This window comes from Rhodococcus sp. KB6, from assembly GCF_001445685.1.
Taxonomy (GTDB): Bacteria; Actinomycetota; Actinomycetes; order Mycobacteriales; family Mycobacteriaceae; genus Rhodococcus_F; species Rhodococcus_F qingshengii.
In genome coordinates this window covers 17,669-74,272 of the sequence record NZ_LNAK01000151.1, presented here as the reverse complement: position 1 = coordinate 74,272, position 56,604 = coordinate 17,669, and the positions used below count along the sequence as shown (strand labels likewise).

The window sequence follows — 56,604 nt, the reverse complement described above, 5'->3', positions numbered from 1 at the left end:
GAAACGAGCGCACTTCGCATCGACCTCACCCATCGTGTCGGTCGGCTTACACGTGACGGGATCGGTCACCATGCCGGCCTCGGAACGCTTGACCGTCTCGACCTGTCCTGCCTGGACCTCAACCGACGAGTTGCGGTGCAGAACACCCATGCCGCCGGCGCGTGCCATCGCAATTGCCATGCGCGACTCGGTGACGGTGTCCATCGCAGAACTGACCAACGGAATCCGCAGACGGATGTCGCGGGTCAGTTGACTGGACGTGTCGACCTGGCTCGGGATGACGTCGGACGCAGCAGGCAACAGCAGCACGTCGTCGTATGTCAGTCCCAGCATCGCGACCTTGTTGGGGTCGTCTCCTCCGGTGTGTACATGTCCTGCAGAACTACTCATGCGGTCAGGACCCTCCATGGACCTAGATTCGCCCAGGGCGACCGCTGTAGCAGCCGCCTCGAAACGGATTACGAAAGCTGGATATCGGATAGAAGGCGCCTGCACGGAAAGAAATTCCTGGCACCTTTTCCCGGCGTTGCACACCATGGTATCGGCTCACTCAAAGGTCCGAACCATCCCACCCACGCTGCGTGTACGCGTAACAAGTGGCGCTGACCCCCCTGACCTGCGTACCGTGGTGCTGTGCGTGATCAACTGCCCCCCGGTCTGCCGCCAGATCCCTTCGCCGGCGACCCAGCTGACCCCTCCGCGGCTCTCGATGCCATCGAGCCGGGCCAACCACTCGACCCCCACGAACGCCAAGCGGTCGAGGAGGATCTCGCTGACCTCGCTGTTTACGAGGCACTCCTCGCTCACCGCGGTATCCGCGGCCTCGTAGTCTGCTGCGAGGACTGCCAACAGGATCACTACCACGACTGGGACATGCTGCGCGCAAACCTGCTGCAGCTGCTCGTGGACGGAACCGTCCGCCCCCACGAGCCTGCCTACGACCCGATGCCTGAGGCATATGTCACGTGGGACTACTGCCGTGGATACGCCGACGCGTCGATGAACGAGGCGATGCACGGCGACGGTTTCGACAGCTGAGCGAAATCTCACCCAAGCTCATACGAAAGTGGCCGACAAGCAATTGCTTGTCGGCCACTTTCGTTTGAATTCAGATCGGAACGGTGCGATCAGGGCGGGGGTGAAGAAGAATCACCCGACGGAGACGAGGCCGGCGCCAGAGGCGTCGTTGTCGTGGTTGTCGTCGTTGTTGTCGTGGTCGTTGCCGTGGGCGACGATGACGGTGTCGACGACGCCGCGCTTGGACCAGGCGCCTGCATGATTCCGGGATTGGGCGTTGTCGTCGTGGTCACACCCCCAGGCAGCTGAGGGTTCGCCGGATTGACGGAGATCCCCGGAATCGCCGTGGGAGAGGTGGCAATCGAGGACTGCTGGTCGGTCGTCGACGGCGGCACTGCGGGTGACGTGGTCTCCTGGACCTGCGTCATCAACTTGCCCCAACGCTCGACGAGGTCGGTCTTGTCCTGCGAGTCCTTGACCGCATCGGCACGGTGAGCTGCGTTGTCCAGCACCATCTTTGCCGCAGGAATGTCTCCGGCAGCCAACAGCCGCTCGGCCTTTTCCAGCTCGGAAGTCGTGTCGATCTTCGCAACTGTCGAGTTGGCCTCGTCGGCGAAGACGACCTGCTTGACGCCCCACAGGGCATCGCCGGGCTGGGCGTCGTACGCCATCGCCGTGGCGCCACCGAAGACCACTGCTGCAACTGCTGCAGCGGCGGCGATCGGACGAACCACACGCAATCGAGAACGGGAACGTGAACGCTGACGATCGGAGAAGCCGGACGGCGTCGCTGTGATTGCAGCGATGACATCGTCCAACAACGGACCCTCGGGCATCGGAGTCGCAACGACATCGTCACGCCATTGCGAGAGGATCAACGCAAGTTCGTACTGTTCGGTGCTATCGGTTGCTACCGGCCCACCATTCGAAATGGATTCGATCAGCGCATCGTCACGCCGAACCGCAGCCAAATCCACTGGCGTACCGTCGTCGGCGAGATCACCGAGATTCGAAGCGTCATGCCCCTCGTCTCTAGCCAAAGCTCTCACCTGCTTTCGTCACTTCTTTTTTCAGTTTCGCGATCGCTCTGTGCTGAGCGACTCGTACAGCTCCGGCGGTACTACCGACGGCGACGGCCGTTTCCTCGGCCGACATCCCGACCACCAGGCGAAGTATCAAGATTTCTCGATGCTTCTCCGGAAGTGTGCCGAGAAGTTCGTGCATCTGTCTGCTGGACTCCGAATCGAGAGCTCGCTGTTCGGGACCATCATCCAGTGCTATTACATCCGGTACTTCGGAAACGGGCTCCGACTTGTTACGGGCGGAGCTTCGATGTGCGTCCGCAACCTTGTGCGCGGCAATTCCGTACACAAAGGCCATGAACGGGCGTCCCTGGTCCTGATAACGCGGCAGCGCGGTCATCACGGCCAGACAGACTTCCTGTGCGACGTCGTCAGCGGACAGATGTCCTCTCTCGGCCGCACCCACTCGACCGCGGCAGTAGCGCACCACCATCGGTCGGATGTTCTCCAGAACCAAAGCTAGAGCTGTACGGTCGCCCTGCGCAGCAGCAGCGACCGCGGTGTCCAACTCATCGCTCGTATTTGTCATCGTCAGCGAAAATCCTGGCGTTACAGTGGCACCTCCCGAGCGGGTGTGCTCCCGCTCTCAGCGGAACCCTCTAAGAGTAACCATCCGGACCGACTGGTCTCCGCATACCTGCCCAGCAGTCGCGATATCGATACAGCTCCTTCTGGAATGTTCTCCGGAGACTTCGGTGGAGTGGTTACGACAAAGGTAGGAGTGATCCACCACGCATCGCAATCAGATCGCCGATCTCCCGGGCACTCGGTGAGGTTCTCTCACCGCTGACACCTTCGATCAACAGAGACGACGCCCAGGCCAGGGGCAGCAGGCCGTATTGCCGGCACCGCGCGAACACATCTGCTGCCATCTTCACGGCTGCGCTCGCGTCTGTTCCGGTCAGCGCGGCGCTACGCAGCAGATCCGACTTCACGCGGTGCCGCACAGACTCCGATTCCGCTGACAATTCGACGGCGCGTTCTGCGTGTCTGCGGGCACGAGCGAAGTCGCCTCCCGCCAACGCCAATTCTGCGGAGACCCATTCGATCCGAATTTCCTGCCGCCACAGCCCGCCCTCGGCATCCAGACGCGCCCGACATTGCGCCAGCAGGCGCCAGCCGAGCGGGAGCCTGCCACAGCCGAGGGCGTCTGCGGCCAGACCGGTCAGAGCGTCACAGGCAGCCTCTGGATCACCTGGCAGGCCGCCGACGATCGCCAGTGCGCGCCCGTCCCACGTGGACGCGAGTGCATGGCGTCCGCTCTGGCGAAGAAACGACGCCCTCGTGCTGGCAGACAGAGAGGCAAGAACTCGATCCGAGTGCGTCGAGAACCCGGCCGTGAGCCGATCGAGGACATCCAATGCAGCCCGCGCTCTTGCGTAGTGGCCCTGACCACCCAGCACTACTGCCGTTGTCCACCAATCTCGGGTAGAGCAAGGCGCCGGGAGGCGGACGAGATCCGGATCCGCACCGAACGCGGCAGACTCGAGGGACCCTAAAAGTGCAGTTGTTTCGTTGGGCACAGGTGATTGAGGGCGCGCAGGTGTCGACACAGGTTGATCATCGCAGCAGCACGAGCAGACATTCGCACGACCGGCGTCACACCAACGATGCCAAAAGTCGCACGAAACACGAAGAGGCAAGTTTGTCGGAGTTAATCAGATATTCAACTGAGATTCGCCGAATGTACTCGTAATGATATTTAACGGGCATATATCCGTGACGTTAACTGCGCATTACTTATTGGACGGATGTCCTAGTTGAAACTTGGGCACTAAGTCCCGAAATGGAGTGCAACCCCGCCCACGCAATATCGGACAAATGACGCAAACCGAGCCGAATGACTGAGTGATTTCGCCGGGCGATCAGCCTCGAACATATCCCTGATCTGTGGGTTTCGCATCTCGAGCAGCCAGGCTTGCCGGCCGCCACCTCGATCGACCCAATTTCGACATCGGCGCAGAACAACGCACGAGGGGCCCGAAATGTAAATATATACTTCGTTAACTCTCGCATTTCGATATATGCCGATCGCCACTGAACGAGCCTATTGACGCGATTTACTCAGCACCCTTACGGTTAGCAAGCGTGAACGATTCAGAAGGCCCGGATAACCTCCGGGCAACTTGGTCCGCTCGTTGATCAACGCGAGCTTGCAGTAAGGAGTCAACATGCCTGCACCGAATCACCTTCCAGGCCCCAACGCAGACATCTGGGACTGGCAGATGCACGGTCTGTGCCGCGGAGTCGACTCCTCCATGTTCTTCCATCCCGATGGCGAACGCGGTAGAGCACGTGCCCAGCGCGAAACCCGCGCAAAAGAGATGTGCCGTCAGTGCCCGGTCCTGATGCAGTGCCGCAGCCACGCGCTGACCGTCGCCGAGCCGTACGGCATCTGGGGAGGAATGTCGGAAACCGAACGTGAACTACACGCGCGCCACCGTCGCACCACCCGCATAGCTTCCTGATACACGTAGGTAGAGCGCACTAGGCCCCCGAGAGTTTTCGGGGGCTTTTGCGTGTGGACGGGACACCGTCGAAAATGCGTGTGGACGGGACACTGTCGAAAAGAATTTCCGACACGACCCATCCGACCGACGCCCGCCTCCGAATGCCTTCTGACAGTGCACCTCAGCACATCCCTTCAGGAAGGCAGACCCATGAACACCTCTACTCGAGTTCTGGCAGTCACCGCAGCAGCCTCTTTCGCCGTCTTCGGCGTGGTCGGTTGCTCCTCGGACGACAACGATTCGTCGACCGACACGTCCAGCGCCGCCATGACGTCTTCTGCCATGGGATCGAGCATGTCTCCCAGCAGCGCGATGGCGGAGCCTGCTTCTGATCTGGTCGGTGCAGGTTGTGCCGACTATGCAGCTGCAGTGCCGAGCGGCGCCGGATCGGTCAGCGGAATGGCCCAGGATCCGGTTGCCACAGCGGCATCCAACAATCCGTTGCTCACCACCTTGACCGCGGCGGTCTCCGGCCAGCTCAACCCGGACGTCAACCTGGTCGACACTCTCAACGGTGGCGAGTTCACCGTCTTCGCACCGATCGACTCGGCATTCGCCAAGATCGACCCCGCCACGATCGACAGCCTCAAGACGGACAGCGCCACGCTGACCAAGATCCTCACCTACCACGTGGTTCCCGGCCAGATCGCCCCTGACGCGATCGACGGAACTCACCCCACCGCCGAGGGCGGAACGGTTACCGTCACCGGATCCGGTGACAACATCAAGGTCAACGACGCAACTGTCGTCTGCGGTGGAGTCAAGACCGCAAACGCCACCGTCTACCTCATCGATTCGGTGCTGATGCCGCAGTAGTCCCCACCTGCTGTGCGCCTTTATCAACCCCCCGCGGTTAATAAAGGCGCACAGCGGCCAACGGCGGGCCAAGAGAAAAGAACCGGACATGCACGCTACGGTTGTACGCGATGAAGCGAGACAACTCTTCGTGAGCGAGCCAGACCATGCGTCGGATGCGGCCGACGCATGCCCGACGGACAATTCTGCGGCCCGCACCGCGCGAATCGCGGAATCACGCGAGCTGGCAGTGATCCTCGCGAACGTCGCCGGTGGCGACCAGAGCGCCTTCGCCGAGTTCTACGACCGAACCAGCTCCCGTGTGTACGGCATGGTTCTTCGTGTACTCCGTGATCCAGGTTTCTCCGAGGAAGCGGTCCAAGAGGTCTACCTCCAAGCCTGGAAATCAGCCGACAGCTTCGACCCTGCCAAGGGGTCCGCGCTTTCCTGGCTCCTGACACTTGCACACCGGCGCGCAGTGGATCGCGTGCGCTCCGAACAGTCGAGTTCGGATCGACAGGCTCTCTACGACACCACCAATGCCACTCCCGAATTCGACGTCGTCAGCGACGAAGTGACACGAAGAGACGAGCATCGTGCTGTCACCGACTGTCTCGAAACGCTGACGGACACTCAACGCCAATCGGTGACTCTCGCCTATTACGGCGGCCGAACGTACCGCGAGGTGGCCGAAGATCTCGGCGTGGCGATTCCCACGATCAAGTCGCGAATTCGCGACGGACTACTGCGCCTACGTGGATGTTTGGGGGTGATGTGAGATGGACGAAGAGCTGATCGACTATGCGTACGCCTACGCGATCGATGCGTTGGACCTAGACGAGCGCCGTGAGGTCGACAGGCGACTCGCCGCTTCGGACTCCGCGACCCGCGCCGAATTCGACGCCCAGGTCCGGCTCACCGCCGAAACCATGGCTGCGATGACCGTCGTCGACGCCGTCGAGCCCCCGCCGTCGCTGCGCAGCAGCGTCCTCGCCTCGATCGCAGAGCAGGCCGCTGCTCCCAATGCCCCCGTTTCGCTGGCCGAGCGCCGTAACCGTCGACGCCCGTGGACCGTGGCTCTTGCGGCGGCCGCCGCAGTCGCAATCCTGGTCGGCGGCATCGGAATCGGGCGCACGCTGTCCGACAACACGCCGCCGCAGAACCCCGCGTCCGAAATCATGGCAGCACCCGACGTTCATGCCACGACGCGTGAAATCCCGGGCGGCGGTAGTGCCACGACGCTGTTCTCGCCCTCCGAAGACGCCGCAGTCCTCGTGATGAACGATGTAACTCCCCCGAGTCCGGATACCGTCTACCAGATGTGGCTGGTGCCGGGCGACACCGACGACACCACGATGATCCCGATGGGGACGATGGCTCCGGGCGACGTCAAACCCACTACCCAGGTGGTGCTCGACGGCATCGGTCCGAATACGAAGTTGGCGTTCACTGTCGAACCGCCCGGCGGATCGCAGCAGCCGACGAGCGAGCCGTTCGCAACGATCCCGCTCATCTGATCGCCAGACGAAAAAAGATCCCCCACCGGAATCCGGTGGGGGATCTCTTCTTTGTGGAAACTACGAGCAGCGAGTCAGTGGCTGTGACCGTGTCCGGTGTCGGCAACTTCCTCGGTCGGCTTCTCGACGACGGCGCTCTCGGTCGTGAGGATCATGCGCGCGACGGAAGCGGCGTTGACCACTGCCGAGCGAGTGACCTTGACCGGGTCGACGACGCCGTCGGCAAGCAGGTTGCCGTAGGTGAGGGTGGCAGCGTTGAAGCCTTCGCCCTTGGTCATCTCGGCGACCTTGCTGACAACGACGGAACCGTCGATGCCTGCGTTGCTGGAGATCCAGAACAACGGGGCGTTGAGGGCTTCGCGGACCACGGCAACGCCGGTGGCCTCGTCACCCGTCAAGCCGAGGTTCCCGATCAGAGCCGTACCGGCTTGAACGAGAGCCGATCCGCCACCGGGGACGATGCCCTCGGAAACTGCTGCCTTGGCTGCGTTGACCGCATCCTCGACGCGGAACTTGCGTTCCTTCAGATCGGTTTCGGTGGCTGCGCCGACCTTGATGACGGCCACGCCGCCGGACAGCTTCGCCAGACGCTCTTCGAGCTTCTCGCGGTCCCAATCCGAATCGGTGTTCTCGATCTCGCGACGCAGCTGCGCAACGCGGGTCGCGATGTCGTCAGCGGTGCCTGCACCGTCGACGATGACCGTCTCGTCCTTGGTGACGACAACGCGGCGAGCGCTGCCGAGCAGCTCGAGGCCGGCTTCCTTGAGCGAGAGGCCGACGTCGGTGTTGATGACGGTGCCTGCCGTGACGACTGCGAGGTCGTCGAGGAATGCCTTGCGACGATCACCGAAGAACGGCGCCTTGACGGCGACGGCCTTGATGGTCTTGCGGATGGAGTTGACCACGAGGGTGGAGAGAACTTCACCCTCGACGTCCTCGGCGATGATCAAGAGCGGCTTGCCGGATTCGGCAACCTTCTCGAGCAGCGGAAGGAAGTCGGGAAGTGAGCTGATCTTCTCGCGGAAGAGCAGGATCAGCGCGTCTTCGTAGACGGCCTTCTGCGCATCGATGTCGGTGACGAAGTAGGGCGAGAGGTAGCCCTTGTCGAACTGAACACCTTCGGTGACAACGAGTTCGGTTGCAACGGTGGAGGATTCCTCGACCGTCACGACGCCGTCGGTTCCGACACGGGTGAGTGCCTCGCCGACGAGCTTGCCGATCTCTTCGTCACGCGAGGAGACGGTGGCGACCTGAGCGATCGACTTCTCGCCCTCGACGGGGGTGGCTGCGGCGAGCAGTTCCTCGACGACCTTGTCGGCTGCGGCGTTGATGCCGACGCCGAGAGCCATCGGGTTCGCGCCCGCTGCGATGTTCTTGAGTCCGCCGCGGACGATGGCCTGGGCCAGAACGGTCGCGGTGGTGGTGCCGTCGCCGGCAACATCGTTGGTCTTGGTGGCGACGCTCTTGACGAGCTGTGCGCCGAGGTTCTCGAAGGGATCTTCGAGCTCGATCTCACGGGCGATGCTCACACCGTCGTTGGTGACGGTGGGGCCGCCGAATGCCTTGGCGAGCACGACGTGGCGTCCACGCGGGCCCAAGGTCACCTTGACGGCGTCGGCAAGCTTGTCGACTCCGGCTTCGAGAGCGCGGCGTGCGGTCTCGTTGAACGCAATTTGCTTGGACATCTGTTCTGTCAGCTCCTGAATCTTCGGGGCGTGAACGCATTCCGCCCCGGGATCCTGTGTGGACTCCGGGGCGGATCACGTGTGTCTTACTTGGAGACGACAGCCAGCACGTCGCGTGCCGACAGGATCAGGTATTCCTGGCCGGCGTACTTGATCTCGGTTCCGCCGTACTTGGAGTAGATGACCGTGTCACCCTCCTTGACGTCGACCGGGATGCGGTTGCCCTGCTCGTTGACGCGGCCTTCGCCGACTGCAACGACGGTGCCCTCCTGGGGCTTTTCCTTGGCTGTGTCAGGAATGACCAGGCCGGAAGCCGTCGTCGTTTCAGCCTCGTTGGCCTGGACGAGGATCTTGTCCTCGAGCGGCTTGATGTTGACGCTCGCCACGATGAGCCCTCCACTTTGGGGTATGTGCGTCCGAGGCGATCCTCGGACAGCTGTTTGGGTATGCCGTTTACGGCGCGTCACTGCAGTCCCGTCGTCGCGGGTGCCGGAACTCGATCAGCGTCAATTGGCACTCTATACGTGAGAGTGCCAACCCTCAAGGACTGGGCGCATTTTTCTCTTCGTCCAGAGCGAAACAGGACAGCCGTCCACCACGTTCACCTATTGTTCACTTCGTGACGAACATCAATCGCCGTAGTTTTCTGACCTTCGCCGGACTCGGCGCCGTCGGCGCGGTCAGCCTTGGCAAGCCGTGGGGCCTGCAATATGCAGGCGCGTCGACCATTCCGACGTCAGGTCCTGGCACCACTCTCGAGTCCGTGTCCACCCCCGTCAGCAGCAGCGGCTACACCAAGCTCACCGCCGGACCCGGTTGGGCGAACATCGTGCGCAGCGAGTTGGCCGAGCCGAAGTCGGGACGCGAGGACCGACGCACCGCGCTCGCCTCACTCGTGCAGTTGACCGACGTCCACATCGTCGACGCCCAGTCCCCCATGCGATTCGAGTACGTCCACCAGATCACCGGCTCGGCGTTCCGCCCCCAGGAGACCCTGACGGCGCACGGGCTGATTTCACTTGTCCGCCGGGTCAATTCGATCGTCAGTGGCCCGCACACGTCGCGACCCTTCGATGCCGTCGTCACCACCGGCGACAACACGGACAACAAGGAATTCGCCGAACTCGACTGGTTCCTCACCTCACTCAACGGCGGAACCGTCGTCGCCAACACCGGTGCCAAGGACCGCTACGAGGGTGTACAGAACTCGGGTGCCGATCTCTACTGGAACCCCGAGTCACCGATGCTCGACATGTACAAGAAGGCCGGATTCCCGGAGATCCCCGATTTCTTCGGTGCCGCTTTCACGCCCGTGTCGAGCCCCGGCCTGAACACCCCTTGGTACTGCGTGTTCGGCAACCACGACGATTCGGTGTCCGGCACGGTGCCCAGCGGCATCCCGCCGCTCGAAGCGATGTACACGGGATCTCTCAAGTTCGAGGTGCCCGGTTCACCGGAGCAGGCCAAGCAGATCGACGTCGCCACCAAGTTCGATCCCAGTGCGATACCCGGAATCCTGTCCGCCTTCACGACGCCGCCGCGCCAGGTCACCCCCGACCCGTCGCGCGCGCCGTTCACACCGCGACAGTTCATCGCCGCACATCTTGATCCCGCGCACACCGGTCCCGGACCCGTCGGACACGGTTTCGCCCCCGACGCCGGCGACACCGGTATCGGTTACTACTCGTTCGAGATCGCACCGGGCGTCGTCGGCATCAGCATGGACTCCACCAACCGCGCGGGCCTCGTCGACGGTTCGCTGGGCGCCGCTCAGTTCCAGTGGATCGAGAACACCCTGCGCGCCGGCAGCAGCACCTACTACGACGCCGCGGGCTCTCGCGTCACCGAGTCGCGAGGTGACACGTATTTCGTGCTGTTCAGTCACCACACGAGCGACACGATGGACAATCTCATTCCCGACCCCGAGAACGTCCTCGAGCCACGCCTGCGCGGTTCACAGCTTCTCGACTTGCTGCATCGTTTCCCGAACGTACTTGCCTGGGTCAACGGACACACCCACGAGAACAAGATCACCCCGTGGCCCGGCGCGACCCCCGAGCAGGGCTTCTGGGAGATCAACACCGCCTCGCACATCGACTACCCGCAACTCGGACGCATCATCGAGATCGCGGACAACCATGACGGAACGGTGTCGTTGCTTGCGACGCTCTTCGAGGCGGAGAGTCCCAATTCCGTCGACTACAGCGACAAGTCGGCAGCCGGGCTCGCCTCGCTGTACCGCGAACTGTCGTTCAACGACATCCACCGCGACCCGAAGCTGACGGGTACCGGCGTCGACCAGAACGTCGAATTGTTGGTCCACACCGGACGATGACTCCGATTGCCGCAGTGTCCTAGGTGATTTCAGGTCCGCTCGAAGGCAAGCGGTGCGCTTTCGCCCACGACACTGCGGCAACGACGAATCGAACGCCGAATCCGATCAACACCAGATTGCAGACGATCTGAAGGCTCACGAGCCCCCGGGCAAGGTCCGTCTGCGCGGCGATGTCACCGAATCCGACTGTCGAGAAGACGGACAACGAAAAGTACAGCGCCGCCATACGCGACAGCGGTTCGGTGAAACTGCCAGGGCTTGCATGCTCGACCGAAAAATAGGTGATGGACACCAACAACAAGTACGTCGGCATCACCACCGCCACAGCTTCAACCGCCTGCAGAGATGGCACATCGGAACGCAGAATTCGCCACACCTGCCAGGTGGTCACGGCAAGTACCGCGGCGCCTCCACCGATCAAGAGGAAGATTGCACTGGCGGTATGTACATCGATCCACGGCAGAAAGAAATACGCGCACCCGAAGGCGATCACCGTCAGCGTGGGTCGAAGCACTGCACCACGGATCAGCGCGCGTCGTCGTTCCCGGTCGATGTGGGGAGAATCGCCTTTTTTCCGCATGAATCAATGATCGACAATTTCGCAGGTAAAACCACCCTTTCGGTCCGAAAAGGACGTCACGGAGACGAAAAGCACTGAGCAATCCTCACGAACCTTCTGTAACGTTCATATAACGGCGATCGATTGAACATTGACCGGTATTGACTGTGAGGAGGTGTGCGATGAGTTGTTCACTGGGAATTTCCACTGGATCTTCCGGTGTCTATTCAGCACTCGTCGACACCGATACCAGCACAAACGCGCCAGGCGCCGTGCCTGCCGAGACTCGCTTCGTCTCGGCGGATCAGGCCAATTCCAACGTCGGTGACCTTGTCAGAGCATCCATCAAGCTGATGACGACGCAGGTAACGGACGGATCTGAAGCGCCGCGCTCGATCGGTGTCAGCTATCGCACGGACGATCAACTCGCGAGCATCAGGTCATCTCTTTCGCGCTCGCCGAAGCAGGTCCGTGCAATCCCCGAACCTGCCGCCGTACACGCGTATCTCGCCGAGACAGGGAAAACCGAGCGGTACGACACGACAGCTCAGGTGGACGTCGGCGATCAAGGTCTGACGGTGTCCGTCGTCGACCACACCGGTGAAGTTCTGCACTCCGACCGTATAGACGCCCTCGCAGGGGCCGGAATCGACCGGGCATTGGTCGACTTCGTGACGGAGAAGGCGCCAGGGCACTTGCGCCGGTACACCGACGCGGAACTTCTTGCCGCCCGGTGCCATGTCGCCAAAGAGCAACTGTCCACGTCCACCAAGGTGACCATCGACCTTCCGATCGACGCGATGGCGATCACGCGCGACGAGTTCGAGGCCATCATCGCCCCGGATATCGAGCGCGCCGTCACCTTCATCCGTGAAGTCGTGAAGGGCTCACCGCGGCCCGTCGGTGCCGTTGTACTCATCGGCGGTGGCGCACACATTCCGGCCGTGCGGTCCGCCGTCGCCGCTGCCGTCGACGTCCCCATGGTCGAGATCGTCGAGCCCGAGACTGCGGCAACCAAAGGTGCTGCACTCCTTGCAGATTCGATCACCGCAATTCGTTTCCCGCTGCTGGGCTCCGGAAGTGACCAGCGCTCCGGATCCACCGCCAAGGTATCGGGAGCGTTGATCGGTGCGCTCGTGGTCGGCGGACTGGTACTCGGTTACGGCGCAAAGGAATTGGTTCCGACCGACGACACCGCGGTCTCGCCCGTCGGAACCGGGTCGACCACGACGACGGTGAGCCCCGAAGCGACACCGAGCACCGGATCGACGATCATTCCGTCTCATGATCCTCTGCCTTCGGTAGCCGGCAGCACGTATCCTCGGTACGGGTATCCCACCACCCCGTTCGACTCGCAGCCTTACGACACGCACTCGTACACAACGCATCAGTACACACTTCCGCCTGCGCCGATCCCGGACACCTCGACGACAACCACGCCGCCGACCACGACAACGACCACTCCGAATTGGCCGACCATTCCCGGAATCACGCTGCCCGATCCACCGGCGTGGTGGCCGACGCTACCAGACACCGAGGCGACGCCCCCGGTCGATCCGACCGAGGCAAACCCCGGCGGCGGTCTCGGCCCGGGTGAGAGCGGCGGCGAGAACCCGACGACGCCGGAGACTCCTGGATCTGGTTCCACCGAAACCGAAATCACTACCCCTGGTGGTGGTGATCCGACGACGAAGCCCGGTGAACCGAATACCTCGATGCCCGAAAACGGTCCCGCGACCACACCGGATCGGGAACCGGCCCCGGTCGGCTGATTCTCAGTCGGCCGATTTTCAGTGCATCAGCTGGCTGACGGAGACCGACAGCCCCGGGTCCGTCGCAACACTCAATTCCGAAGGGCCTGCGCCGTTTCCGATCAGGTGAGCGGCCAACGATGCGATCATCACGCCGTTGTCCGTGCACAGTCGAGGTTTCGGAATGCGCAACGTGATGCCCGCTTCGGCGCAGCGCTGCTCGGCGAGTGAGCGGATACGCGAATTGGCCGTGGCGCCGCCGCCGAGAACCAACGTGTCGACCCCGACGTCCTTGGCTGCACGCACTGCCTTCATCGTCAGGACGTCTGCAACCGCTTCCTGGAACGAGGCAGCGATGTCCGGGATCGAAAAGGTCTCGCCTGCGCGCTCTTTCGATTCGACATAGCGCGCGACGGACGTCTTGAGTCCCGAGAACGAGAAGTCGTGCCGCGAATCGCGCGGCCCCGTCATGCCGCGAGGGAAGGCGATTGCGTTCGGATCTCCCTCTTGCGCAGCAGCATCGAGTGCCGGTCCACCGGGAAAGCCGAGTCCGAGCAGTCTGGCCACCTTGTCGAAGGCCTCACCGGCGGCGTCGTCGACAGTCGTGCCCAGTTCGACAATGGGCTTGCCCAGATCTTCGACGTGAAGCAGGTGTGTGTGACCGCCGGAGACCAACAATGCGACGCACGAGGGCAACGGACCGTGCTCGAGAGTGTCCACCGAGACGTGACCGCCGAGATGATTGACCGCATAGAACGGGATGTTCCATGCTGCCGCATAGGCTTTCGCTGCGGCTACACCGACCAGCAGCGCGCCGGCCAGGCCGGGTCCGATGGTGACGGCCAGCGCGTCGGGCTTCTCGATACCGGCGGCAGCAAGGGCACGGCGCATCGTCGGCACGATCGCCTCGAGGTGAGCCCGCGAGGCCACTTCGGGAACCACTCCCCCGTACCTGGCGTGCTGATCCACGCTCGATGCCACCTCGTCGGCCAACAATTCGCAGGTTCCGTCACCGTTCCAGCGGACGATACCGACACCTGTTTCGTCGCAAGAACTTTCGACACCCATGACGATCATGCTTGCTGCTCCTCAATTTCGCGGACACCGAGCACGGCAGGCCGTCTCATCGTGTACGCATCTGCCCCACTGGGCTGGTAGTACTTCTTTCGTGTTCCGACGATCTCGAATCCTTCGCGCCGGTACAGCGCGATGGCAGGTTCGTTGTCGGTGCGCACTTCCAGGAACACCGGGCACTGCCGTGAATCCGCCAGAGTCAGAAGCGCATCGAGCAACGCGCCGCCGATTCCGAGTCGCTGAGCCGAGGGATCTGTACCGATGGTGTGAACCTCGGCCTCCATGTTCGGCGACGCCCCCAACAATGCGACTCCGGCGTAGCCGAGGACGTGACCGTCAGGCTCCCGGGCAACGAAGTAATGATTATGTGCGCCTGCAATTTCCGAGACGAACGCTTGTGCACTCCAGGGTCCGTCGCCTGCGAACAACGCGCGCTCCAACTCCGCGCACCGTTCGGTGTCATCGACGTTCATCGGCTCGATGCTGTATTTCATCTGCACTGTCTCACTTGCCACGTTCTGCAAGGGTCTTCGCGTCCGGGCGTCGGAGGTACAGCGGCTCCAGCGGGGCCGGAACCGAGCCGGCCAGGATCTCGCGAGCAGCGACTGTCACCAACCCGGCCGGTGAAGGTGTCTCCGCCGGGTCGACGGGTAGATCGAAGAAGTCCACGTGCGAAGCGGATCCGGCAATCAGCGTCGAAGGCGAAGGATCGACGTCGCCGGCGGAATTCACAGCCGGTCCTTCGACGCGCACTCCTCCGTCATAACGCGCCCAGTAGATCTCGCGACGCCTCGCGTCAGTCACGACGAGCAGGCTCTGTGTGGTCGGTACCGCAGCCGCGATCGCATCGAGGCTGCACACGCCGTACACGGGAACACCGAGTGCGTCGCCGAAGGCAGCGCCCGTCGCCATGCCGACACGCAGTCCGGTGTACGGCCCTGGCCCGACACCCACGACGACGGCGTTCAAGTCGGCCGGTGTGAGCCCTGCCTCGGCGAGGCATTCGAGGACGTGAGGGGTCAAGACCTCGGCGTGCGCACGAGGATTGACCGTGACACGCACGGCAAGCGTCTCCACTGTGTCCGGTGACTCTGCGTCCGGTGACACTGGGTCCGGTGACGAAGCCGACAGGGAGACGACTCCGGCAGTGACTGCCGGAGTGGAGGTGTCAATTGCGAGAACAAGCACGATTTCTCAGGGTACCCGCACGTGAAGAACTACTTCCGGCCCGGGAGGGTCACGACGTCTGTGACACGAAACGCCGTTTCACGACGTCTGTGACACCAAACTCCCTTTCACGACGTCCAGGACCAACTCGCAGTCCGCACATCCGATTCGGGTTCCCGATGAAGCTGCACTCGCAGGTGCCGTTCGACGAGCCTTTCCACGACGTCACCACCCCATTCGACCACCACCACTGCATCGGTGAGGTCGGTGTCGAGGTCGAGGGCATCGAGTTCGTCGAGCGCATGCGGTCCGCTGTCTCCCAGCCGGTATGCGTCGACGTGGATCATGCCGACGGGAACTCCGCCGCCGGGGCGGGTGCCCGGACGATGCTCACGAGCGATGACGAACGTCGGGGACGTCACCCGGCCCTGCACCCCGAGCCCGGCGCCGATTCCGCGCGTCAACGCGGTCTTGCCTGCCCCGAGTGGACCGTCCAGCACCACCAGGTCGCCGGCAACAAGTCCCGCCGCCAAGCGTCGGCCGAAAGCCTCGGTATCCTCGGCCGTTTCCAACGTGATCTGTCCGGACACGGGAAGTCCCGTGGAGTTCTCAGCCGACATCGGACCGCTCTTCTACCTGCGCTCGCTGCACCAACTTGTCGATTGCGTCCGTCACGATCGCCGGGAACTCGAGCTGCACCAGATGGCCGGCCCCGTGAACTCGCACGAGTTCGGATTCGGGGAGATCGGCAGCGAGACGCTTGGAGCTGATGAACGGAATCATCATGTCTTGATCGCCGCAGATCACGACTGCCAGTGTGTGCGCGAGGACCTCGAGAGAAGCGGACTCGTCGTGCAGTTCCAACGTCCGCAGGAAATTGACGATGGTCACAACCGAGGTGCGGTCGAGCATGCCGTCCGAGAGTTCATGCAGCCGTGGGCTGACATCGGTGCCGTACGAGGCCGCACGCAGGATCGGCGTGATCAATACTCGCGCAGCGCCCCGGGCATGCTGAACTACTCCTGGTGAGGTGCGCACTGCCAACCGGAATCCGTCGATGATCGGATTCTGCAGATTGCGGGTCAGGCCGGTCTCCGCCAGGCCTGCCGCCGTCGTCGCGACCAGCCCCACGCCGATGACTCGGCCCTCGAACCATTCGGGTCGCTGACCGGCGAGCGCGAGTACCGTCATGCCGCCCATCGAGTGACCGACCAGAACTATCGGTCCCTTGGGTACCTTGGCCTCGACGACGGTCGCGAGGTCGCGGCCGAGCTGAGAAACCGTACAACTCTTCGAACGCGGCATGCCCGAGTCTCCGTGTCCGCGCTGGTCGTAGAACACCATGCGAACCTTGTTGCCCCATCGCTCTTCGAGCTGGCGGCGCTGGAAATGCCAGGACAGCGCACTCAGGCAGTATCCGTGCACGAAAACGACTGTCAGCGGAGCGTCGTCCGGTCCCACTTCGCGAACTGCCAGCTCGACACCGTCCTCGGTGCGCACCGTGCTCTTGCGGTCGCGCGTCATGAGGTCGAAGTCCTCGTCCGCGTAGATTTCCCGGCCCGGACGCGTCGCGGTCTTGAATGCGTTCACGCCGGCCATCGAGCCGAGCGCCACGGCGCTGAGCAGGCCACCGAGAATGCTCATCTTTCCTGCAGTCTTCATGACGTCTCTCCCCCGATGTACGTACGCACAGTGCGTCCACGAATCCCGGTCACGACCTCGTAGTGAATGGTGTCGAGTACGTCGGCCCAGGCCTGCGCGTTGGGTTCGCCGTGATCGCCGTTGCCGAAGAAGATCGCGGTGTCGCCTTCGCGAACTCCGTCACCGTCCGGACCCAGGTCCACCAATACCTGGTCCATGCAGATTCGCCCGACAGCCCGGCGACGCTTACCGCCCAACTGCACTTCGAACTTGCCACTCAGTGAGCGAGACAAACCGTCGGCGTAGCCGACGGGAAGCAGCGCAAGAGTGGTGTCGTGCGGTGCGACCCACTGATGCCCGTAGGAGACGCCCTCTCCGGCGGCTACCTTCTTCACCAGAATCACCTTCGCTCGCAGCGTCATCGCCGGTCGTAAACCGAAATCTCCGAGTTCGGGCACCGGAGACAATCCATATATCGCGATTCCCGGCCGAACCATGTCAAACCGCAGGTCAGGACGGGTGACTGTAGCAGCGGAGTTGGAAAGATGAACGACCTCGGGGTCGAATCCGCGAGCGCGGACGTCGGCAACCGCGTCGATCAAACGCTGCTTCTGCATGTCGATGACGTCGTGATGCGGTTCGTCCGAGTGCGCGAGGTGAGAGAACACTCCGCGCAGCCTGATCGTGCCCTCGTCCCGCGCAGTGGCGAGGTCGTCGAGCATCTGCGGCCACTCGGTTCTCGATACGCCGTTGCGATTGAGACCGGTGTCCACCTTGAGCGTCACCGTCGCCTGTTGTCCCAGAACCCGTGCCGCGCCGACGACAGCGGCCAGGTGTCGCGGGGAGGACACGCCGATCTCGACGTCCGATCGGATCGCCGAGCCGAAATCGGCGTCGACGCCGTGCAGCCAGGCAAGGACGGGAGCGGTGATGCCTGCCTCGCGAAGGACCAGTGCCTCCGCGATGGTGGTGACGCCGAGTTCCCGGGCTCCCGCCGAGAGCGCCGTCCGCGCCACCGCAACTGCGCCGTGGTTGTATCCGTCCGCCTTGATGACCGCCATCAACGCTGCATCCCCGGCAAATTCACGCAGAACACGCACGTTGTGCGCGATCGCGTCCAGATCGACGACTGCCTCCGTCTGCGGCCCTACTGCGTCGTCGAGTCGGCTCGCCTTCCCCTCCGCAGGCTCCTTCGGTGCTCTTCCCTGGGCAAGCGTCATGGCGACAATCCTGCCACCCACGCAGAATCGGACACGTGTTCGGGTTTGAACACCCTCAATCGAGGGCAAAAGAGCGAAGCACACGCACCGATTCCCGCAGACCTCCCAGCATGGGTGAAGCCGAAATCGGTGCTCCGGCGACATCGCTCTGACCGCCGGCAGCGGCGATGTTCGCAGCCAACGCGTGCGCCCGCGCCCCGACGGCCCCGGCTTCGAGAGGGCTCAGACCCGCCGCCAGCAACGCACCGATCACACCGGAGAGGATGTCACCCGAACCTGCCGTCGATGCCCAGGAGCCGCCGGCGTCGTTGACCAGCACCTCACCGCCGGGATCCGAGATCACCGTCGTATGGCCCTTCAGCAGGACCGTGACTCCGAGGCGTGCGGCAAGAGCACGCGTGGCCGCGATCCTGTCGTCGCCAAGAGTTGTGAATCGAGCGAACTCGCCGGCGTGGGGCGTCAACAGTGTCGGCGCGGTCCGGGCTGCGACAAGTTCGGGACGCTGAGCGAGGAGGGTAAGTCCGTCCGCATCGACAACAACGGGTACATCAGTAGCCAGCACCGACGCCAGAAGTCGCGCGGCGTCGTCGTCGGTACCCATACCGGGGCCGACCACCCACGCCTGAACTCGCCCGGCGGCTCGGAACGTCTCACTCGCAATCACCTCCGGGAACCGGGCGAGCACCTCGGTGGCGCCGTGCCCGGCGTAGCGGACCAGGCCGGCGGTCGCGGTAACCGCGGCACCGGTACAGAGCACGCCCGCGCCGGGATACTGCTCACTTCCCGCAACGATGCCCACCACACCCTGCGAATACTTGTCGTCCTCCGGACCGGGCACCGGCCACAGCGCACCGACCTCCGCCGGATCGAGCGAACCGAACTCGGGTTCGCCGACGCTCAATCCGATGTCCACGAGTTCGACACGACCACACAGCGGAGCCGCGAGTACGTGTACCGGCTTGAGCGCACCGAATGTGACCGTCACATCAGCGGTCACCGACGGGCCGTCCACTGCGCCGGTGTTCGCGTCGACGCCGCTCGGAAGATCGACCGCCACGATCGGTGCATCCACCTGGCCGACGAGATCGGCCGCGTCAGGCCGTAGACCGCCGTGCCCGGAAATCCCGACGATGCCGTCGATCACCAGATCCGGCGACCCGACTTCGGCGGCGACTCGGCCGCCGGCCTTCAAGAGAGCATCGAGGCCCGCCCGATGAGCGCGCGCCGGATCGAGCAACACGGCCCGCACGCTCACACCTCGTTTGCGGAGCAACGCACCGGCCCACAGGGCATCACCGCCGTTGTCGCCCGTACCGACCAGCAGCGTCACCGACCGATGCGCGACCGACCCTGTACGGGAACGCAATTCGTCCGCGACTACTCGCGCAAGACCGTACGCCGCTCGACGCATCAGCACCCCGTCGGGCAGCTTGTCGAGCAGCGGCGCCTCAGCTGCTCGCACCTGATCGGCTGTGTAGTACCCACGCATGTCGGAACCCTTCAGTTGCCGTCGCTACCCTCGAAACCATGAAATCACGTCTTCGCCCGGCAATCGCGGGTCTCGTGCTCGCTCTCGGTCTGGTCGGGTGCAGTTCCGGCACCGACTCCACACCACCGGCTCCGGAAACGACGGCCAGCGGACCCGTGGTGACCATCTCCGGGATGGCGTACTCCCCCGCGTCCATCACCGTGAATGTCGGCGAGACGGTCACGTGGGTGTTCGACGACAACGGAATGGCCCACGACGTCAACGGCCTCGGGGACGCCAAGGGCAAACTCCGCAGTCCGCTCAAGAAATCGGGAACCTACACCTACACGTTCACCGAACCCGGAACCTACGACTACACCTGCACACCGCATCCCGAGATGCGCGGAACCGTCGTCGTCGAGACGCCGTAACGCGCTCGGGCCCCACAGTCTTGCGACTGCGGGGCCCGATTTTCTAGCGAAAGCTACTCGACCGTAACCGATTTCGCCAGGTTACGCGGCTTGTCGACGTCGTAGCCACGCGCCGCGGCAACCTCGGCCGCAAAGATCTGCAACGGAACCGTGGACAGCAACGGCTGCAGCAGAGTCGGTGACGCCGGAATCTCGATCAGGTGATCCGCGTGCGCCGCGGCGACGGTGTCGCCTTCCTCAGCGATGACGATAGTCGTCGCCCCGCGCGCCTTGATCTCCTGAATGTTGGACACCAACTTCGAGTGCAGGACAGCGCGGCCCTGCGGCGACGGCATGACGATGATGACCGGAAGGTCCTCCTCGATCAAGGCGATCGGGCCGTGCTTGAGCTCACCGGCGGCAAAGCCCTCGGCGTGCATGTACGCGAGCTCCTTGAGCTTGAGCGCACCCTCGAGCGCCACCGGGTAGCCGACGTGACGCCCCAGGAACAGCACGGTCGACGCGTGCGCGAACTGGCGCGCCAACGCGCGCACCGGTTCTGCCGTCTCGAGTACCTTGCTGACCAATGCGGGCATCGCTTCGAGGTCGGCGTACTCGCGGGCGACCTCGTCCGGATACTTGGTTCCGCGAGCCTGCGCCAAAGCCAAACCGACGAGGTAGTTCGCGGTCACCTGCGCCAGGAACGCCTTGGTGGACGCGACCGCGATTTCCGGTCCTGCCCGGGTGTAGAGGACTGCGTCGGCTTCACGCGGGATCTGTGCACCGTTGGTGTTGCAGATCGCCAGGACGCGCGCCTTCTGGTCCTTGGCGTGCTTGACAGCCTCGAGCGTATCGGCCGTTTCCCCCGACTGCGAGATTGCGACAACAAGCGTCGAGCGATCGAGAACCGGGTCGCGGTAACGGAATTCGCTGGCGAGTTCGACCTCGACAGGTAGACGCGTCCAATGCTCGATCGCGTACTTCGCCAACAGACCGGAGTGGTAAGCGCTACCGCAAGCGACAACGAACACCTTGTCGACGTCGCGCAGTTCCTGATCGGACAACCGCTGCTCGTCGAGGACGATCTTCCCGTTCTCGAAGTGGCCGAGGAGCGTGTCGGCGACAGCAGTCGGCTGCTCTTCGATCTCCTTGAGCATGAAGTAATCGTGACCACCCTTTTCGGCGGCCGCGAGATCCCAGTCGATGCGGAACGGGCGTCCTTCTGCCTCGTTACCCGCGAAGTCGGAGATCCGGTAGCTGTCGGCAGTGATCACCACTGCCTGATCCTGTCCGAGTTCAACCGCATCGCGTGTGTGCTCGATGAATGCAGCGACGTCGGAGCCGAGGAACATCTCGCCCTCACCGACACCGACTACGAGCGGTGTCGAGCGGCGCGCGGCGACAATCGTGTCCGCATGATCAGCGTGCGTGAAGACGAGCGTGAACGCACCTTCCAACCGACGAACCACCGACAGCGCACTCTCGATGAAATCACCTGCCGTCGGCCCCTGGGCGTACGCCCGGGCGACGAGGTGAACCGCGACCTCGGAATCCGTGTCGCTCTGCAGTTCGACGCCTGCAGCCTCGAGCTCCGCACGCAGCGGGGCAAAATTCTCGATGATTCCGTTGTGAACGACAGCCAGCTTGCCCGAGGCATCACGATGCGGGTGCGCATTGCGGTCCGTCGGACGCCCATGCGTCGCCCAACGGGTATGGCCCATACCGGACGTACCGACGAAGTGATCCGCACCGTACTCGCCGAGCTCCGCCTCGAGGTTGGCCAACTTACCGGCCTTACGCTCGATCTCGACCCCACCGGTTCCGTCGAGAATCGCGATTCCCGACGAGTCGTACCCGCGATACTCCATTCGTCGCAAAGCCTCCACCACAACGCCCAGAGCTGGGCGGTGGCCGACGTATCCCACGATTCCGCACATGGTGACTCAGGGTACTTGGACATCGGCGGTGGGCGCATTTTGCGGTTCCCGCACCTGGTTGCAGCGTCCGCTCCGCATACACGAGGCGGCTCATCGGATAACGTCTTCAACCGTGGCACCGAAACTGAAGACACTGACCCGTGAGCTGTCCAAGCGCGGCCCGCACCGAGTTCTCCGCGGCAACCTCGCCCTGGCCGGACAGCCGGGTGTCGTGTACACGCCGGAAACCGGTTTCAATCTCCCCGCCGTTGCCTTCGCGCACGGGTGGATGGTCGGGTCCCACAAGTACGAGCAGACACTCCAGCACCTCGCTTCCTGGGGAATTGTCGCAGCGGCGCCCGACAGCGAACGCGGTCCGGTCCCGTCACATCTCGGATTGGCTGCAGATCTTCGAGCGACGCTCGACATCTGCGTCGGCGTGCGACTCGGCCCCGGACAGATCAGCGTCCAACCCGATCGGGTCGCCTTTGCCGGTCACGGCATGGGCGCGGGCGCGGCGGTACTGGCCGCAGCGCAGCGCGGGGATGTCGGTGCGGTAGCCGCACTGTTCCCGGCCCCGACAGCACCCAAGGCGGAGAACTACGCGTCGAAGATCACAGCGCCCGGATTGATCCTCGCCGGCGAAGACGACGTCGATTCCTTGACCAGCAATGCCCGGCCGCTGAGCGTGGAGTGGGGCGGTCCTGTCATCGCACGTACCGTGAACGACGCCCAAGACGCCGGACTGATCGAAGGCCGCCGACTCCTCGGCGCCCTGGGCCTCGGTGGATCCGAGCGCAAGACACAGGCCGCCACACGGTGCCTGCTCACGGGCTTCCTGTTGTTCCATCTGACCGGCGACAAGAAGTACAAGGATTTTGCTGATCCCGATGTCGAGATTCCGCACACGGCGCCGTTGCTGCCGGTCGAACCTCACTCCGACGCGCGGGCCAGCCAGCTGTTGCGTAAGTAGGAGTCCGTACTCGCCACCGACTCCGGCGGCGACGGCGTCGGCGTCGGCTCTGACGCGGATCGCAGATACGGGCCGGCTCTCACGGTCCCATCCGTGTCATTCTCGGCGGATGTCGTTTCGGACGGCGGCTCCTGGCGCGATTCCGCGCTCGCTGCGGCCACTCTGCGCTCACGGAAGTCGTCGAGTTGAGAATCGAGGGTTCGACGGATCGCTTCGAACGGCGCGTGAACGGACTTCACAGCGGACCAGCTCCGGCCAACTCAGCGCCCGTCTCTCCGTCGGGAGCCACGATCGACTCGTCGGGGACTGTGGAAGGCGGCTCCGGGTCCGGCGCGGGCGAGAACTCGGCGTTGGATTCAACCGGCACCTCGTGCTCGCGAATCTCAGGGTCGGGAGTTTCGGGCTGGAGTGTCGCAGGCTGGGACGCTTCTTGCGGGCGCGCCTCGTGCAGCGACATCTCCGGATCGGCATCGAGCACTATTCTCGGCCAACCATTTTCGCTCAACTCCAGGGTGGCCGACACAGAGTTCCCGTCAGCACCTGCAACATCCAGACTCACCCCACGACCGTCGGACGCAATCGAGAAGCCCCAAGTGTTGCCGCCGATCGAGAAAGAGACAGGAGCGGCGGCGACACCGGATGCACTCGGCTCGGCGATCGGAAAGGTTGACGTGAACGCGTCTGTCACCCACTGGGTCGCGGCGTCAAAAGCATGACCAACCGCACTCGCGCACTCCGCACACGCCCTGTCGAATTCGTCGCGAGTATCCAGATACGCCGAACGAAAAACCGTGTCCAGCCATGGCGCCGCACCACGACCGGCGGAAGCGACGTGAGTCAGCTGGTCGATCTCCCCCGCACCCAGACCGCCGATCGTCGCCCGGTCGAGGCCGGCCATCTTGAAAGCCTTGTCTGCCAAAGCCGTTCGAACCGTCCGCGCGAATTCGTCGGCCAGCGTGATCAACAGTGGCGCCGAATCCGCATCGGACCGAGCTTCACGCCGCGCCGCGAAGGCCTGATCTACGACCGCACCCACGCCGGAAACATTCCACACTGCAGGAAGATTCTCCGCCAGGTGCGTCAGCATCGCGATCTCGGCGACCGAACCGTCCACCGCTGCGGCCATGTCCGACGCATCTCGCATTAGTGTCTCGAAATCGATACCAGCCTCTGCGCGATACGCATCCTCGTAGGACGTAAGCATCCGTTCTTCGAAGCCCAACCGAGAGGCCAGGTTGTGAAATCGATCGAAGAACTGCAATCCCCTCGCACCAGCATCCAGGATTTCGTCGGGATGCACGCGTGAATCACGCAGTGCAAGAATATCTTCGACGCACAAGGAGCCGTTTGGTACTGCCTGTGCGGTACCGCTCGTCGGTATCATGAGACCGACCCGCTGGAGTCGCGCAATCGCTGCGCACCCTGACCGTCCACCTCAGCGATCACCTCAGCCGAAGAGGAAAGCCGACGCGCCAACGCATCGAGAAGATCCGCACGGCCAGTCAAGCGAGAATTCAGGACCGCCAATGCCGACGCCAACGCGGCTCCATGCTCGGCGTAATCACGGCCCGAAACGGCACCGCTGAATCGCAAACGCCTGATCGGCTCGGCAGAATCGCGCAGAGCCTGGGCCACCGACACCGCATGGCGTGCCAATTCATCTGTTCCAGCGCGGTCGACATCCACGAGCGCTCCCAAGTTTCAACGGAACCACTCGAACGTCGAGCGGCCTTTGACTCCTTGGACGCAGCAGGGCGCAATTACGTTCCCTCAAAACGCGAACGCGTAATGAGGGGCTAAACCGAACCGACGATCTCGGCCAACTCGTCGGCCAGCTTCTGCGCGAGCGGAAGTTCGGTGGCCTCGACCATGACGCGGACCAGTTGCTCTGTCCCGGACGGGCGCAGGAGCACGCGACCACCGTCACCGAGGACGCGCTCTGCGTCCGCGACTGCTGCGAGTACCGACGGCGATGCTGCGACTGTCGCCTTGTCCCCGACCTTCACGTTGATCAGAACTTGCGGGAGGGTTGTCATCGTTGCGGCCAGCGCGGATGCCGACTTACCCGTGCGAGCCATGCGTCCGAGCAGCCGGAGGCCGGTGAGAATCCCATCGCCCGTGGTGCCGAACGCCGGCAACACGACATGGCCTGACTGCTCGCCGCCGAGGCTGTATCCGCCCGCGCGCAGTTCCTCCAAAACGTAGCGGTCACCTACGGCAGCAGTCACGATGTTGATACCGGCCTCGCGCATCGCGATGTGCAAACCGAGATTGCTCATGACAGTCGCGACGAGAGTGTTCTCGACCAACTCGCCGGCGTCGTTCATCGCGATCGCCAGAACTGCCATGATCGCGTCACCGTCGACCACCGCTCCGGTCTCGTCGACGGCCAGGCAACGGTCGGCGTCGCCGTCGTGCGCGAGGCCTAGGTCCGCCCCGTGATCGACTACGGCTTTCTGAAGATTCTCCAGGTGCGTCGATCCGCAGCCGTCGTTGATGTTGAGGCCGTCGGGATCGGCGCTGATCGCGATGACGCGAGCGCCAGCTGCCGCGTAGGCAACCGGTGCGAGCGCGGAAGCAGCGCCGTTGGCGCAGTCGACCACAACGGTGAGTCCAGCGAGTGGCTCGCTCGCCGCGCTCGCCAGATGCGCAAGGTACAGCTGAGCGGCGTCGTCGACCGTACGGACGCGGCCGATCCCGGCACCTGTCGGTAGGACGGGCGGTGCAGTGCCGTCGAGTGCATCCTCGATCGCCACCTCGACAGCATCATCGAGCTTGTGTCCACCGGCTGCGAAAATCTTGATTCCGTTGTCCGGCATGGGATTATGCGATGCAGAGATCATGACACCGAGACTGGCGTCGAGCTTTGCCGTCAAGTATGCAACTGCCGGAGTCGGAAGAACACCCACGTCGAGCACGTCGACACCCGCGGAACTCAATCCTGCGGTCACCGCGGCTTGAAGCATCTCACCGCTGGCGCGAGGATCGCGGCCGATCACGGCGGTCGGACGTTCGTCCGCGGTATCGGCTGTCAGTACGCTCGCCGCGGCAACTGCCAATCTCAATGCAAGATCTGCAGTCAGATCCGAATTGGCAAGTCCACGAACACCGTCAGTACCGAACAACCGACCCATAGAACGACTCCTGAATCCTGTGAACCTCGAGAAGGGAACTCGAGAAGGGAATTTCTCCGAGAAACACAAGAGCGAGCGTCCGGTAACGATGGACGCCCGCTCTTGTGGTGAACAGGTGCCGAAGCAGACCCGTCGGGTCAACCTCGGCAAAGCATCAGCGCTTGGAGTACTGCGATGCCTTACGGGCCTTCTTCAGGCCGTACTTCTTACGCTCGACCGCGCGGGCGTCACGCGTCAGGAAGCCTGCACGCTTGAGGGCCGGACGATCATCAGGGGTTACCTCGATGAGTGCGCGCGCGATAGCCAGACGCAGTGCGCCTGCCTGACCGGACGGGCCGCCACCGTGCAGCAGTGCAATGATGTCGAAAGACTCGGGACGCTCGACGAGCACCAGCGGAGCCTTGATCAGCTGCTGGTGAACCTTGTTGGGGAAGTAGTCCTCCAACGTACGACCGTTGAGCTTGAACTGACCGGTACCGGGAGCCATCCGGACGCGAACGACAGCCTCCTTGCGGCGACCGACGGTCTGGACCGGGCGATCGAGGACGATCGGTGCGAGCGTAGCTGCAGCAACCTCTTCGACGACCTCGACTGCGTCAGAGACAAGCTCTTCCACTGCTTCGATGTTCTCTTCGGACACGTTCTGCTCTTCCGGCGATGTCACTGTGCGACCTGCTTGATCTCGAACGGCACCGGCTGCTGCGCGGTGTGGGGGTGATTCGGGCCCGCGTAAACCTTGAGCTTGCTGCTCATTGCGCGGCCGAGCTTCGTCTTGGGGAGCATGCCGACAATGGCCTTCTCGACGAGACGATCGGGAGTCCTGTCGAGGACCTCACCGACAGTGCGGGACTTCAGGCCACCCGGGAATCCGGAGTGGTGGTAAACGTTCTTGCCCTGCAGCTTGTTGCCGCTGATGGCAACCTTCTCTGCGTTGATGATGACAACGAAGTCACCACCGTCGATGTGCGGCGCGTAGGTGGGCTTGTGCTTGCCACGCAGCAAGTTCGCTGCCTGAACGGCAAGACGGCCGAGCACCACGTCAGTGGCGTCGATGACGTGCCACGTGTGGGTCACATCTCCGGCCTTCGGGGTGTACGTAGACACAGATCTTCCTCGTCTTAATTCATTCCACTGCTGACCATGTGCGTATCGCGTAAACGATCCTCGGCGGCCAGTTGAGACCCGAGAACCGCCGGTCTCCACGCATTTCTGCCGGAGCCCTACGGCACGCCACCGATAGACGATACCGGTCTACCCGCTGCCAGGTCAAAGCGCAGCCATTCCTGCCAACAGCATCATCGTCCAGCACAGCGATGCGAGCGATCGACATGCGCCTGCCCCGGCAACCTGACGGTACCGGGGCAGGCGGGGTGTCATCACGGCATGGGATGTTGTCAGCGACCGAACCCGTTTGCGGCGATCCGATCAGCTTCCTGCATCTTCTCCGAGCCGCTCGCCGTCGCTCCGGCGATCTGCGCGAGAACCATGTTCAGTTCTTCGGAAGCCTGGGCCCAGCGACGCTGTGCGTCGTTCCACGCTTCGGAGCCTGCCCCTTCCCAGCCTGCTTGCAGCTTGTCCACGACAACCTTGATGTCGCCCTGTTTGTCGTTGATCGCTTTGGCCTGCTGTTTCATCTGATCGGACAGCATTGCGAGGCCGCCGAAGTCGTACTTGATCCTGTCGGACATAACTGCTCCCGGTTCGGTGTGACTGGAGAGAACTTGTGAGAACTAACTTGTGAGAACTACTGGCTGAGGATTGCTTGACCGGACGATGAAGTGCTGGCGGTCAGGACATGTTCACCGTCGCGCCGCGAAGCGAGCTGACGTTGTCGTCTTCGGTCGAGTCGAAGGTTCCCGCGGCCTGTTTGATCTGCTCGCAGATGTCGGTCAGAGCTGTGTCCAACTTCAGGGCCGCGCTGTTGTATCGCTCCATGATTCCTGCGTATTCGACCTGCGCCGCACCGTTCCACGAATTGTGCGAAGCGTCGGCCTCCGACCGAACAGCGTTGACCAGCCCCCTGATGTCACCGAGATGTCCGTCGATGGTCCCCGCCGAATCGATCAATTCAGCGGTAGTTGCGGTAAAGCCCATGTCGTCCCCCTGGATTCGGTGAGTACCGTTCGGTATCGGCGATCACACACAACGGGCTTTGTCCGTCGGATGTGCACCGGGGTCGAGCGGAACTCCCTGATGTGCGCTACACATACTTTGACGCGACCTTCGCACCAACGGTTCCGGCCCGACCGAAGAATATTTTCAGAACCGACCGATCCGGTCACGGTGTGAATTCGACCGACTGCCACATCCGCAGGCAGTCCGCTTCGAGACTGCCCCACTCACCGACCAGATACTGGCAGCCGATACTCACTTGCCGTCCGTTGTCGACGTATACGTGCCAACGCACCTCGGAGAAATCGTCCGGAAACTCGACGTACACCACTGCCCGTTTTCCTGCGGCATCGTCGAGCACAGCAAACTCTGCGAACCGCAAGGGGTCCTCGAACGTCGAAAACTGCTGACGCAAAACAGCTTCGACGGAATCGAATCCCACACCTTCCGCAAGACGTTTCTCGATGACCACGATCTTGCGATCCGCACCCGAACCGGGTACCAAATCGGTACGCCCGCTCGAGGTCCCTCGCGACAGAAGCTTCCAATCGGAAGGCAATTCTGCCGCAACGCTTCCCACGTCCACACGAGTAAGTTCCGGAGTGGCCCCGGACTCGATCGACGAGATCGAAGTCTTCGGTGCAGGCGTTTCCTGCTCTTTCGACGCCTCCACGATCTCGACTTCGACTTCCGCCGTGGCTGCGACCGACCCCGCCAACCGAGAATCGCCTCGATCGCGAGTGGACACCACGACCGTTGCTGCGACCGCACCGGCGACGGCGACCACCGCAAGCGCCGCCGCGAACCATCGACGGCCTCTTCGCCGCCCGCCGACGCGACGCGGCGAAGAGGCATTCGAGTCCGCGCCAGAAATCGACTTCGCGCCATCCGTATCGCCTACCCACCCGGCGCCGAAAGCCGAATTGTCGACAATTCGTCCCGAACTGTCCCGCGCGGTTGTCTGGCGAACGAGCGTCTGAGGATCCACCAGAGACGCAGCCACCCGGCTCTCGTCCAGAATTCGGATGCTCGCGTGGCCGTGAACATTCGTCGACCCCCGTTCGAGCGAAGCCGCAACAGCATGAGAGCTCGGCCCGACCAACACCACAGCGTCCCGAACCGATAGATCCCCGATTGCGGAAAACAACCCCGCAACGTCTGCGATCTCCGAACTTTGTGTTCCGTCGATTCGGAGTTCACCGTCGACCTCAGCGACAACAGAAGCGACCACCGTTCCGCCTCGCAGTTCGAGGACGACACACCGCGATCGCCAAGCCGTATGAGCCGACCTCGCCGCCGCGATCGACGTCGGAACGAGTACGACGTCGTGCGCCACTCGACGTGCGGCATCGAGCAATCGCCGCCTGCGTGGGGCACCCCAATCCGAGGGATGACTGAGATGAAGAATGTCTGCGTCGACGATTCCGCACCCGTCCATCGCACTGGAGATCAGCCTGGCCACCTCCAAGACTGTCGGGACAACCCGACCATCCACGTCGACATAATCGTCGTCGATGTAATCGATCGCATTCTCGCCGGCCGCACCGGGGCCCGACGCCGGTTCGCGTCGGAGGTCTGCACTGCAACAGAATTCGCGTTGACCCGATACGACCCAGATATTCGATGCACCCCAATGTAACGAGACCGACACTGCGGACGGAGCGGTCACAGCGGTGGCATCCACGGAACTTGGACAAGTTGGGTTTGCGAGCGGGAAACGTAGACCCCACGGCCTTCCGGCATCGCCGACGCGCGGACAGTGCCGACGAGATTTCCCTCGTCACGGCTTCCGCTCATGATCAATCCGGCCGGCGCCATGTCGCGAATTCTCGCAATGACCGGCTCGTACAGTGTTCTGGCCGCACCACCGGAACGGCGGGCAATAACCAGGTGCAAACCGATGTCCTTGGAGTGCGGAATGTATTCGAGCAACGGCGCCACCGGATTTCCACTCGGTGTGGCCACAAGGTCGTAGTCGTCGATCAGTACGTAAATCTCCGGCCCACTCCACCACGACCGTTCCCGCAATTGCTGCTGCGTTGTTTCGGCGTTCGGCATTCTGGCAGCGACGATCCGAGCCAAGTCGACCATCAATTCACCGAAGGTCGTCGACGACGCCGAGTACCCGCCGAGGTGATTCCCTTCGACCACGCCCAGCAGGGAATGCCGATAGTCACCGATGATCAGCTTGGCCTGGGCCGGTGTGTTCGACGCGATGATCCCTTCGGCTATTCCACGCAAGAGAGATGTCTTCCCACACGCGGTGTCGCCGAATATCAACAGGTGCGGGTGTTCCCGGAAGTCCATGTACACCGGGGCGAGGTCGGTCTCACCGAGCCCGATCGGCACCGTGAGGCACCGACCGTCGGCCGCGCTCGTTGAGGGCCACCGGGTCCCGACAGCTTCGAGAAGTTCTGCCCGCGAGTAGAAATCCGGGAGCATCCGCACGGTGGGTGCCGGACGCGAATTCGACATGGCTGCAATACGTTCAACCGTCGCCACCACAGCCGTACTCGAGTTCTCACTACCCGGTAGGCCGTCGATTCGAGGTAGTCCGGTGAGAAGGTGGAGTCCGTCGCGAGTGATGCCACGACCCGGTCGACCTTCCGGCACCAGGCCGGCTTTCCGGCGACCCGCATCCGAATCTCCCGGATCACCCAAACGAAGTTCGATGCGAGTACCCAGTTGATCCTTGAGTGCCGGCCGGATCTCGGCCCACCTCGACGTCGTGACGATCACGTGTACACCGAAGGACAAACCTTGACCGGCGAGCATGTTGATCTGGGGCTCGAGTGATTCGAAATCCGAACGAACGCTTGGCCAACCGTCGACGACGAGGAAGACGTCACCGTACGGGTCCTCTCGGAGTCCCGCAGCCTCACCTTCCCCGGTGGGATCAGCTGTTCGCAATCTACGGAAATCGGCCATCGATTCGATGCCGAGGTCACGAAACAGTCGCTCCCGTTTAGCGACCACACCGAGTACCTCGGCAACTGTGCGCCGGACGCGGTCGGAATCCAAGCGGTTTGCCACCGATCCGACGTGCGGCAGATCTTTCAATCCGAGGAGCGTTCCACCGCCGAAGTCGAGGCAGTAGAACTGAATCTGTTCCGGCGTGTGCGTCATGCTCAGAGACAAGATCAACGTGCGCAACGCCGTCGACTTTCCCGACTGCGGGCCGCCGACAATCGCGAGGTTGCCAGTCGATCCGTTGAGATCGGCGACGAGTAGATCGCGGCGCTGATCGAACGGCCTGTCGACTATGCCGAAGGGAGCGCTCAGATTTCCGCGAGGTTGATCACCGGTCGCCCACCGCGGCAACAACTGGTCAAGCGTCGGAGATGACTCGAGCGGCGGGAGCCACACTTCATGCGCACGTGGACCGTGACCGCGCATGCGGTCTACGAGGACTCCCATGAGAGTACGTGCATCGTCACCGATTTCACCCATGTCGACGACGTCGGGCTCGACGGGAACGACAACGGCCTCTGGTCCGATCACGGGCTTCGCGGTAAACGGCAGCGGCGCCAGTTCGACGGGGGAATCGACCGAGAATCGAGTGGGCACGATCCGCTCGCCCTCGTACGGGCCTGACACGTACGCACCTTGGAAGCGAACGATCTCAGCAGAATCGGACTTCAGGTATCCCGCACCGGGTGCGCCCGGAAGGTGATAAGCATCGGGAACGCCGAGGACGGAACGAGACTCGTTCGCCGAGAACGTTTTCAACCCGACGCGATACGAAAGATGGCTGTCGAGACCCCGGAGCTTTCCTTCGTCGAGTCGCTGACTGGCCAGCAGCAGGTGAATGTGAAGTGACCTGCCCAATCGCCCGATGGCCACGAACAATTCGGCAAATTCCGGCTGCTGACTGAGCAGTTCGGAAAACTCGTCGACAACCACGAAGAGTGCCGGCAAGGGATCTAGTGCAGCGCCGGCCAGCCTCGCCTTCTCGTAATCGGACACGTTTGCGAAGTTTCCTGCCGCACGCAACAGTTCTTGTCGACGATTCATTTCGCCGGCGAGCGCGTCCTTCATACGATCGACCATCGCCAATTCCTCGGCAAGGTTGGTGATGATCGCAGCAACGTGCGGCGCCTCCTCGAGGCCGAGAAAGGTTGCACCGCCTTTGAAGTCGATCAGGACGAGGTTCAGTGCGTCGGGAGAGTGGGTCGCGATCAGGCCGAGCACCAAGGTTCGCAGGAACTCCGACTTGCCAGAACCGGTGGCTCCGATACACAGCCCGTGCGGACCCATACCGTTCTCGGCCGACTCCTTCAGATCCAGTTCGACGGGGTTTCCGTCTTGTCCGACACCGATCGGCACACGGAGTCGGTCGCGCCCCTGACGTGGAAGCCAGCCATGCTCAGGATTGAACCTCGCAACGTTTCCTATCCCCAACATCTGGCTCCACGTCCGAAGGGATCGGTCGTCGTCAGCTGCGTCGACGGCATTCTGCGATGCCGCACGGAACGGTGCGATGCGACGGCCGAACGCCTGCGCCAGGCTCGTCGTCGCAGCGTCGGGCCTCGCAAAGTTCTCAACTCCTGCGCTGCTCACCGCGCCGATCTGATCGCTACCGACGACCAGTCGCAACCCACGCGTCGCCACCAGCCGCGGGCAGAACCCGCAGAGGTCGAGGACGGTCACCGAGTCGAGCCCGGATTCGGACAACAGGCCGGTGTCACCTTCGAGTAAGCCACCGTCCACGACCAGCACGAGATGCGGAACGCCCGCACTGGCTGGAGTGTTGCGAGCGAATCGAGCACGCATCGAAAGCGGTTCCCCGAGGGAACTTTCGAATTCGAGATACGAACCGAACACCATGCGTGCAGTGCCGGTGCCGTCCTGAGACTGCGGGTGTTGCACGTGTGGGAGCCACTTGACCCACTCCCACTCGGATTCGGTATCGGGACCGCACACCACCGCAACTTGGAGCGTGTCCGGACCGTGGAATGTGCACAGCTGCATCAACATCGAGCGGACAAGCGCACGAGCGGAATCTCTCTGCCCCTCGATGGACATCGCAGCAAATCCGCGAAGCGAGACGGCGGTCGGCAGGTCCTGCACAACCGAATGTGCACGGACGAATCGCCGAAGTGAGACAGCAGCGACGGGTTCGAGATCCTCGACCGGCCCGGTCTCCGGAGACACGAGTCTGGTGGCCAATCGCTGTGTACCCAGACCTACCCGAACGTGGCAGTAGTCCGAGTCGGTGATCTGACGCTCCCACATCCGCACAGTCCCGGCCAGTGTCCAGAGCAGCGACGGCTCGGGATTGCTCCACTCGAGAGCAGCACGCTGCGCACCAGTCGTCGCAGCAACATCACTACGCATCTGATCCAGGTACCGGAGGTAGTCCTTGCGGTCCTCGTTCGCTTCGGACGCTCTTGCTCCACCGCTACGACCGCCCCCGGCGAGCATTCCGAGCATCGACACCATCATCATGACCGGAAACAGCAGGGACATCGGATTGCGCGCCATGCCGGAAGAGAACATCAGCGCCACCATGCCGATCATGGCAACCACCATGATCACCGGAAGTAGTTTGGTCAGTAGGTTTCCCGGCGTGACGCGAGGTATCTCCGGTGGGGGCTGAAGCGTCACCTCGCCGCCCGGTGTGCGCGGCGATTCACGGCGTGCTCGACGCGCAAATCTGACAGTGCTCAATTCACCCACCCCCATCGGTGCTGCAGCTGTTGCCGCCAGACGCCTCGTCCGACTACCGCCGGCCCCCCAAGGCGTACTCGCGCAATTGCAAGAGAGTAGATCACAACACCGACACTCGGGTCGGTGCCACCTGTTGTCGGCGCTGTCTCCGATACAGGCGCGCAGTTCATGTCGTATTGTTCGGGTGAACTGGGGTGACGCGAAGGGGGAATCGCGTCATGGGAGGGGACAGATCTTGACCAGCACCACTACAACCAGCGCTGCGAACACCGGAAACGGACGAGGCGCGAGTCATTCTGCCGAACTGTGCAGGTTGACGGTACTTTCAGCCCATTCGCAGGTGGATCTTGCGGTGCCGCTTCGTGTTCCACTCACCGTGGTCATTCCGGGCATTGTGGACACAATTGTCAACCACAGCAATTTCAACGAGTTCGACCACACCACCGAACAATTCGAGCCCGTCGACTGGACTCTGTCGAAAGTCGGCAGGGCACCGCTGGCACCGACGCTGTCGCTGCACGAGCACGGAATCCGCGATGGAGAATTGCTCGTACTCGAGGCCTCGGACACCGCTGCCCCGCCCCCACTCTTCGACGACATCATGTACACCGTCGCGGCCACGGATGCGGACGTCTACCGACGCTGGACTCCGGTCACCGCGCGCATTGTCGGCTCGACCGCCGCCCTCGTCGCTGCGCTCGTCGCGGCCCTCGCCCTGGTCCTCGGCGACACGGGACTGATCGGCGCCGTCTGCGGCGGAGTGACGTCTTTGGTGCTCACCGTCGCCGCCGTCGTGGCAGCGCGGGTGTACGGAGACTCTGGAAGTTCCGTCACGCTCGGATGCGCTTCGGTGCCACTGGCGTTCGTCTCCGGCGCACTCTGCGTGCCCGGCACTGTTCTTTCGGCTCATCTGCTTCTCGGTTCGGCATCTGCCGCTGCGGTAACTCTGATCTGCTTCCGCTTGTGCGGCACCGGATTAGCCGTCTTCACAGCACTTCTCGTCGTCCTTCTCGCGGCGGTGGGCACCTTTGCCGTCACTACCACGCTTCCCGAGGCGCGCACCGCGACCGTCAGCGGCGCGGTGATTGCCGCCGCATTGATCGTTCTCACGTTCACCGCTCGACTGTCGATGTTGTTCGCGCGACTACCGCTTCCCCCTGTTCCGACGCCGAGTAATCCCCTCGACGACGACCGCGACGGACTGCCCGAACCCGAACTACCCGGGCTGACCGAGTTGGCGGAAAGGGCAGGGCGGGCGCGTAGCTATCTGACTGGGCTGATCGTGGCCACGTCAGTGGTCGCGCTCGTCGCTGCCGTCGCACTCGCGTGGTCCTGGCCTGGTCAGGGGATCGTCTGGCCGAATCTTGCTCTCGCATTCGCGACGGCCGTCGTGCTGATGTTTCGCGGGCGCACCTACGCGGGCGCACAGCAGGCTGTGCCACTCATCGCGGCAGGCATCTCGGTGATTCTCGTTCTCCTGGGCGACATGGCATGGACCCATCGCGACCATGCATTGGTCGTCTTCGCCATCACGATGACCGTTCTCCTCCTGGCACTGGTTCTGGGAATCCTTGCCCCCCAGAACACATTCAGCCCCGTGATGCGACGCGCTGCCGAGCTGTTGGACCTCGCTGCGATTGCAGCAATCGTTCCGCTGATCTGCTGGGTCAGTGGCCTCTTCGCGCTCATGCGTAGCCTCTGAGCGATCGGTGATCGATGGTGATTCGACGTGCAACAAACATCTGCGCCAGTCTCGTGATCGTTGCCTTCAGCGTTCTCGCCGGGGCAGGTGGCGCATCGAGCGCGGTTCCCTCCCCCATCGATCCTGCCGTGCTGCCGGAGGACAGTCCGCCTGCACCTCCACAACCCACCGAACAACGAACCCTGTGCGTCCCAGCCGTGGCAGGTGGTGACAATGCGGACATTCCACGTTCTCAACGAGATCTGGGATTCGATTCTGTGTGGCCGATCACCAGAGGGGCAGGACAGCGAATTGCTGTCATCGACACCGGTGTCAGCAGACATCCCCGGCTGCCGTCGCTCGACGGCGGCGGTGATTACGTCGGTACCTCCGACGGCACCGACGATTGTGACGCACACGGAACTGTCGTGGCCGGTCTCATCGCCGCCCAGCAAGTCGAGGGTTCCGGATTCTCCGGAGCTGCGCCGGACGCACAGATAATTTCGATCAGGCAGTCCAGTGCCGCCTTCTCGGTGGCCGGCCAACGCGAAGACCCTGCTGTAGCCGAGAACTCATCCGGGTACGGAAACGTCGACACCATGGCAACGGCCGTCCGTCACGCTGCGGACATGGGTGCAAGCGTCATCAACATCTCCGAAGTCGCCTGCAAGCCTGCCGGGGACGGGATCAACGACCAACGACTCGGCGCTGCAATCGAATACGCCACGATCGCGAAGAACGTCGTAGTCGTCGCAGCTGCAGGTAACGTCGGATCCGGAGGTTGCAAGAACCAGAATCCGCCGCCGGATCCCGTCGATCCCCTAGCCGATCCATGGAACTCGGTTGCGACGATTGCCAGTCCGGCTTGGTACGACGACTATGTCCTCACGGTCGGGTCGGTAGACCCCAATGGCGCCGCCAGTTCCTTCAGCCTCGGCGGTCCGTGGGTCGACGTGGCGGCGCCCGGCACCGGAATCACCTCACTTCACCCGACGTCGCCCGGTCTGACCAACGGGGTGTACGGCTCCGACGGCGCCGTACAGTCGTTCAACGGGACCAGTTTCGCTGCGCCCTTTGTCGCGGCGACCGCCGCACTGGTCCGGTCGGTTCACCCGGAACTGACTGCGCTTCAGGTCATGCAACGTATCGAAGCCACCGCCCACGCTCCGGCGCAGGGTTGGAATCCCTACGTCGGTCACGGCGTCATCGATCCACTTGCGGCAGTGACGGGCGAATTGGCCCCAGGAGAACGCGTCAAGGTCAACCATCAGTCGGTGTCGATCGATCCCCTACCCACGCCGCCGACCCCCGACAACCGATCTCGCGACACGGCACTCGTCGGAGCCGGAACGGTCGGCACCCTCGCCCTACTGACGCTGTTGGCATCGATGCCTCTTCGTCGAGTAATTCGTCGGCATCTTCCCGAACGCCAGAACATCGATCCCTGAACCGTCAGCAGTGTTCAGTTCACCGGAGCGGCCGGCGCTGTATCGGGGGCGATTCCGTCGTGAGCTATCAGTGCATTGCTCTTCTCGAGCGCGGGACCTGATGCAAGCAGGTCGAGAATCTGCCAAGGCGCGCGATCAGGCGTTCGCGTCAATCCGAGCGCGCGAGCGGAGGTTTCGTCCGGTACGCCGTACTTCACACCGGTATCGGCTACGTAGAACACTCCGTCGTGCCTGGTGCTGTTCGTCTCGATTCCGGTCGCTTGAACAAATCCGCCGAATCCCTGTTCGACATGGACGTTGTCGAGATTGTCACCCGATCCGTCCGCCTGCGCCAAGGACACCAACTTGCCACCCTCCGGGATCGGAACCTGCAATCCAGCGACAAGTTTCAGCGTTGCAGAACTACTTTCGCCGCCCTCGACTGCAGGTGGGGGAGCCCATTCCAGACAGCCGACAGGTGCGCCGTGATCATCGACGATCTCCGGAACCACCCGCGGCAACAAGTCGACGGCCAGCTCACTCACCGAGGGAATACGACTGATGGCATCAGGGGTGACGCTCGCGATCCCGGTGGCGCCCTGCGAATCCGAGAAGTAGATCAGTTGGGCGAGCGCCGCACCGATCTTCTGGATCCCGTTCTCGAGTACCACGTAGTACTGCGGGTCCGCACCCACCGAAACCTGGACGACGGAGCCGACAGTCTTGTTCTGCAGAGGAAACCGGGGCGCCGATCCCAGTTGGCGGATTCGCGGAGCCTCGATGCGCGGAACTTCGGGAATCGAATTGAGGAATCCGATACTGATCGGTCGCGCCTGTGCTCCTTCCAGGCCTAAAGCCCGCATGATCGCCGGATCGTCCACATCGATTTCCGCTCGCTTCCCGTCGTACACGAGAAAGTGATCGGAACCCGACTTCACCAGGAATGCACGGTCATTCGTCAGATATGTCGTGTTTTCGCCGACATTGGACGAGCCGACCAGGACCGAAGTCGTCAACGATTTTCTCCCGTCGGATCCGACGGAATCGCACACCGTCCACGCGGCGTTGGTAGGGTCGGCCGATTCCGGCAGCGCGGACGGTGCGCCGGGAATGCCGACGAGCGCGCCCCGGGGTTTCGCCTCGACCTCGGATGCCTTGACTATTGCCGGTTTTCCTGGCGAACCCAGAATCAGTCGTGCGGAGGCCAAGTTCAGCACAGGGCGAAACGTACCCTCCATGGAGACGAACATCGCGCCCGATTCCTTTGCAACGACGATCTCTGCATCGCCGATTCTGTCCTGTGGCCGAAACAGAGCGAGTACAGCGCAACCCGCCAATCCCAGTGCAGCGAGGACTATTCCGACGGTGAAGGCGCGCGAATGTGATCGCATCGGATCGTGAAGCATCCGCACGTCTCGTCTGACCAGCGCATGTTCCATCCGCCTGACCAAGAATCGGTACCCGTTGACCTGCCAGCGCGTGGTAGGTGTCGCAGCCATCATTCCCCCCGTGCCTTACATCCCCTTGCGAAGACACAGTACAGTTCCGCTGGGGCGGAAATTTTCGGGTAGTTCGCAGGTCAGGTATCGGGGAGGAACCGTGGACCGATCGCGGTTGAAGCATTGGCCGTCGTCACACAGGATTTCGACGCGCGAGTTCGTGCCGGCACAGATTTTCGGAATCGGTGCGGGCGGAATCGCGATGGCCAGTGGGCTCGATTGGTTCTGGGCGCTGGCAATCGGTTGTGTGGTTGCCGGATCAATGCTGCTTCATGTGGGCGGTTGGTCGGTAATGTCCTGGATTGTCAGGTACTTTCGCTATCTGCACCGCAAGGACGTCGACCGCAGCACGATCGTCAGTTTTCACACTCCCTCCGAGCAGTCCATCGGGCTCCGAGTGGACGGATCTTCGCTCGTCGCTGTCGTCGAGATCGCTCCCCCACGCGACTACCTGACCAGGATCGGCCGTCATTCGTTCGACGCTTCCCACCTTCTGCCCACGGCAGCCCTCGCCAATTGTCTCTATCAGCACGACATCTCACTCACCGGCATCGACATCGTCAGTCACGGATACCGCGCCGCGTCGGGAACGCCTGCCACCGAAGTCTACGAACGTCTCATCGGACCACTACCAGCCACCGCCACCAGAAGTGTTTGGCTTGCACTACGTTTCGACGCACTGGAGGGTGGTGCAGCAGTCGAACGCCGGGGCGGGGGCGAACAGGGCGCCGGCCGCGCGATAGCTGTTGCCGCCAATCGTGTCATCCGGGTGCTCGATTCAGCGGGGTGCAAGGCGCGGATCCTGACCGCACCGGAGATCGCGTCGTCCACTGCCCAGGTGACAAGAGGAGTGGCCGGCCACGAGGTCACCGAAACGTGGCGAAGTACCCCCTTGCCTGGCGTGTCCAACGTCGGATTTGGGATCGAACCCCGTTTCATCACCACTGCGACCCTGACCCGAGTGTGGGCAGTGGCAACGGTCGGGACGTCCGTGACAATTCGGTTACGACCCACCGGACAACGCGGAGAGGCGAAGGTCAGTGCGACATGTCGCTTCACCACGCGCAATCCACCTGAGAACGCACCGCTGGCCGGTTTGGTCTCGCTACGTGGGCGCCAGCGCGACGGATTGCTGACCAACTTGCCAACCGCATTGGCCGCGCTGGACGGCATCACGCCGGGCGTTCGCATGGACGGGGGCACACTCGACTCACTCGCTCTACCCCTTGCCGGGTGCGGCCAACTCATCGGCTCGGACGGAAACGGGCACGGTGTCGCGGCCAGAATTTCGGGGCCGGGCGTCAACACCGTTCTTGTCGCCGGCGAACTCTATCTGGCTCAGCAGTTGATCTTTCGAGCCATCGCGACCGGCGCACTGGTACTCGTCCACACCGATCGACCTCAAGCGTGGACCGCGCTCACCGACTCGATGGGAGTGCCTGACCGACTCCGCGTGTCCGGGCAGGGCGGTGGGCCTGAGGGCGCCTTCAACACTGTCGTATTCGACGGCGTCGAGGGGTTATCTCCGCGTGCCGGCGTGACCGCAATCTATGTGTACGGACATCCACGCCAATGGCCTCGGGTCGACCCTGAAATCTCGATAGTCCAGCCATTCGCACTCGGTGACAAGATCACGGTCGAAACCGGCCGTACACGCGTCGACCTGACTCTGGTGACCATCGCTTCCGAGACATCGTTCATCGGCCGTCCACGAGCCGGCGACGCTCACCAGATGGCGTGATCGCGTATGTCCAAGATCAACCGGGATAGGGATCACTTGCACGTTGCATCCGCAATCCGCTTCCCCACCAATCCAATTCACGAATCATCTTCTCGCTTGCATCGATCGCAATCGAATCGACGCCGTACGGCTCGTGTCCGAATTGCTTACGCACCCGGTGGATGGTCACGCTTTGACGCACCGAGACCATGTGCAACTCCGCAACCACTTGCCTCAGTTGCTCGACGGCCCGAACACCACCTGAAATCCCGCCGTAGGACACGAATCCGATCGGCTTGGCACGCCACTCGTGTTTCACCGAATCGAATGCGGTCTTGAGAGCAGCCGGATACCCGTGGTTGTATTCGGAGGTCACGGCGACAACAGCGTCGGCGCGCCCGATTCGCCGGCGGAAAACCTCCGTGGCAGGTGAATCCGAGAAATCCTGGGGCAACGACAGCTCTCTGAGGTCGATCACCGATACGTTCCACGACGGGTTCGCGGTTGCGCGCTCGACAAACCAGTCCGCCACTGCTCGTCCCATTCGCCCCTCGCGGACCGAACCTACGATGACTTCGACGTTCAAAGGTGCCATGAACGTCGATGCTAGCGACTGATCACGCAGTGATCCCGTCCGTGATGAGTGCTGCCAGTTCCCGATAAGCGCTGGCATCATCCAGACCAGTTGCCCGGTAGACCGCGCGTTGCTGGATCCGAACCATCGTCGCCGCAGCGGCATCGGCGACAAATGATGCGTGTACCTGCCGGAAGGCGCCCGAATCGACTCCCTCGACGATGAGCGATCGCACACGATCAGCAGCGATCGACGTGTTCTTCTCGTAGACCTGGCTCGCCGACACCGATTCGGCCAGGTCTTCCATGAACTGACTGGACGCCGCGGACAGCCGATCACCCACTGCTTCGAGATACACCGCGACTCGACGAGGCGGGGCCGTTTCGGCGGCGACTGCACTCTCCACTGCATCGGTCGCCGCCCGGAAGAAGTGCACTGTCACAGCCCGCACCAGATCCTCTTTGCCGGCCGCCACGGTGTACAAGGTGCTCTTGGAGCAGTGCAGACGAGCTGAGATCTCGTCGAGCGTGAGGTGGGCGAAACCCTCGCTCAAGAACAGTTCGACCAGTTGATCGAACAACTCTGCCCTGCGCGCAGTCGTCTTGTGAACCAGCCTTGCCATACCTACGACAGTACTGCAGTATCGTTCTCAGTACTATTACCTAGCTAGGAGCCGACCGTGCCCGTCGAACGCCTGATGCCCAGCCAAGAAGCTCGCGATCTCATCGAACTGACGCGTGATGTCGCGGACAAGGTACTCGCGCCCAAGGTCAACGAATACGAGAAGGCCGAGAAGTATCCAGACGGAGTGTTCCCCGCACTCGGACAGGCGGGTCTGCTGAGCCTTCCGTATCCCGAGGAGTTCGGCGGCGGCGATCAGCCGTACGAGGTGTATCTCCAAGTGCTCGAAGAGATCGCCTCACGCTGGGCAGCGGTTGCAGTGGCGGTGAGCGTGCACAGCCTGTCGTGCTTCCCGCTGTTCACCTTCGGCACCGACGAACAGAAGAACCGCTGGCTACCGGACATGCTGGGCGGCAACACCATCGGCGCGTACAGCCTTTCCGAAGCGCAGGCCGGATCCGACGCCGCCGCGTTGTCGTGCAAGGCGACGCCCACCGACGGTGGCTACCGCGTCAACGGTTCGAAAGCCTGGATCACCAACGGCGGCAAGGCGGACTTCTACAACCTCTTCGCACGCACCAGTGACGACGGTTCACGCGGCGTCTCCTGCCTCCTGGTGGACAAGGACACCGAAGGCCTCAGCTTCGGAAAACCCGAAGAGAAGATGGGGCTACGCGCGGTTCCCACTGCCTCCGCGAACTACGACGACGCCTTCATTCCTGAGGAGCGATTGATCGGTCAGCGCGGCCAGGGGCTGCCGATTGCCTTCAGCGCTCTCGACTCCGGCCGACTCGGAATCGCTGCCGTTGCCGTCGGAATCGCTCAAGGCGCGCTCGACGACGCGGTCGCTTACGCGAAGGAGCGCAAGGCATTCGGCAAGCGGATCATCGATCACCAGGGACTCGGTTTCGTGCTCGCGGACATGGCTGCCGCAGTCGACTCCGCGCGAGCCACCTACCTCGATGCAGCCCGCCGCCGCGACGCCGGAGTTCCGTATTCACGCAACGCGAGCGTCGCCAAGCTCGTGGCCACCGACGCGGCAATGAAGGTCACCACCGACGCCGTTCAGGTATTCGGCGGGTACGGATACACCCAGGACTTCCCCGTCGAGCGCTACATGCGCGAGGCCAAGATCACGCAGATCTTCGAGGGCACCAACCAGATTCAGCGATTGGTCATCGCGCGCCAACTGGCGGGATAGCCCCCCGATACGAATGCCCTCCCACACAGAGTGGGAGGGCATTTTGCATGGTGATGTTCAGTCGCCGCAGCATCCACCCGAAGACGGAATCTCGCGGGTCTCACGGGTAATCGCGTTGCGGGCAGCCAGTTCCGAGTAGTCGGGGTAGTCCACGCGGACCAACGAAAGTCCGTGCGCCGGAGCAACGAGGATGGAACTGGATCGCGACGTTTCGTCGAGCAACCCTGCCACCCAGTCGGCGGTGCGCCGTCCCTCACCGACGGAGAGGACTGCGCCGACGAGACTGCGAACCATCGACCAGCAGAATGCGTCAGCATTCACGTAGGCCGTGAACACCGTGCCCACTTGGGTCCAGTCGAAACGCTGCAGCTCCCGCACCGTCGTAGCGCCTTCTCGACGCTTGCAGAATGCCGCGAAGTTGTGCAGACCCAGCAGCCGATTCGACGCATCCTGCATCGCTCCGAGATCGAGTGGTTTGGGATACGAGACGGTGTCGCGTGCGCGTAGTGGTTCCACTCCGAACGCCGCGTTGGTCACCCGGTACTCGTAATAACGTCGCATCACGGAGAAGCGCGCATCGAAGTCACCCGGAACCACCGATATCTGTTTGACCCGAACGTCCTTGGGCAGAAATCGTGCAAGTCTGCGCACGAGTCGAGACGGATCGTCCGGGAGCAACTCTCCCGGAACGTCGACGTGCGCTACCTGACCGGTGGCGTGGACACCGGCGTCGGTTCGACCGGCAACGGTCAACTGAACCGGGCGTCGAAGCACCGTTCCCAACTTGTCTTCGATCTCACCGCACACGGTGCGCAGATCGGTCTGGCGGGCCCAACCCGAGAAGTCGGTGCCGTCGTAGGAGATGTCGAGCCGCAATCGAACGAGCCCGCCGTCCCCGGTGGGGGCGGCGGGCTCGTTCGATTCAGCGTGTGCCGAAACCAAGGGAGACTAGTCCTTCTTGGCCTCTTCGGCCTCGGGAGCGTCGGCCGCAGTTGCGGTCTCGTTCTCGATGGCCTCGACGACTGCGTCAGCGTTCTCGACCTCAGCCTCGGTCGCGTCGGCCTCTACGGCCTCGACGACGTTCTCTGCGGCGGGAGCTTCCTGCGAGGACTTGACGCGACGAGCGCGGTCAGCCTCGGAGGTGACGGTCTTTTCCTTGACGAGCTCGATGATTGCCATCGGAGCGTTATCACCCTTGCGGGGGATCGTCTTGATAATGCGGGTGTATCCACCGTTACGGTCCGCGTAGAACGGGCCGATCTCGGCGAACAGGGTGTGAACGACATCCTTGTTGCGGATGACCTTCAGCACCTCACGACGGTGAGCCAGCGTGCCGGCCTTCGCGTGCGTGACGAGCTTCTCGGCGTAGGGGCGCAGTGCCTTGGCCTTGGACTCGGTGGTGGTGATGCGACCGTGCTCGAAGAGCGCGGTAGCCAGATTGGCGAAAATCGCCTTCTGGTGGGAAGCCGACCCGCCGAAGCGGGCACCCTTCTTGGGCTTGGGCATGATGATCTCCTAGTAAAGGACCTGAGCTGCTACAGCTGTTCGGTCTCGGCGTAGTCCTCGGTACCTTCGGCATCGCCGAAGGAACCGGCATCAGTGTCACTCCATGTTCCGGTGGCGGCGTCGTAGCCGGCAACGGTGGTGGGATCGAAGGATGCGGGGCTGTCCTTGAGGGACAGGCCGAGCGAATGCAGCTTGACCTTGACCTCGTCGATGGACTTCTGTCCGAAGTTGCGGATGTCGAGCAGATCGGACTCGGTACGGCCGACAAGCTCACCGACGGTGTGAACACCTTCGCGCTTGAGGCAGTTGTAGGAGCGGACCGTGAGGTCCAGATCCTCGATGGGGAGTCCGAAGGAAGCGATGTGATCGGCCTCGGCAGGCGAGGGTCCGATCTCGATTCCTTCTGCTTCGACGTTCAGCTCACGGGCCAGGCCGAAGAGCTCAACCAGGGTCTTGCCCGCCGAAGCGAGCGCGTCCCGTGCGGTGATGGAGTTCTTCGTTTCCACGTCGAGAACGAGCCGATCGAAGTCGGTGCGCTGTTCGACGCGAGTGGCCTCCACCTTGTAGGTGACCTTGAGCACCGGCGAGTAGATCGAGTCGACCGGGATACGGCCGATCTCTGCGCCGGACGCCTTGTTCTGAACGGCGGGGACATAGCCACGACCGCGCTCGACTACGAGCTCGATCTCCAGCTTTCCCTTGTCGTTCAGGGTGGCGATGTGCAGATCAGGGTTGTTCACGGTGACGCCTGCCGGGGGCACGATGTCGCCCGCAGTAACAGCGCCGGGGCCCTGCTTGCGGACGTACATGGTGACCGGCTCGTCCTCTTCGGAGTTCACGACGAGGCCCTTGAGGTTCAGGATGATGTCGGTGACATCTTCCTTCACGCCCGGGACGGTGGTGAACTCGTGGAGAACGCCGTCGATACGGATGCTGGTGACAGCAGCGCCGGGGATCGACGAGAGCAGCGTGCGGCGCAGCGAATTGCCGAGCGTGTACCCGAAACCTGGCTCCAGGGGCTCGATGACGAACTTCGAGCGGTTATCAGCGATGACCTCTTCGGTCAGCGTGGGTCGCTGAGAAATGAGCATTGGTATTTCCTCCTGTACGGACGTCCACTATTTGACGCCCACGATGGGAAAGGGCCTGCGGCCCTGTGAGTGGTTGAGGAGTCCGGAGACTCGTCAACCACTCACGGGGTGCGAAGCGCCTTACTTCGAGTAGTACTCGACGATGAGCTGTTCCTGCAGAGCGATGTCGATCTGCGCGCGCTCGGGAAGCTGGTGAACCAGGATCCGCAGACGCGAGCCGACAACCTGCAGCCACCCGGGAACCGGGCGATCGCCGACGGTCTCACGCGCAACCTGGAACGGAAGCGTGGAGAGCGACTTCTCCTTGACATCGATGATGTCGTACTGCGAGACGCGGTAGCTCGGGATGTCGACCTTCTTGTTGTTCACGAGAAGGTGACCGTGCGTGACCAGCTGACGTGCCTGACGGCGCGTGCGAGCGAGGCCTGCGCGGTACACGACGTTGTCGAGACGCGACTCGAGGATGCGAAGCAGGTTCTCGCCGGTCTTGCCGGGGCGGTTGTTCGCCTCCTTGTAGTACAGGCGGAACTGCTTCTCCATGACGCCGTAGGTGAAGCGAGCCTTCTGCTTCTCCTGCAGCTGGAGCAGGTACTCGCTCTCCTTGATACGCGCGCGGCCGTGCTGTCCGGGCGGGTACGGGCGACGCTCGAATGCCTGGTCGCCTCCAACGAGGTCGACGCGCAGACGACGCGACTTGCGGGTGATGGGTCCGGTATAACGTGCCATTTTCTTCTACCTATCCTTCCCGCTATACCCGACGCCGCTTGGGCGGACGGCAGCCGTTGTGCGGCTGGGGGGTTACATCGGAAATGGTGCCGACCTCGAGGCCAGCGGCCTGGAGGGAACGGATTGCGGTCTCGCGACCGGATCCCGGTCCCTTGACGAAGACGTCAACCTTCTTGACACCGTGCTCCTGCGCCTTACGGGCAGCGCTCTCAGCAGCAAGCTGAGCGGCGAAGGGAGTCGACTTACGCGAACCCTTGAAGCCGACGTGTCCCGAAGACGCCCAGGAAATGACATTTCCGGCGGGGTCCGTGATGGACACGATGGTGTTGTTGAAGGTGCTCTTGATGTGAGCGGCGCCGTGCGGGATGTTCTTCTTATCCCTGCGACGCGTCTTCTGGGTCTTCTTCGGACCGGTGCTACGTGACTTCGGGGGCATTACTTCGCCTTCTTCTTGCCGGCAATGGTGCGCTTCGGACCCTTACGGGTACGGGCGTTGGTCTTGGTGCGCTGACCACGCACGGGCAGACCACGACGGTGGCGCAGGCCCTGGTAGCAGCCGATCTCGATCTTGCGACGGATGTCGGCCTGAACCTCGCGGCGAAGGTCACCCTCGACCTTGAGCGACTCCTCGATGTACTCGCGGAGCTTTGCCAGGTCCTCGTCCGAGAGGTCCTTGCTCCGGAGATCCGGGCTGACGCCGGTGGCGTCAAGGATTTCCTTGGAGCGGGTACGGCCGATGCCGTAGATGTATGTCAGTGCGATCTCCATGCGCTTTTCGCGAGGAAGATCAACACCAGAGAGACGTGCCATGTTGGCATTTCCTTATCGGTGTGCGGAGGTCTGCTCCCAGCCCTTCCCCTGTGCCTCTTGCCGAGTACCGACGCCCGAAGGCGCAGATGATCTCATCAACTAACTCAGTGGGGCCCCGGCCTCCGTGCCGGGGGTGAACCATTGTCCGACCTTGGCGATCGGTGAACGATCGCGTGGGGTCTCGTCAACAATGGCTGGTACTGGGAGGTCTTCTTTGCTTGTTGCCAAGCAGATCTTCGAAAAGCTAGATCTAGCCCTGACGCTGCTTGTGACGCAGGTTCTCGCAGATCACCATGACTCGACCGTTACGGCGAATCACTTTGCACTTCTCGCAGATCTTCTTGACGCTCGGCTGAACCTTCACGTCTTCTGATCTCCTGTTTTGTCGCAGCCTGCCGCGATGAACCGCGGCAGACATACTTCTCCCTGACCCAGGTCAGGTCCGGGAAGTTCGTTACTTGTAGCGGTAAACGATGCGTCCGCGCGACAAATCGTAGGGCGAGAGCTCTACGACAACGCGATCTTCCGGGAGGATGCGAATGTAGTGCTGACGCATCTTTCCGCTGATGTGGGCGAGGACCTTGTGGCCATTCTCGAGCTCAATGCGGAACATCGCATTGGGCAGCGGCTCGACTACTCGTCCTTCGACCTCGATGGCCCCGTCTTTCTTAGCCATATCCTCCGCGATCCGTTTGGTTTGGCATGCTTCGTGCATCGGCTTCCGTTACATTGGCACGCAATGGAAAGATCGTCGGCAGTTCGAAAGCCCGATCCCGGAGCGATCCGGGCGTAGGCACACGAACTATCGACGCGCATAGCGCACCGCCTAGCCATGTTACGCGATGTAAACGACCAGGCCAAATGCGCCTCCGGTCAGGGTGACGACGCACACCGCTCCCCCATCGAAAAAGTCCCAGCCTCGAAATGAGGCTGGGACTTCTCGAACGTGAATCATGCTCGCTGCCAACACTTGTCAGCGACTGTGTCGACTACTCCGGCCGGAGTGTCAGAATCCGCGGACCGTCTTCGGTCACTGCGACAGTGTGTTCCCAGTGCGCCGCACGGGACCCGTCGGTCGTCACAACGGTCCAGTCGTCGTCGAGAATCACCGTGTCGGTGGTGCCGAGCGTGAGCATCGGCTCAATCGCCAGGCACGATCCGACAACCAGTTCAGGACCCTTACCCGGGGCACCTTCATTGGCGAGGAACGGATCCATGTGCATTTCCCGGCCGATTCCGTGTCCGCCGTATCCGTCGACGATGCCGTAGGAACGACCGTGCAACTTCTCGGCGGCATGAGTACCGACCTCGATCGCGTGCGAAACATCCGTCAGACGGTTGCCGGCGATCATTGCCGCGATCCCGGCTTCCATGGAAAGCCGAGTGGCTTCGCTGAGCTCCTGATCGGCGACGCTGATCTCACCGACACCGAACGTCCAAGCGGAGTCACCGTGCCATCCGTCGAGGATCGCGCCACAGTCGATGGAAACCAGGTCGCCTTCAGCCAGGATGTCCTGAGCTGAAGGGATTCCGTGAACGACGCGATCGTTGACCGAAGAGCAGATCGAGCCGGTGAAGCCGTGGTACCCGAGGAACGAGGGCACGGCGCCGGCGTCACGAATGACGGATTCAGCGACCGCGTTCAATTCCAAAGTGCTGACACCGGGCTTCGCCGCAGCGCGAACCGCCACCAGAGCCGAACCCACGATCGCGCCGGCAGCAGCCATCGCGTCGAGTTCGCCCGCGGAGCGGAACGGAACAACCTTGCGTTTGCGCCCGAAGACCATTACTTACCCAACGCTGCCAGTGCGCGAGCGTTGACCTCTTCGACCTCGCCGATCGCGTCGACGGAGACGATGCTGTCCTTGTAGTAATCGAACAGCGGTGACGTCTCGTCGCGGTAGACCCGGAGTCGGTTGCGAATGACGTCCTCGGTGTCGTCTGCACGACCACGGGCGAGCATACGCTCGACCACGATGTCCTCGTCGACGACGAAGGAGAGGACACCGTCGAGCTTGGTGTCGAGATCCTTCAAGATTCCCTCGAGTGCCTGAGCCTGTTCGACCGAGCGCGGAAATCCGTCGAGAAGGAAACCGTTTGCTGCGTCCGGTTCTGCGACGCGAGCCTTCACCATGTCGTTGGTGATCGAGCTCGGTACGAGTTCGCCGGCGTCGATGTACTTCTTTGCTTCCACACCGAGAGCGGTGGCCTGACCGATGTTCGCGCGGAAGAGATCACCCGTGGAGATATGGGGAACGCCGAACTTCTCGGACAAGATAGCGGCCTGGGTGCCCTTGCCGGCACCGGGAGGACCAAGGAGGACAAGTCTCACTTGAGGAACCCTTCATAGTTACGCTGCATTAGCTGACTCTCGATCTGCTTCACGGTGTCCAGGCCGACGCTGACCATGATCAGCACCGCGGTGCCACCGAACGGCAGGTTCTGCGCGCCGCCGCCATTCCCGATGTCGAGGAACAGGTTGGGCAGAACAGCAATGGTGCCGAGGTAAATCGCACCCGGAAGGGTGATGCGACTCAGCACGTAGTTGAGGTAGTCCGCGGTCGGCTGACCGGGTCGGATACCGGGGATGAAGCCGCCGAACTTCTTCATCTCGTCGGCGCGCTCTTCGGGATTGAAGGTGATGGCGACGTAGAAGTACGTGAAGAAGACGATCAGGCCGAAGTAGATCGCGATGTACACCGGGTTGGCCGGATTCACCAGGTAGGTGTTGATGAGGCGCTGCCACCAACTGGGGTCGACCGCTGTACTGGCCGAAGTCAGCTGTGCAATCAAGTTCGGGAGGTACAGCAGTGAAGACGCGAAGATCACCGGGATGACGCCGGCCTGGTTCACCTTCAGAGGCAGGTACGTCGAGGATCCGCCGTACATCTTGCGTCCGACCATCCGCTTCGCGTACTGCACCGGGATACGACGCTGACCCTGCTCGACGAAGACGACACCGGCGATGATCAGCAGCGCTGCGAGGCAGACGAAGGCGAAGACCAGCGGACCACGGCTGTCGAGGATTGCCTTGCCCTCGCTCGGGATACGCGATGCGATACCGGCGAAGATGAGGAGGGACATACCGTTGCCGACGCCACGTTCGGTGATGACCTCGCCGAACCACATGACCATGGCAGCACCGGCAGTCATGACCAGCACGATGATGACAAGTCCGAAGATCGACTTGTCGGCGATGATGTCGTCACAGCCCTGGAGCAACTGTCCGCGTGCCGCAAGAGCGACGATGCCGGTCGACTGCAGGATTGCCAGAGCAATGGACAGGTAACGCGTGTACTGCGTCATCTTGGCCTGGCCGGACTGGCCTTCTTTCCGAAGTTCCTCGAACTTCGGAATCACCACGGTCAGGAGCTGCACGATGATGCTCGCCGTGATGTACGGCATGATGCCGATCGCAAAGATCGACATCTGCAGCAGAGCGCCGCCGGAGAACAGGTTGATCAGCGAGTAGATACCTGCTGAGTCACCGGAGTTGGCGATATCGATGCACTGACGCACACGGCCGTAGTCGACACCTGGGGACGGGATGAGAGCGCCGACCCGATACAGAGCCACCAAGCCGAGGGTGAAGAGGATCTTCCGCCTCAGGTCTGGGGTCCTGAGGGCCGAGACGAAGGCGGAAAGCAAAGATCCTCCTGGCACGACGGTAGGGAGACAGATCGTTTTGACCTGTCGAACTTTTGAACTCTAACAGTGAGCATTTGGGAACTAGGCGGGCAGACCACGAAAACCGGGTAAGCCGAAGATACATTTGCCACTCGGTGACCAGAATACTGGCCCGTCCGAGCATGCACGACCAATCTGTGACACGACCTCGTACCTGTGACACGACCTCGTAGACGCCGATGGCCGCACCGCAGCAAACGCTGCGCTGCGGCCATCGGACTAGCTACGCGTGATCACTCACAGCTCGGTGGCGGAACCACCGGCAGCAGCAATCTTTTCCTTGGCGGAACCGGTGAACTTGTCGACGGTCACCTGAACGGCAACTGTCAGTTCGCCGTCGCCCAGAACCTTGACGAGCTGGTTCTTGCGGACTGCGCCCTTGGCGACGAGATCCTCGACCGTGATTGCTCCACCTTCGGGGAACAGACGGGCGATGTCGCCGACATTGACGACCTGGTACTCGACGCGGAACGGGTTCGTGAAGCCCTTGAGCTTGGGCAGACGCATGTGAAGCGGCATCTGTCCACCCTCGAAGCCCACGCGCACGGTGTTACGTGCCTTGGTGCCCTTGGTACCGCGACCTGCGGTCTTACCACGCTTGCCGCCCTCACCGCGTCCAACACGAATCTTGTTGGACTTGGATCCCGGAGCGGGGCGCAGGTGGTGCAGTTTGATGGTCATGGTTAGACCTCCTCAACTGTTACGAGGTGGCGCACCACGTTGATCAGACCGCGGTTCTGTGCGTTGTCCTCACGAACAACGGTCTGACGGATGCCCTTGAGACCCAGCGTGCGCAGAGAATCCTTCTGGTTCTGCTTGGTCCCGATGATGCTCTTGATCTGAGTGACCTTGAGATCTGCCATTACTTCACACTCCCAGCAGCCTGTGCGCGAGCGCGAAGCATGCCGGCGGGTGCAACCTCTTCGAGGGTGAGGCCGCGGCGAGCCGCAACTTCCTCGGGACGCTGCAGACCCTTGAGCGCAGCAACGGTCGCATGCACGACGTTGATGGCGTTGTCGCTACCGAGCGACTTCGACAGGATGTCCGCGATACCAGCGCACTCCAGCACGGCGCGCACAGCGCCACCGGCGATAACACCGGTACCGGGGCTTGCCGGGCGAAGCATGACGATGCCGGCAGCAGCCTCACCCTGAACGGGGTGAGTGATGGTGTTGGCGATCATCGGGACGCGGAAGAAGCTCTTGCGAGCCTCCTCGACACCCTTCTGGATGGCCGCGGGAACTTCCTTGGCCTTTCCGTAGCCGACGCCGACCAGTCCGTTGCCGTCTCCGACGATCACCAGAGCGGTGAAGCTGAAGCGACGACCACCCTTGACGACCTTGGAAACGCGGTTGATCGTGACAACGCGCTCGATGAACTGTGACTTCTCCGCAGCGTTTCCGCCACGGCCACCGTCGCGACGGTCACGGCCGCCACCACGGTTGTCCCCACGAGCGTTGCTGTTGTCACCGCTGTTGGGGCCATTCTGTCCGGCGGGTCCGCTTCCGCCGTCACGCCTTTGACGTCCCGGCATCAGGCTGTCCTTCCGTTGAAAATGTTGGTCATCAGAACTTCAACCCGCCTTCGCGAGCCGCGTCTGCCAGGGCCGCGATGCGACCGTGGTAGCCGTGTCCGCCGTGGTCGAAGACAACTGCTTCCACGCCGGCAGCCTTGGCGCGCTCGGCGATCAGCTGACCGACCTTCGCGCTCGCAGCCTTCTTGTCGCCTTCTGCCACGCGCACGTCTGCTTCGATGGTCGACGCGGAGGCCAGGGTGTGGCCGGCCAGGTCGTCCACGAGCTGGACGTGGATGTGGCGCGAGGACCGGTTGACGACCAAGCGGGGACGCTCGGGCGTGCCGGAGACCTTCTTGCGGAGACGGAAGTGACGACGCGTCTTCGAGAGACGACGCTTGGTGGACGCATCCTTGCCCAGCGGAATCCGCTTGGCTTTCTGGTTTGCAGTCTGGCTCATATCACTTACCCGTCTTTCCGACCTTGCGGCGGATCTGCTCACCCTCGTAACGCACGCCCTTACCCTTGTACGGGTCCGGACGACGGAGACGACGGATGTTGGCCGAGATCTGCCCGACCTTCTGCTTGTCGATGCCGGACACCGAGAACCGGGTGGGCGACTCGACGACGAAGGTGATGCCTTCAGGAGCCTCGATCGGCACCGGGTGGCTGAAGCCGAGCGCGAACTCGAGGTCCTTGCCCTTCAGTGCCACACGGTAACCAACACCGTGGATCTCCATCTTCTTCGTGTAACCCTCGGTGACACCGGTGATGATGTTCGCAACCAGGGTCCGCGACAGACCGTGCAGCGCGCGGCTACGACGCTCGTCGTCGGGGCGCGTGACGCTCAGCGAGCCGTCCTCTGCCTTTTCGATTGCGATGGGCTCGGAGATGGTCAGCGCGAGGGTGCCCTTGGGACCCTTGACGGTGACATCCTGGCCGCTGATCGTGACGTCAACGCCCGCGGGGACGGTGACCGGAATCTTTCCAATACGCGACATTGTGGTGGCCTCCCTTACCAGACGTAGGCGAGGACTTCCCCGCCTACTCCTTGATTGGCCGCCTGGCGATCGGTGAGCAGACCGGACGACGTGGAGATGATGGCCACGCCGAGGCCTCCGAGGACCTTGGGCAGGTTGGTGGACTTCGCGTAAACCCGGAGACCGGGCTTGGAAACGCGACGCACGCCGGCGAGGCTACGCTCGCGGCTGGGACCGTACTTCAGATCGACGATGAGGGTCTTGCCGACCTCTGCGTCTTCGGTACGGAAATCGGAGATGTAGCCCTCGCGCTTGAGGATCTCGGCGATGTTCGCCTTGATCTTCGAGTGGGGAAGCTTCACCTCATCGTGGTACGCCGTGTTGGCGTTGCGCAGACGCGTCAAGAAGTCTGCGATGGGGTCAGTCATGGTCATAGGTCGACCTCGACACCTTTCTCGCTGTGGTTCCCATGCAACACCGGACGAATCCGATCGTGGGCCTCCAGCAATTCGGCTGGGCCGTCCGACTTGTGTCAGACGGCGTAAGTTACCGCACCGAGCTGAACGCATGCGTCAGCCACGGCAACCGCTCTAGTGTAGGGAACTTTGGCGCAGGTGTCCACCGGGATCCCATGTCGCCTCCCCCACTGCCGCCCGAAGGTTGCGATCGGGAAGCTATCGACGCACCCCGAAATCTGAACTGCTCGTTCGGCACCGAAGAACGACACCGACGAACGATGATCGCTTTCAACCAGAGTCGCAGCGGGGCAGTTCTTTTCAGGATCGGCACGATTCACATCTCGATGAAAACCACGAATGGGCGTGGGTTCCAAAGGAACCCACGCCCATTCACATGCGTGGTGTGACGAAGCCCGAGGGCCTCAGATCACCAAGAGCTCTTGCGAACTCCGGGAAGCTCGCCGGCGTGAGCCATCTCGCGAACGCAGATACGGCACAAGCCGAACTTGCGGAACACCGAGTGCGGGCGACCGCACCGCTGGCAGCGGGTGTAGGCGCGAACCGCGAACTTGGGCTTCTTGTTGGCCTTGTTGACCAATGCCTTCTTAGCCATGCGCTCAGTTCTCCTTGAACGGGAAGCCGAGGTGCTTGAGCAGTGCACGGCCTTCTTCGTTGTTGGTTGCGGTGGTCACGACGGTGATGTCCATGCCGCGGGGGCGATCGATCTTGTCCACGTCGATCTCGTGGAACATCGACTGCTCGTTGAGGCCGAACGTGTAGTTGCCGTTGCCGTCGAACTGGTTGCCCGAGAGACCGCGGAAGTCGCGGATACGGGGCAGAGCGACAGACACGAGGCGGTCCAGGAACTCCCACATGCGGTCACCACGGAGGGTGACGCGTGCACCGATGGGCATACCTTCGCGGAGCTTGAACTGCGCGATGGACTTACGTGCCTTGCGGATCTCGGGCTTCTGGCCCGTGATCAGCGACAGGTCATGGACAGCGCCGTTGATCAGCTTGGCGTCACGGGCGGCGTCGCCGACGCCCATGTTGACGACAACCTTGACGACGCCGGGGATCTGCATGACGTTCGAGTAGTCGAACTCGCTGTTGAGCGCGTCCTTGATCTCAGCGCGGTAGCGTGCCTTGAGGCGCGGCTGGACCTTGTTTTCGGTGGAGGTCATGTCAGATGTCCTTCCCGTTCTTCCGGGAAATCCGAACGCGCTTGCCGGACTCTTCGTCGGTGCGGTAGCCCACGCGGGTGGGGTTTCCGTCCGAGTCGACGACTGCAACGTTGGAAACGTGGATCGGGGCTTCCTGCGTGACGATGCCGCCGGAGGATGCTCCGCGCTCGTTCGCGGAAACCGCGGTGTGCTTCTTGATTCGGTTCACGCCTTCGACGAGGACTTTGTCGGTCGCGGGGTAGGCCTGAATGACCTTGCCCTTCGCGCCCTTGTCCTTGCCGGCGATGACCAGAACGGTGTCACCCTTGTGCACCTTCATCACAGCACCTCCGGGGCAAGCGAAACGATCTTCATGAACTTCTTCTCGCGCAGCTCACGGCCGACGGGTCCGAAGATGCGGGTTCCACGGGGATCACTGTCAGCCTTGATGAGCACTGCAGCGTTCTCGTCGAACTTGATGTAGGAACCGTCCGGACGACGGCGCTCCTTGGTCGTGCGAACGATGACGGCCTTGACGACCTCACCCTTCTTGATGTTTCCACCGGGGATTGCGTCCTTGACGGTGGCGACGATGACGTCACCGATCCCGGCGTAGCGACGTGACGAACCGCCGAGAACGCGGATGCAAAGGATTTCCTTGGCACCCGTGTTATCAGCGACGCGAACTCGCGACTCCTGCTGAATCACTTGATCTCCCTAGACCTGGAATTTCGTGCGCAACGGATTACCGACCCGGTGCGCGCGGTCATTGTTGCCACCTGCGTCGTGTCTGAGCTGCAGTCCCACCGACTGACGTCGGGAGACGATCACTGCAAGCACCGTTCGAGCTGCGCACGTGAAGACACACCTCTGCCACAGGCAACCGTTCTATTGTAGGGAAGGGTTCACCGAATACCAAATCAGCCGTACTCGACGCAACTCGAACCCTTCGCCCGGAAAGCCCCGAAAGCCCCCGGAAAGCCGAATGGCCCACTCCCCCAAGGGGAAGCGGGCCATTCGGTGATACTCGATCAGCTCGAGGATTCGATCAGGCTTACTTGGCCTTTTCGAGGACCTCGACCAGACGCCAGTGCTTCGTCGCGGACAGCGGACGGGTTTCCATCAGCTGAACGCGGTCGCCGACGCCGGCAACGCCGTTCTCGTCGTGCGCCTTCACCTTGGTCGTACGGCGGATGATCTTGCCGTAGAGCTTGTGCTTGACGCGGTCTTCGAGCTCGACCACGATCGTCTTTTCCATCTTGTCGGACACGACGTATCCGACACGGACCTTACGGCTCGCGCGCTCTTCTGTGCTCACTGCTTTTTCCTCACTCATGCCGCGTCACCTGCATCCGGACCCACAGCGAGTCCGAGCTCACGCTCACGCAGGACGGTGTAGATGCGCGCGATCTCGTGACGAACGGTGCGCAGTCGTCGGTTGTTGTCCATCTGGCCGGTAGCCATCTGGAAACGAAGGTTGAAAAGCTCTTCCTTCGACTCACGGAGCCGGGTGACCAGCTCGTCTTCACTGAGCTCGCGGAGCTCTGCTGCTGGGGTTCCAGTAGCCATCAGAACTGCTCCTCTCTGGTCACGATCCGGCACTTGCACGGGAGCTTGTGCATCGCGCGGCGCAGGGCCTCACGAGCAATCTCCTCGTTGGGGTATGTCATCTCGAACAGAACGCGTCCGGGCTTGACGTTGGCAATCCACCACTCGGGCGAACCCTTACCGGAACCCATTCGGGTTTCGGCCGGCTTCTTCGTGAGGGGGCGATCCGGGAAGATGTTGATCCAGATCTTGCCGCCACGCTTGATGTGCCGAGTCATGGCGATACGAGCGGACTCGATCTGCCGGTTGGTGATGTAGGCAGGCTCGAGAGCCTGGATGCCGTAGTCACCGAAGGTCACCTGG

The 56,604-nt window shown here is 62.6% G+C and carries 64 protein-coding genes (1 of these 64 running past the window's edge); 13 read left to right on the top strand and 51 right to left on the bottom strand.

The genetic code is table 11. The annotated features are described in order from the left end of the window. On the bottom strand, positions 1-390 hold the beginning of the coding sequence (guaB, locus tag ASU23_RS26030; RefSeq protein ID WP_003940903.1) for an IMP dehydrogenase. The gene continues 1,134 nt to the left of window position 1, outside the view; the window shows 390 of its 1,524 coding nt (coding positions 1-390); its start codon is at positions 388-390; its stop codon lies beyond the left edge, outside the window. A gap of 243 nt (positions 391-633) precedes the next feature. Here guaB and ASU23_RS26025 point away from each other — a divergent pair, with 243 nt between their 5' ends. Continuing rightward, the gene (locus ASU23_RS26025; protein ID WP_003940777.1) at positions 634-1,038 is read left to right on the top strand and encodes a DUF5319 domain-containing protein; all 405 of its coding nucleotides are present in this window, start codon (positions 634-636) and stop codon (positions 1,036-1,038) included. Between the two features lie 89 nt (positions 1,039-1,127). Here ASU23_RS26025 and ASU23_RS26020 read toward each other — a convergent pair whose 3' ends face one another. The 3 genes from ASU23_RS26020 to ASU23_RS26010 all read right to left on the bottom strand — a co-directional run bounded on the left by ASU23_RS26020 (position 1,128) and on the right by ASU23_RS26010 (position 3,622). Further along, positions 1,128-2,066, bottom strand: a complete 939-nt coding sequence (locus tag ASU23_RS26020) for an anti-sigma-D factor RsdA (RefSeq protein ID WP_228402069.1) — start codon at positions 2,064-2,066, stop codon at positions 1,128-1,130. Then, positions 2,050-2,628 (bottom strand): sigma-70 family RNA polymerase sigma factor, encoded by a 579-nt coding sequence (locus tag ASU23_RS26015; RefSeq protein ID WP_003940953.1) that lies wholly within the window; start codon positions 2,626-2,628, stop codon positions 2,050-2,052. Before ASU23_RS26015 ends, ASU23_RS26020 begins: the two co-directional genes overlap by 17 nt. Before the next feature lie 175 nt (positions 2,629-2,803). Beyond that, positions 2,804-3,622, bottom strand: coding sequence for a hypothetical protein (locus ASU23_RS26010; RefSeq protein ID WP_058039024.1), 819 nt, complete (start codon positions 3,620-3,622; stop codon positions 2,804-2,806). Positions 3,623-4,270: 648 nt separating this feature from the next. Between ASU23_RS26010 and ASU23_RS26005 the strand changes: the two genes are divergently transcribed. The 4 genes from ASU23_RS26005 to ASU23_RS25990 all read left to right on the top strand — a co-directional run bounded on the left by ASU23_RS26005 (position 4,271) and on the right by ASU23_RS25990 (position 6,921). After that, complete coding sequence (locus ASU23_RS26005; RefSeq protein WP_003940939.1) at positions 4,271-4,567, top strand: WhiB family transcriptional regulator; 297 nt, start codon at positions 4,271-4,273, stop codon at positions 4,565-4,567. Between the two features lie 192 nt (positions 4,568-4,759). Next, positions 4,760-5,425: a fasciclin domain-containing protein gene (locus ASU23_RS26000; RefSeq protein ID WP_007728616.1), complete on the top strand. Its 666-nt coding sequence runs from the start codon at positions 4,760-4,762 to the stop codon at positions 5,423-5,425. Positions 5,426-5,513: 88 nt separating this feature from the next. After that, complete coding sequence (locus tag ASU23_RS25995; protein WP_007728615.1) at positions 5,514-6,182, top strand: sigma-70 family RNA polymerase sigma factor; 669 nt, start codon at positions 5,514-5,516, stop codon at positions 6,180-6,182. Between the two features lies 1 nt (position 6,183). Further along, positions 6,184-6,921: an anti-sigma factor gene (locus ASU23_RS25990; RefSeq protein WP_058039023.1), complete on the top strand. Its 738-nt coding sequence runs from the start codon at positions 6,184-6,186 to the stop codon at positions 6,919-6,921. Between the two features lie 74 nt (positions 6,922-6,995). Here the strand turns inward: ASU23_RS25990 and groL are convergent, their stop codons facing one another. Both groL and groES read right to left on the bottom strand, forming a co-directional pair. Beyond that, positions 6,996-8,606, bottom strand: coding sequence for a chaperonin GroEL (gene groL / locus ASU23_RS25985; RefSeq protein WP_003940715.1), 1,611 nt, complete (start codon positions 8,604-8,606; stop codon positions 6,996-6,998). Between the two features lie 86 nt (positions 8,607-8,692). Continuing rightward, a complete protein-coding gene (gene groES, locus ASU23_RS25980; RefSeq protein ID WP_003940763.1) occupies positions 8,693-8,992 on the bottom strand; it encodes a co-chaperone GroES in 300 nt (99 codons plus the stop codon). 233 nt (positions 8,993-9,225) lie between these two features. On the opposite strand from groES, the gene ASU23_RS25975 reads away from it, so the two are divergent. After that, a complete protein-coding gene (locus ASU23_RS25975; protein WP_058039022.1) occupies positions 9,226-10,941 on the top strand; it encodes a TIGR03767 family metallophosphoesterase in 1,716 nt (571 codons plus the stop codon). Positions 10,942-10,960: 19 nt separating this feature from the next. Here the strand turns inward: ASU23_RS25975 and ASU23_RS25970 are convergent, their stop codons facing one another. Further along, positions 10,961-11,521, bottom strand: a complete 561-nt coding sequence (locus ASU23_RS25970) for a potassium channel family protein (protein WP_058039021.1) — start codon at positions 11,519-11,521, stop codon at positions 10,961-10,963. Between the two features lie 161 nt (positions 11,522-11,682). Between ASU23_RS25970 and ASU23_RS25965 the strand changes: the two genes are divergently transcribed. Continuing rightward, positions 11,683-13,272, top strand: coding sequence for an Hsp70 family protein (locus ASU23_RS25965; RefSeq protein WP_042922496.1), 1,590 nt, complete (start codon positions 11,683-11,685; stop codon positions 13,270-13,272). Positions 13,273-13,290: 18 nt separating this feature from the next. Here ASU23_RS25965 and tsaD read toward each other — a convergent pair whose 3' ends face one another. The 7 genes from tsaD to ASU23_RS25930 form a co-directional block, all read right to left on the bottom strand. Continuing rightward, entirely contained in the window at positions 13,291-14,328 is a 1,038-nt protein-coding gene (tsaD, locus tag ASU23_RS25960; RefSeq protein ID WP_054827677.1) for a tRNA (adenosine(37)-N6)-threonylcarbamoyltransferase complex transferase subunit TsaD, read from the bottom strand. Then, entirely contained in the window at positions 14,325-14,819 is a 495-nt protein-coding gene (rimI, locus tag ASU23_RS25955; protein WP_058039112.1) for a ribosomal protein S18-alanine N-acetyltransferase, read from the bottom strand. Before rimI ends, tsaD begins: the two co-directional genes overlap by 4 nt. A 10-nt stretch (positions 14,820-14,829) precedes the next feature. Beyond that, on the bottom strand, positions 14,830-15,513 hold the full coding sequence (tsaB, locus tag ASU23_RS25950; protein ID WP_050655849.1) for a tRNA (adenosine(37)-N6)-threonylcarbamoyltransferase complex dimerization subunit type 1 TsaB: 684 nt from the start codon (positions 15,511-15,513) through the stop codon (positions 14,830-14,832). Between the two features lie 107 nt (positions 15,514-15,620). Continuing rightward, positions 15,621-16,112 carry a tRNA (adenosine(37)-N6)-threonylcarbamoyltransferase complex ATPase subunit type 1 TsaE gene (tsaE, locus tag ASU23_RS25945; RefSeq protein WP_003940673.1) on the bottom strand — a complete coding sequence of 164 codons (492 nt, stop codon included), beginning with the start codon at positions 16,110-16,112 and terminating at the stop codon, positions 15,621-15,623. Then, a complete protein-coding gene (locus ASU23_RS25940) occupies positions 16,102-17,154 on the bottom strand; it encodes an alpha/beta fold hydrolase (RefSeq protein ID WP_058039020.1) in 1,053 nt (350 codons plus the stop codon). Before ASU23_RS25940 ends, tsaE begins: the two co-directional genes overlap by 11 nt. Then, positions 17,151-18,353: an alanine racemase gene (alr, locus tag ASU23_RS25935; RefSeq protein ID WP_058039019.1), complete on the bottom strand. Its 1,203-nt coding sequence runs from the start codon at positions 18,351-18,353 to the stop codon at positions 17,151-17,153. The genes ASU23_RS25940 and alr overlap by 4 nt, the downstream gene beginning before the upstream one ends. 55 nt (positions 18,354-18,408) lie before the next feature. After that, the gene (locus tag ASU23_RS25930; protein ID WP_058039018.1) at positions 18,409-19,842 is read right to left on the bottom strand and encodes an NAD(P)H-hydrate dehydratase; all 1,434 of its coding nucleotides are present in this window, start codon (positions 19,840-19,842) and stop codon (positions 18,409-18,411) included. A gap of 38 nt (positions 19,843-19,880) precedes the next feature. On the opposite strand from ASU23_RS25930, the gene ASU23_RS25925 reads away from it, so the two are divergent. After that, positions 19,881-20,252 (top strand): plastocyanin/azurin family copper-binding protein, encoded by a 372-nt coding sequence (locus tag ASU23_RS25925; RefSeq protein ID WP_003940908.1) that lies wholly within the window; start codon positions 19,881-19,883, stop codon positions 20,250-20,252. Positions 20,253-20,305: 53 nt separating this feature from the next. Here ASU23_RS25925 and glmS read toward each other — a convergent pair whose 3' ends face one another. After that, positions 20,306-22,168, bottom strand: coding sequence for a glutamine--fructose-6-phosphate transaminase (isomerizing) (glmS, locus tag ASU23_RS25920; RefSeq protein ID WP_003940837.1), 1,863 nt, complete (start codon positions 22,166-22,168; stop codon positions 20,306-20,308). Positions 22,169-22,280: 112 nt separating this feature from the next. Here glmS and ASU23_RS25915 point away from each other — a divergent pair, with 112 nt between their 5' ends. Next, positions 22,281-23,120, top strand: a complete 840-nt coding sequence (locus ASU23_RS25915) for a dienelactone hydrolase family protein (RefSeq protein ID WP_003941000.1) — start codon at positions 22,281-22,283, stop codon at positions 23,118-23,120. Between the two features lie 235 nt (positions 23,121-23,355). Here the strand turns inward: ASU23_RS25915 and ASU23_RS25905 are convergent, their stop codons facing one another. From ASU23_RS25905 to eccCa, 9 genes are all read right to left on the bottom strand, one after another. Next, positions 23,356-24,420: a hypothetical protein gene (locus ASU23_RS25905; protein ID WP_253741488.1), complete on the bottom strand. Its 1,065-nt coding sequence runs from the start codon at positions 24,418-24,420 to the stop codon at positions 23,356-23,358. A gap of 80 nt (positions 24,421-24,500) precedes the next feature. Beyond that, positions 24,501-24,806, bottom strand: a complete 306-nt coding sequence (locus tag ASU23_RS25900; protein WP_003941002.1) for a hypothetical protein — start codon at positions 24,804-24,806, stop codon at positions 24,501-24,503. A 110-nt stretch (positions 24,807-24,916) separates the two neighbouring features. After that, a complete protein-coding gene (gene glmM / locus ASU23_RS25895; protein WP_007728598.1) occupies positions 24,917-26,254 on the bottom strand; it encodes a phosphoglucosamine mutase in 1,338 nt (445 codons plus the stop codon). Between the two features lie 154 nt (positions 26,255-26,408). Next, positions 26,409-26,918 carry a 30S ribosomal protein S9 gene (gene rpsI, locus ASU23_RS25890; RefSeq protein ID WP_007728596.1) on the bottom strand — a complete coding sequence of 170 codons (510 nt, stop codon included), beginning with the start codon at positions 26,916-26,918 and terminating at the stop codon, positions 26,409-26,411. After that, a complete protein-coding gene (gene rplM / locus ASU23_RS25885; protein ID WP_003940842.1) occupies positions 26,915-27,358 on the bottom strand; it encodes a 50S ribosomal protein L13 in 444 nt (147 codons plus the stop codon). Before rplM ends, rpsI begins: the two co-directional genes overlap by 4 nt. A 290-nt stretch (positions 27,359-27,648) precedes the next feature. After that, positions 27,649-27,942 (bottom strand): WXG100 family type VII secretion target, encoded by a 294-nt coding sequence (locus ASU23_RS25880; protein ID WP_003940975.1) that lies wholly within the window; start codon positions 27,940-27,942, stop codon positions 27,649-27,651. Between the two features lie 100 nt (positions 27,943-28,042). Then, a complete protein-coding gene (locus ASU23_RS25875) occupies positions 28,043-28,348 on the bottom strand; it encodes a WXG100 family type VII secretion target (protein ID WP_003940986.1) in 306 nt (101 codons plus the stop codon). Positions 28,349-28,532: 184 nt separating this feature from the next. Continuing rightward, entirely contained in the window at positions 28,533-30,035 is a 1,503-nt protein-coding gene (locus ASU23_RS25870) for a type VII secretion-associated protein (protein ID WP_050655861.1), read from the bottom strand. Beyond that, positions 30,032-34,036, bottom strand: coding sequence for a type VII secretion protein EccCa (gene eccCa / locus ASU23_RS25865; RefSeq protein WP_058039111.1), 4,005 nt, complete (start codon positions 34,034-34,036; stop codon positions 30,032-30,034). The genes ASU23_RS25870 and eccCa overlap by 4 nt, the downstream gene beginning before the upstream one ends. Positions 34,037-34,271: 235 nt before the next feature. On the opposite strand from eccCa, the gene eccD reads away from it, so the two are divergent. Then, entirely contained in the window at positions 34,272-35,738 is a 1,467-nt protein-coding gene (gene eccD, locus ASU23_RS25860; RefSeq protein ID WP_050655863.1) for a type VII secretion integral membrane protein EccD, read from the top strand. 14 nt (positions 35,739-35,752) lie between these two features. Next, entirely contained in the window at positions 35,753-37,165 is a 1,413-nt protein-coding gene (mycP, locus tag ASU23_RS25855; protein ID WP_058039015.1) for a type VII secretion-associated serine protease mycosin, read from the top strand. A 14-nt stretch (positions 37,166-37,179) separates the two neighbouring features. Here mycP and eccB read toward each other — a convergent pair whose 3' ends face one another. After that, positions 37,180-38,646 carry a type VII secretion protein EccB gene (eccB, locus tag ASU23_RS25850; protein WP_082661477.1) on the bottom strand — a complete coding sequence of 489 codons (1,467 nt, stop codon included), beginning with the start codon at positions 38,644-38,646 and terminating at the stop codon, positions 37,180-37,182. A gap of 97 nt (positions 38,647-38,743) precedes the next feature. Here eccB and eccE point away from each other — a divergent pair, with 97 nt between their 5' ends. Continuing rightward, positions 38,744-40,384, top strand: a complete 1,641-nt coding sequence (gene eccE / locus ASU23_RS25845; protein WP_058039014.1) for a type VII secretion protein EccE — start codon at positions 38,744-38,746, stop codon at positions 40,382-40,384. Between the two features lie 16 nt (positions 40,385-40,400). On the opposite strand, the gene ASU23_RS25840 is transcribed toward eccE, so the two are convergent. Further along, entirely contained in the window at positions 40,401-40,958 is a 558-nt protein-coding gene (locus ASU23_RS25840) for an NADPH-dependent FMN reductase (protein WP_003940967.1), read from the bottom strand. A 22-nt stretch (positions 40,959-40,980) separates the two neighbouring features. Then, positions 40,981-41,559 carry a TetR/AcrR family transcriptional regulator gene (locus tag ASU23_RS25835; protein ID WP_007728583.1) on the bottom strand — a complete coding sequence of 193 codons (579 nt, stop codon included), beginning with the start codon at positions 41,557-41,559 and terminating at the stop codon, positions 40,981-40,983. Between the two features lie 57 nt (positions 41,560-41,616). Here ASU23_RS25835 and ASU23_RS25830 point away from each other — a divergent pair, with 57 nt between their 5' ends. After that, complete coding sequence (locus tag ASU23_RS25830) at positions 41,617-42,759, top strand: acyl-CoA dehydrogenase family protein (protein WP_007728582.1); 1,143 nt, start codon at positions 41,617-41,619, stop codon at positions 42,757-42,759. Between the two features lie 57 nt (positions 42,760-42,816). Here ASU23_RS25830 and truA read toward each other — a convergent pair whose 3' ends face one another. The 24 genes from truA to rplP all read right to left on the bottom strand — a co-directional run. Then, positions 42,817-43,701 carry a tRNA pseudouridine(38-40) synthase TruA gene (truA, locus tag ASU23_RS25825; protein ID WP_058039013.1) on the bottom strand — a complete coding sequence of 295 codons (885 nt, stop codon included), beginning with the start codon at positions 43,699-43,701 and terminating at the stop codon, positions 42,817-42,819. Positions 43,702-43,707: 6 nt separating this feature from the next. After that, positions 43,708-44,265: a 50S ribosomal protein L17 gene (gene rplQ / locus ASU23_RS25820; RefSeq protein ID WP_003940748.1), complete on the bottom strand. Its 558-nt coding sequence runs from the start codon at positions 44,263-44,265 to the stop codon at positions 43,708-43,710. 29 nt (positions 44,266-44,294) lie between these two features. Next, the gene (locus ASU23_RS25815) at positions 44,295-45,356 is read right to left on the bottom strand and encodes a DNA-directed RNA polymerase subunit alpha (protein WP_003941016.1); all 1,062 of its coding nucleotides are present in this window, start codon (positions 45,354-45,356) and stop codon (positions 44,295-44,297) included. Between the two features lie 120 nt (positions 45,357-45,476). Beyond that, positions 45,477-46,082: a 30S ribosomal protein S4 gene (gene rpsD / locus ASU23_RS25810; protein WP_003940769.1), complete on the bottom strand. Its 606-nt coding sequence runs from the start codon at positions 46,080-46,082 to the stop codon at positions 45,477-45,479. A 22-nt stretch (positions 46,083-46,104) separates the two neighbouring features. After that, positions 46,105-46,518, bottom strand: coding sequence for a 30S ribosomal protein S11 (gene rpsK, locus ASU23_RS25805; protein ID WP_003940683.1), 414 nt, complete (start codon positions 46,516-46,518; stop codon positions 46,105-46,107). Next, a complete protein-coding gene (rpsM, locus tag ASU23_RS25800) occupies positions 46,518-46,892 on the bottom strand; it encodes a 30S ribosomal protein S13 (RefSeq protein WP_003940834.1) in 375 nt (124 codons plus the stop codon). The genes rpsK and rpsM overlap by 1 nt, the downstream gene beginning before the upstream one ends. Positions 46,893-47,142: 250 nt before the next feature. After that, positions 47,143-47,256, bottom strand: a complete 114-nt coding sequence (rpmJ, locus tag ASU23_RS33605) for a 50S ribosomal protein L36 (protein ID WP_003938068.1) — start codon at positions 47,254-47,256, stop codon at positions 47,143-47,145. A 90-nt stretch (positions 47,257-47,346) separates the two neighbouring features. Next, positions 47,347-47,568 (bottom strand): translation initiation factor IF-1, encoded by a 222-nt coding sequence (gene infA / locus ASU23_RS25790; RefSeq protein WP_003418601.1) that lies wholly within the window; start codon positions 47,566-47,568, stop codon positions 47,347-47,349. A 313-nt stretch (positions 47,569-47,881) separates the two neighbouring features. Further along, positions 47,882-48,679, bottom strand: a complete 798-nt coding sequence (gene map, locus ASU23_RS25785) for a type I methionyl aminopeptidase (protein WP_003940806.1) — start codon at positions 48,677-48,679, stop codon at positions 47,882-47,884. Beyond that, positions 48,679-49,224, bottom strand: coding sequence for an adenylate kinase (locus tag ASU23_RS25780; protein WP_003940868.1), 546 nt, complete (start codon positions 49,222-49,224; stop codon positions 48,679-48,681). The genes map and ASU23_RS25780 overlap by 1 nt, the downstream gene beginning before the upstream one ends. Continuing rightward, the gene (secY, locus tag ASU23_RS25775) at positions 49,221-50,540 is read right to left on the bottom strand and encodes a preprotein translocase subunit SecY (RefSeq protein WP_003940773.1); all 1,320 of its coding nucleotides are present in this window, start codon (positions 50,538-50,540) and stop codon (positions 49,221-49,223) included. Before secY ends, ASU23_RS25780 begins: the two co-directional genes overlap by 4 nt. A gap of 276 nt (positions 50,541-50,816) precedes the next feature. Continuing rightward, the gene (gene rplO / locus ASU23_RS25770; RefSeq protein ID WP_003940829.1) at positions 50,817-51,260 is read right to left on the bottom strand and encodes a 50S ribosomal protein L15; all 444 of its coding nucleotides are present in this window, start codon (positions 51,258-51,260) and stop codon (positions 50,817-50,819) included. A 2-nt stretch (positions 51,261-51,262) separates the two neighbouring features. Then, positions 51,263-51,442, bottom strand: a complete 180-nt coding sequence (gene rpmD / locus ASU23_RS25765) for a 50S ribosomal protein L30 (protein WP_003940751.1) — start codon at positions 51,440-51,442, stop codon at positions 51,263-51,265. Next, positions 51,442-52,113 (bottom strand): 30S ribosomal protein S5, encoded by a 672-nt coding sequence (gene rpsE, locus ASU23_RS25760; RefSeq protein WP_003940718.1) that lies wholly within the window; start codon positions 52,111-52,113, stop codon positions 51,442-51,444. The genes rpmD and rpsE overlap by 1 nt, the downstream gene beginning before the upstream one ends. Positions 52,114-52,144: 31 nt before the next feature. Further along, positions 52,145-52,552, bottom strand: coding sequence for a 50S ribosomal protein L18 (gene rplR / locus ASU23_RS25755; protein WP_003940996.1), 408 nt, complete (start codon positions 52,550-52,552; stop codon positions 52,145-52,147). Between the two features lies 1 nt (position 52,553). Beyond that, the gene (gene rplF / locus ASU23_RS25750) at positions 52,554-53,093 is read right to left on the bottom strand and encodes a 50S ribosomal protein L6 (RefSeq protein ID WP_003940970.1); all 540 of its coding nucleotides are present in this window, start codon (positions 53,091-53,093) and stop codon (positions 52,554-52,556) included. Positions 53,094-53,107: 14 nt separating this feature from the next. Continuing rightward, the gene (rpsH, locus tag ASU23_RS25745) at positions 53,108-53,506 is read right to left on the bottom strand and encodes a 30S ribosomal protein S8 (protein ID WP_003940873.1); all 399 of its coding nucleotides are present in this window, start codon (positions 53,504-53,506) and stop codon (positions 53,108-53,110) included. 451 nt (positions 53,507-53,957) lie between these two features. Next, complete coding sequence (locus tag ASU23_RS25735; RefSeq protein ID WP_003940698.1) at positions 53,958-54,143, bottom strand: type Z 30S ribosomal protein S14; 186 nt, start codon at positions 54,141-54,143, stop codon at positions 53,958-53,960. Positions 54,144-54,147: 4 nt separating this feature from the next. Next, entirely contained in the window at positions 54,148-54,714 is a 567-nt protein-coding gene (rplE, locus tag ASU23_RS25730) for a 50S ribosomal protein L5 (protein WP_003940924.1), read from the bottom strand. A 1-nt stretch (position 54,715) separates the two neighbouring features. Beyond that, positions 54,716-55,033 carry a 50S ribosomal protein L24 gene (rplX, locus tag ASU23_RS25725; RefSeq protein ID WP_003941019.1) on the bottom strand — a complete coding sequence of 106 codons (318 nt, stop codon included), beginning with the start codon at positions 55,031-55,033 and terminating at the stop codon, positions 54,716-54,718. Then, entirely contained in the window at positions 55,033-55,401 is a 369-nt protein-coding gene (gene rplN / locus ASU23_RS25720; RefSeq protein ID WP_003940951.1) for a 50S ribosomal protein L14, read from the bottom strand. Before rplN ends, rplX begins: the two co-directional genes overlap by 1 nt. Before the next feature lie 346 nt (positions 55,402-55,747). Beyond that, the gene (rpsQ, locus tag ASU23_RS25715; protein WP_003941020.1) at positions 55,748-56,029 is read right to left on the bottom strand and encodes a 30S ribosomal protein S17; all 282 of its coding nucleotides are present in this window, start codon (positions 56,027-56,029) and stop codon (positions 55,748-55,750) included. Continuing rightward, on the bottom strand, positions 56,026-56,262 hold the full coding sequence (rpmC, locus tag ASU23_RS25710) for a 50S ribosomal protein L29 (RefSeq protein ID WP_003940734.1): 237 nt from the start codon (positions 56,260-56,262) through the stop codon (positions 56,026-56,028). Before rpmC ends, rpsQ begins: the two co-directional genes overlap by 4 nt. Next, the coding region (gene rplP, locus ASU23_RS25705) for a 50S ribosomal protein L16 (RefSeq protein ID WP_082661476.1) at positions 56,262-56,604 on the bottom strand (343 nt) is incomplete at its 5' end. The genes rpmC and rplP, both read right to left, overlap by 1 nt.

Bases quoted from the DNA above. Each gene is read 5' to 3' on its own strand.
- ASU23_RS26015 (WP_003940953.1), bottom strand. From the start codon at position 2,628: ATGACAAATACGAGCGATGAGTTGGACACCGCGGTCGCTGCTGCTGCG.
- ASU23_RS26005 (WP_003940939.1), top strand. From the start codon at position 4,271: ATGCCTGCACCGAATCACCTTCCAGGCCCCAACGCAGACATCTGGGAC.
- ASU23_RS26000 (WP_007728616.1), top strand. From the start codon at position 4,760: ATGAACACCTCTACTCGAGTTCTGGCAGTCACCGCAGCAGCCTCTTTC.
- ASU23_RS25995 (WP_007728615.1), top strand. From the start codon at position 5,514: ATGCACGCTACGGTTGTACGCGATGAAGCGAGACAACTCTTCGTGAGC.
- ASU23_RS25990 (WP_058039023.1), top strand. From the start codon at position 6,184: ATGGACGAAGAGCTGATCGACTATGCGTACGCCTACGCGATCGATGCG.
- groL (WP_003940715.1), bottom strand. From the start codon at position 8,606: ATGTCCAAGCAAATTGCGTTCAACGAGACCGCACGCCGCGCTCTCGAA.
- ASU23_RS25970 (WP_058039021.1), bottom strand. From the start codon at position 11,521: ATGCGGAAAAAAGGCGATTCTCCCCACATCGACCGGGAACGACGACGC.
- ASU23_RS25965 (WP_042922496.1), top strand. From the start codon at position 11,683: ATGAGTTGTTCACTGGGAATTTCCACTGGATCTTCCGGTGTCTATTCA.
- tsaD (WP_054827677.1), bottom strand. From the start codon at position 14,328: ATGATCGTCATGGGTGTCGAAAGTTCTTGCGACGAAACAGGTGTCGGT.
- rimI (WP_058039112.1), bottom strand. From the start codon at position 14,819: ATGAAATACAGCATCGAGCCGATGAACGTCGATGACACCGAACGGTGC.
- tsaE (WP_003940673.1), bottom strand. From the start codon at position 16,112: ATGTCGGCTGAGAACTCCACGGGACTTCCCGTGTCCGGACAGATCACG.
- ASU23_RS25940 (WP_058039020.1), bottom strand. From the start codon at position 17,154: ATGAAGACTGCAGGAAAGATGAGCATTCTCGGTGGCCTGCTCAGCGCC.
- alr (WP_058039019.1), bottom strand. From the start codon at position 18,353: ATGACGCTTGCCCAGGGAAGAGCACCGAAGGAGCCTGCGGAGGGGAAG.
- ASU23_RS25930 (WP_058039018.1), bottom strand. From the start codon at position 19,842: ATGCGTGGGTACTACACAGCCGATCAGGTGCGAGCAGCTGAGGCGCCG.
- ASU23_RS25925 (WP_003940908.1), top strand. From the start codon at position 19,881: ATGAAATCACGTCTTCGCCCGGCAATCGCGGGTCTCGTGCTCGCTCTC.
- glmS (WP_003940837.1), bottom strand. From the start codon at position 22,168: ATGTGCGGAATCGTGGGATACGTCGGCCACCGCCCAGCTCTGGGCGTT.
- glmM (WP_007728598.1), bottom strand. From the start codon at position 26,254: ATGGGTCGGTTGTTCGGTACTGACGGTGTTCGTGGACTTGCCAATTCG.
- ASU23_RS25880 (WP_003940975.1), bottom strand. From the start codon at position 27,942: ATGTCCGACAGGATCAAGTACGACTTCGGCGGCCTCGCAATGCTGTCC.
- ASU23_RS25875 (WP_003940986.1), bottom strand. From the start codon at position 28,348: ATGGGCTTTACCGCAACTACCGCTGAATTGATCGATTCGGCGGGGACC.
- mycP (WP_058039015.1), top strand. From the start codon at position 35,753: ATGGTGATTCGACGTGCAACAAACATCTGCGCCAGTCTCGTGATCGTT.
- eccB (WP_082661477.1), bottom strand. From the start codon at position 38,646: ATGATGGCTGCGACACCTACCACGCGCTGGCAGGTCAACGGGTACCGA.
- ASU23_RS25840 (WP_003940967.1), bottom strand. From the start codon at position 40,958: ATGGCACCTTTGAACGTCGAAGTCATCGTAGGTTCGGTCCGCGAGGGG.
- ASU23_RS25835 (WP_007728583.1), bottom strand. From the start codon at position 41,559: ATGGCAAGGCTGGTTCACAAGACGACTGCGCGCAGGGCAGAGTTGTTC.
- rplQ (WP_003940748.1), bottom strand. From the start codon at position 44,265: ATGCCCAAGCCCAAGAAGGGTGCCCGCTTCGGCGGGTCGGCTTCCCAC.
- ASU23_RS25815 (WP_003941016.1), bottom strand. From the start codon at position 45,356: ATGCTCATTTCTCAGCGACCCACGCTGACCGAAGAGGTCATCGCTGAT.
- rpsD (WP_003940769.1), bottom strand. From the start codon at position 46,082: ATGGCACGTTATACCGGACCCATCACCCGCAAGTCGCGTCGTCTGCGC.
- rpsK (WP_003940683.1), bottom strand. From the start codon at position 46,518: ATGCCCCCGAAGTCACGTAGCACCGGTCCGAAGAAGACCCAGAAGACG.
- rpsM (WP_003940834.1), bottom strand. From the start codon at position 46,892: ATGGCACGTCTCTCTGGTGTTGATCTTCCTCGCGAAAAGCGCATGGAG.
- infA (WP_003418601.1), bottom strand. From the start codon at position 47,568: ATGGCTAAGAAAGACGGGGCCATCGAGGTCGAAGGACGAGTAGTCGAG.
- map (WP_003940806.1), bottom strand. From the start codon at position 48,679: ATGGTCTTCGGGCGCAAACGCAAGGTTGTTCCGTTCCGCTCCGCGGGC.
- rplO (WP_003940829.1), bottom strand. From the start codon at position 51,260: ATGACCATCAAACTGCACCACCTGCGCCCCGCTCCGGGATCCAAGTCC.
- rpmD (WP_003940751.1), bottom strand. From the start codon at position 51,442: ATGGCAGATCTCAAGGTCACTCAGATCAAGAGCATCATCGGGACCAAG.
- rpsE (WP_003940718.1), bottom strand. From the start codon at position 52,113: ATGCCGGGACGTCAAAGGCGTGACGGCGGAAGCGGACCCGCCGGACAG.
- rplR (WP_003940996.1), bottom strand. From the start codon at position 52,552: ATGAGCCAGACTGCAAACCAGAAAGCCAAGCGGATTCCGCTGGGCAAG.
- rplF (WP_003940970.1), bottom strand. From the start codon at position 53,093: ATGTCGCGTATTGGAAAGATTCCGGTCACCGTCCCCGCGGGCGTTGAC.
- rpsH (WP_003940873.1), bottom strand. From the start codon at position 53,506: ATGACCATGACTGACCCCATCGCAGACTTCTTGACGCGTCTGCGCAAC.
- ASU23_RS25735 (WP_003940698.1), bottom strand. From the start codon at position 54,143: ATGGCTAAGAAGGCATTGGTCAACAAGGCCAACAAGAAGCCCAAGTTC.
- rplE (WP_003940924.1), bottom strand. From the start codon at position 54,714: ATGACCTCCACCGAAAACAAGGTCCAGCCGCGCCTCAAGGCACGCTAC.
- rplX (WP_003941019.1), bottom strand. From the start codon at position 55,033: ATGAAGGTGCACAAGGGTGACACCGTTCTGGTCATCGCCGGCAAGGAC.
- rpsQ (WP_003941020.1), bottom strand. From the start codon at position 56,029: ATGAGTGAGGAAAAAGCAGTGAGCACAGAAGAGCGCGCGAGCCGTAAG.
- rpmC (WP_003940734.1), bottom strand. From the start codon at position 56,262: ATGGCTACTGGAACCCCAGCAGCAGAGCTCCGCGAGCTCAGTGAAGAC.